The following is a 57,671-nucleotide window of genomic DNA, read 5'->3' on the forward strand; positions in this document are numbered from 1 at the left end:
AGTTGAATAAAAAAAGCTCAAATAAAAAGGGTGTTGCTCATTTTGCATCGTGCTTTATCGTATCATACCGACAAGGCATTGTGACGTCTATACAATCTCATAAAGAGCAATGTTCTAAAGGCTAATACCATAAAAGCCAATGTCCTGAAGGCTAATGTCATAAAAGCCAAGTTTAGAAAGACAACGTCATCAAGGTTATATCAGCTGACGATTATAAAAAAGCAGTAGCTTCAATCTTGTTTGGCATATGTATATGTCATTTATGCTTGGTTACTCATATTGGTCGTTCTAATATGAGTGACTACTACTGATAACTCAAATGATTAGTTAGCGCCTACTGCTTGTGCCAATTCTGCTGCAGGCAAGTAGCCACCTACTTGTTGTCCTGTTTCGGTAAACACCGCAGGCGTACCGCGCACACCAAGTCTTGAGCCTAAAGCCATATGTTCTTGGACAGGGGTGGCACAGCTAGGGGCTTGTACGTTGGCACCGATTTTTGCTTGATCCATTGCCGCTTTACGATCCTGACTACACCAGATCGCTTCCATTTTTGGTACAGACTCTTGACTGCGTGGCCATGCCAGATAACGAACCTCGATACCGCGCGCATTGATATCATCCATTTCTGAATGTAGTTTGCGACAGTAGCCACAATCTGCATCGGTAAAGGCATAAATAACGGCTTTGGTTTCGCCTTTTGCTGGATAAATCACCATGTCTTTTTTATCGACGGCTTTTAGCGCTTCTTGTGCTGTCGTAGCAACTAGGGCAGCACTGATATCAACCGGAGTGGCATCACCCACAGCGATGATCTGACCTTGAATAATATGCTTGCCAGCTTTATCAGTAAAGAAAGAAGGTAGACCTTCAGCGGTCACCCAATAAATACCATCCATATCTGTTGGTACGGCTGAGACAATAGTTTCTTCGATACCAGAGCTTTTTAGGTTCGCCTGTAACGCCTTCACCACGGTTGCATCATTACCAGCTGAAGGCTTAGTAGCAGTGGCATTTGTCTGTGCAGCGTTTACAACACTGGTATTGCTGGTTGCATCAGCAGCATTGTTTGAGCAGCCAGCAGCAATACCAACTAACAGCGCACTCATCATAAAACGAGATAGAACGGTACGAGAAAGAGGATTACGCAAGGTGGTATTTTTGACAGTGGGGAACGGCATACGGGTTTCCTATAGGCGTCGCGCCTAATCATGAGTTCGTTATAAAAAACGCTATAAACTTTTCTATATAGTAATGTGTCTTGGCAGTGTTTTAAAGGTCTAACATTGAAGAAGTTCTTATAACTTATTGATAATAAAAGATAGGTAGTAATAGCCTTCATATTACCATATTTACGCCAAATAATAGCAAAGGGAAGGCTGCCAAGAAGTATCAGTAAAGCCAACTTTAGAGAATAGCTATCAACATAAATTCAAAAAAACAAGATACATTTGTGCTATTTAACATAGTTGCTTGAACTTGTAATCTAAGGCTAATCGCATTGTTTCTATAAAAATATATATAAAATGCGTTGTATAAACCATTTGAGAACGACTTACTTTAACAAATTTGCTTTAAGGAGCACACATGCAGGTGCCAGTTTATTAACCTTACTCGATGACATCAGTGTTTTAATGGATGATGTAAGCGTCATGACCAAAGTCGCTGCCAAAAAAACCGCGGGCTTAGTTGGTGATGATTTAGCACTCAACGCCGAGCAGGTCACAGGGGTTAAGCCAAACCGTGAGCTCCCCGTCATTTGGGCAGTTGCCAAAGGCTCTGCCGTGAACAAAGTGATTTTAGTACCAGCGGCACTATTGATCAGTTATTTTATACCGTGGTTGATTACTCCGCTGTTGATGATCGGAGGGTTATACCTGAGTTATGAAGGGGCTGAGAAGGTCATTCACAAGTTTTGGCCGAAATTGTTGCCTCATGATGAAGAGCAAAATGCCCGCTTAAAAGCCAATGCAGATGAGTCGGTAGATTTGGTCGCGTTTGAAAAGGACAAAATCAAAGGTGCCATACGCACAGACTTTATCTTATCAGCTGAGATTATTGTTATCTCTTTAGGCGCAATTACAGCAGCTGGTGGCGATATTGTCCAAAAAGGCATCGCACTTTCGATAGTGGCTGCTGTCGTGACCGTTGGTATTTACGGCTTAGTTGCAGGCATCGTAAAGATTGATGATGCGGGTCTGCATTTGATTGAAAACTCACAAGCAGGTGATAGTAAGCGCAAGTTTGGCGAGTTTATGCTTGCAGCTGCGCCAAAGCTTATGAAATTTTTGTCCATAGCGGGCACGATTGCGATGTTCTTGGTGGGCGGCGGTATTATCGTTCACGGTATCGGCTTTTTACATCACAGTGTAGAAGACATTGCCCATCTTACTGGGGTATTTGAAGGATTGACCGCTTCGTTATTAAATGGACTAGTCGGGTTAATTGTTGGTGCTATTGTAGTAGCTATTGTTACTACTATTGGCAAAATGCGTGGTAAAGACGACACAGCGTCTTCTGCACATTAAGCTTATCTGCTTTCTATTGTCTTTCGTTTGAATTAGCAAGTAAGTTTGACTGTATTAAAATAAAAAGCCCCAAAGCTACGAATAGCTTTGGGGCTTTTACATTTGAGCTTATATGACTAGCTGTCGCTGTCTACATCATCAGATGCGAGCTTTTCAGCCTGCGTCGGCTTCTTATGATCCGTCTTAGGCTTACGACTGCGCGCCTTTGGTACTTTTGGCGTAGTCAGATTAAACATACCGGTCTGTGGTAGCAGTTGCTCAGCCACATTTTCGATCATGTTTTTATAGCTGGCTATAGTCGTCTTAGACTTAGCTGCCTGACTGTCTTCTTTGCTCGCTTCTTTAGTAGCTTCTTCTACTGCCGATTCAGTCGTCTGCTCAGTCTCTGCAGCTATGTTTTCTGCAACATCTTCTACCTCATTGACAGTTTGCTCTGTAAGGGTTTCGACTTCTGCATCTTTAGCTTCTGACTGAGCGCGCTCGACTTCTAGCAAGTGCTCACTATCAGCACTTATATCGTCAGTTTGAGCCTGATTGGCGAGGGCAGTTGCTTCAACGTCATGCGCATCGACTTCGCTATCGGTTTGCTCAGTGATAGCTGGTTCCGCGTCACTTACTTGTTCAGCAGGTACGCTCAATACAGCGGGTTCTGATAATCAGGATGCTGTCCGCGCGGATCGTTGCTAGCACGCTTAGTGATAGCATGTGGCTCAACGTCTGTCTTACCTTGTGCTGCTGCAAATTGACTGACGGCTTGGGTCATCGATTCAAAGCGTGCGAGGTAGTCGGCAGCCAATGGTTGATAGCCATAGTTGCTAAAGTTAAAGCTCTGGCTAGCAGCATCAGAGCTATTATTACCACCCTGAGATTGCTCATTATGCAACGCAATAGTCGCGATAAAGCAGTTGATAATGCCTTCTTCTGCTAAGCGCGTTTGAGCCTCTGGTAGCGTGGCACGAATAAACTCACCAACCGTGCCACGTATTGCTGGCACATTAGTGGCAGCTGGCTTGTCCGCTTGCGCAGCTTGCTGACCAAGTACTACACGTGGATCGTTACTCGCTTGTCCAAATTTCTCAGCAGTCACGTAACGTGCGCCAAATAGTGCTTCATGGGTTAGCTCAAGTGCTGAGTTACTCACACTACTTGTGCTTGCATTATTACTATCAGCCTGAGTATTTTGAGCTTCATCACTCTTACTCACATTTTCAGCAGTCTTGGTTTCCTGCTGTTTTAGAGTCTCTGTAGCTTTTTCAGCCTCAGCAGTTACTGACGTTGGAGCTTCCGCTTTACTTTCGGTGTCACTCGTAGAAGTCGATGGTGACTCTACAGCTACAGGTGCTTTTTTTTCTCTTCAGCAGCCTGCTCATGCTTAGGAGCAACGTCCTGCACCTTAGCGTGTTCGGTAGATTCACGCTTATCATCATTTACCTGATTAACATTTGCTTCCACCGTACTTTTTTTCGTTATCGCTTTTCTTATCAGCGTTCGGAGCACTGGTGTTTTGCTTATCAGTGTTCTGCTCATTGCTACTATGCTTATCAGTAGGTTTTTGAGCAGCTGTTTCGTTTGAACGCTCATCTTTTGCCATGTTGTTTGTCGCGCTTTGCTTCTCACTAGGCTGAGTTTGGGCCTGTGTGGATTTGCTATCATCTAAAGATAGATGCACCACTTCAGGGGCTTTTAGCTCAGTTGGCGCTTCATTAACCTGTAGCACGACCTCGTTAGGGTCTTGATTGCGACGTGCACTATGTTGATTTTTGCTACTGGCAGCATCGTTGTTTCTAGCGTTCTGCTGCTTGTTATGTTTAACGCTGTCAGCCGTTAATGTCTCACCGCGCTCTAGCTTACCGCGTGAGCCGCGTTGGCTATGCGATTTACGCTTAGTACGAGTTTGCTCATCTGCTTTAGAGCTGTTTTCGTTATCAACATCACTGCGCTCGCTTGCGTTACGATTGCTGTTCTGTTGACTGCTATCTTGGCGGTTATTACGATTGCGATCGTTCGTGCGTCTGTTATCGTTTTGACGCTTGTCTTGCTGTCTTTGGTCTTGAGTATCAGACGATTTGTCATCAGCATTGTTTGAGCCAGCACTTTCTGAGCTACTGTTTACGTTGCCAGTATTTTCGTCAGTTGTCTCTTTTCTTTGACGCGGTTTAGAAGATCTAGACTTACGCGGCTTACGTCTTCTTCTGTCTTCATTGCTGCTGTCGTCAGTATCGCTGTCATTACGACGCGTTTGTTGACGATTAGCATTGTTATCTGACTGTTGACTATCGTTTTTCTGACTGTTGTTTTGTTGAGTTGGCTGCTCACTAGTTGCAGCGGCACTATTCAATGCATTGCTATCAACTTGACCAAACGAGCCTAAGCTTTGCGCGCCCGTGTTTACTAGCGCTTCGATTGCTTCAGCGGCATCTCGGCTACTGACACTGGGCGTCGTAGTGGCCTGCGGTGCTTGAGCAAATAGGTTTGATAACCACGCAACGGCTTTTGGTTGAGCAGTAGCTTCGACACTCTGTGTCTGCGGTGCTACTGGAGCGGCAACACTAGCAGTTTTATTGGCTTGCGGTGCATGTGCAGGCGACATGTCGTTGGTATTTTTATGATTACGACGATCATTGCTATGATTTACCGTATCGTTCTGCGCTTGCGTAGTTGCATTCTGCTGCGCGTTTGAGCGGCTCTGCTTATCATCTGCAGTTTTACGAGGCTGGCGAGTAGGCTGCTGTTCAGGACGCTCTTTTTCAGCAGTCTGCCAGTCAACGTTGTAGCCAAGGTCACTGTGCTCTTGTTGCTGAGTATCAGTGATACGCTCATAGCTCGATGGTGCAAAGCCATCACGGTTGAAATGAAGCTTGAAATTTGGTGATTCTAAATGCGCGTGTGGCAAAATAGTGATACGCGTGCCACTGTCTTGCTCAAGGTAAACCAAGCTATCGCGCTTTTCGTTTAATAAGAATGCAGCGATGTCTGTCGGGACTTCAGCTTGTACTTCACCTTGACGTTCTTTAAGAGCGATTTGCTCAATTTGACGCATGATAGATAGCGACAGTGAACGCAAGTCACGAATCATACCGTTGCCGTGACAACGTGGGCAAATATAGCCAGTTGACTCTTCTAGTGAAGGACGTAGACGCTGACGGCTCATTTCCATCAAACCAAACTTAGAGATATCACCAAACTGAACGCGCGCACGATCATATTTGGTCGCGTCGATTAGACGTTTTTCTACTTCTTTTTGATGCTTATTGTCATTCATGTCAATGAAATCAATAACAATCAAACCACCCATATCACGCAAACGAAGCTGACGAGCAATCTCATCGGCTGCTTCTAAGTTGGTATGGTAAGCGGTCTCAGCAACGTCTGAACCTTTGGTTGACTTAGCTGAGTTAATATCAATAGAGACCAGTGCTTCTGTTTGGTCAATAACGATTGAACCACCTGATGGCAAACGTACTTCACGCTGATAAGCGGTTTCGATTTGCTTTTCGATATTGAAGCGCGAAAACATCGGTTCATAATCGGTATATTTGCGTAGCTTTTCGGCTTGTTTTGGCATTACCGCATCGATAAACCCAGCCGCTTCAATATAAGCGTTTTCGTTATCAATCCAAATCTCAGCGATATCATCACGCAGATAATCACGAACAGCACGTGTGACAACGCCCGCTTCTTGGTGAACCAAGCGCGGTGATGGGTATTTTTGGTTTTGTTCTTGAATGGCTTGCCAAATGTTGAGCAAGTGATTTAAATCGTGCTGTAAATCTTCTTGAGTTTTACCAATACCAGCAGTACGAATGATGACACTCATGCCTTTTGGTAAATCAAGATTGCTTAGCATGCGTTTCATGTCTTCGCGCAGTTTGCCCGAGATTTGACGTGAGATACCACCACCGCGAGGGTTGTTGGGCATTAATACCAGATAACGACCGGCTAATGACACATACGTCGATAGGGCAGCGCCTTTATTGCCGCGCTCTTCTTTTTCGACTTGGACGATTAGCTCGTCGCCTTCTTTGATCAGTTTTTTGATGTTTTCATCACGTGGGTTGCCGCTTAGGTATTCAGCAGAGATTTCACGAATTGGCAAAAAAACCTTGGCGCTGAGAACCATATTCGACAAATACTGCTTCGAGCGATGGCTCGACACGGGTCACATGACCTTTGTAGATGTTAGATTTTTTTTGCTCGCGAGTACGGTTTTCTAGGTCGAAATCGTACAGGTGGTTGCCTTTACATAAGGCGACACGAATCTCTTCGTTTTGAGTGGCGTTGATCAAAATGCGTTTCATATTTGTATCCTATGAGTACGCATGACAACGATAAGACAGTCTTTAGGACATAGTGGCAAGTGTGGCTAATATTGTGATTAGCGTGTGTAGATGTTCATTAACGGTAGAACGTAAATCGTGGGTTTCATAAAGCACATGGGCTTTTTCAACGGCTTCTTTTTTTACCTGAAGTAATGAGCGGTGCTCAGATTAATATCAGTAATATAGGGTGTAAGGCTATGGTACTTATATTTTATCATCAGTAAACTTGGTACATATATGATTGGGTCAGCGAGTCAAAGCGCTCTTATTCTCAGTACGTTCTATTGGTAGTGATTTCAGCGCACGTTGTAAGCGTGGGCGAGGGTCAGTTACAGTTCTAAAAAAATACTGATATTAAAAAGGCGTGATGCTGTTGCCATTCATCCATCAAAGTCTAACAATAATATCGCGGTCATGATTGCTACTATATAATGGCGTCATTCAGCGGTTGTTTATTCAGGTGAAGCAATTGGTTACTCTTTGTTTATCGTTCTTTGTATAACGTCAATAATATCTTGGGTGTCTCAAGGTTAGGTGTCGCAGCTTTTGTTATCAGCGGGGCGTACTTGGCAAACAGAGTAATGGACCAGCTTGTCAGCGTGGTATCGTATTTACATTGTTATCGTCATCTGTTTGACCACCAATACTTAGGCAGCTATCGATATACTTTTCGATCCTAACGCTAAACTACCCATACTTGCTCAACTATGCTGGCATAAAGAACCATCAGATAAATAGTCATTAAATAATGATTGATTATCGAGTACGGTCGTTGTCATGCAATTAGTGAGTCAGTGTTGTGTTGTAATCGGTTAATAAGCTGATTTATTATCAGCGTTATTAACGCGAAGGTATTTAGTGTCACTATTTATTTTATGGTACCGAATAACATTCAGTACAGTATTTTTAATTTGTAGGCTATATTTGGTAAGTAATACCTCTAAATAAATAACGCGCCCTAAAATCAGATGAAACGTGTCAGGTCAGCAGCATAAATAGTGTCAACCTCTTTACTGGCGAGTAGTAGAAAACTAACAAGCAATAAAATGGTGGTCAACTATTTGTAACAACAATGATTATTGCTGTCGCCTCTGCTTAATTGTCGCTCAACATGCTAAACTATAGCAAATCTTTGTGTAAATACCTAACTAAAAATGACAAACTCAAAAATGACTGACGACGCTACTACCCATGAAGCCCCTGCTATTTTTAATAGCAAAACACGCCCACAAAGCGCTGACGATGAGATTAGCAACTTCGGTAAGGTGAACTACCTCGAAGTAACGCGCCATCAACACGATCAGCGTTTGGATAACTTTTTGTTAAACCGTTTAAAAGGTTTGCCAAAATCACATATCTACAAAATGATTCGCTCAGATGAGATACGCGTCAATAATAAACGCTGCAAAGCACACGATAGAGTGCAGCGTGAAGATGTGGTACGTATCGCCCCTGTAGAGCTAGCAACGCGCGAGAAACCAATTATTAGTACCGAGTTCGCCAAAAGCTTGCTGGCGCGCGTGGTCTATGAAGATGACGGTTTGCTAGTGCTAAATAAACCTTCTGGTATCGCTGTGCATGGCGGTAGCGGCTTGGACTTTGGGGTTATCGAAGCGATGCGTGAAGTGACGGGTAAAAAAATACCTAGAGCTAATCCATCGCATTGATAAAGACACATCAGGGCTACTGATGATTTCCAAAAAAAACGCTCAACGCTCAAAGTGTTGCAGCAGCATTTGGTAGACAAGACCATTCAAAAGCACTATCTATGTCTTGCCAAAGGACAACCTGCGCTTAATGAGCAGCGTATCAATGCGCCGTTGCTACGTTATACACTTGCTAGTGGTGAGCGCCGAGTGAAAGTAGATAGCCAAGACCCACAAGCGAAAGAAAGTCAGACTGATATCATTATCCATGATCGCTTTATGATTAATAGTCAGCCAGTAAGCTTAATTGAAGCTAAGCCATTGACGGGTCGCACTCATCAAATCCGTGTGCATTTGGCGCATATCGGTCATGCTATCTTGGGTGATGACAAATATAACGTTCATGATAAATCAGGCGTCCATCGTCTGTGTCTACATGCATGGCGCTTAGATATTCCAGGCTACAAGACCATTACTGCGCCATTGCCAGACGATATGGCAGATTGGCTACCAGAAACAACGAAATTGCCTGAATAGTTTTTCAAAATAAACTCTTAAGCCAAACTATTTTGTATTTTCCTAAACGTCACGATATCTTATTTTTACGAATAAGCCGCCGTGACGTTTTAGTATCTGCTATTTATTATTAATATTCATTAAGGTGACTTCATGACCAAACCAGCTACAACTTCAGAGCGTGTTATAAATGCTCAACCATTAGCAGAACATCGGTTGTCTGATAAGACATTGATTATTTTTGATTGGGACGGCACGCTAATGGATTCAATCGGTCTAATCGTTGATTCTATGCATGTGGCTGGGGAGGCACATGGGTTTGAGACGACTGATAAAGCCGTAAAAGATATCATTGGTCTGAGCTTAATGAATGGGATTAAGATTTTATATCCGCAGGCAAACGATACGCAGTTGCTTGAGATTCAGCAAACCTATGCAGAGTACTATATTGCTAATAGTCACAGTACGCCGCTATTTGAACCGATAGAGCATATGTTGCAAACTTTGCAGCAGCAGGGAAAAACGCTCGCCGTAGCAACTGGCAAAAAAAGAAAAGGGCTAGATCGTGTATTAGATGCCTCCGATAGCCATGATTACTTTGCGATTACGCGTTGTGCTGATGAGTCAGGCTCAAAACCTGATCCGCAGATGTTGACCGATATCTTGGATTATACGCAGCAGCAGGTTTCTGATGCTGTGTTTATCGGTGACAGTATCTATGACATTCAAATGGCAACAGCATTGGGCATGACCAGTATAGCGGTGAACTATGGTACGGCAACGAGTGCAGAGCTTGCTGCGCAAAATCCAACCTATCAGGTTGATACTCCACAAGCGCTAGTAGACTTGTTATGCGGGTAGAGCTAATTTTATAATTCTCGTTATTCTAATAGCACACCGATGATGATAATGAGTTAATAAACAGGCAATAAAAAGGTTTATCGTAATAGCGATAAACCCTTTTTGTTAAAGACAACGATATCTATTTGTTTTCTTTATTAACGTTTTCTTTTTCACCGCTTTCTTTTTCAATAGCGTCTTCTAACTCATCACCTTCTAGCAATGCAAAAGAAGACTCAATGATTTTGTCTGCATCAAGCTGATACTCATACCAGTTGCCCATTATTCCAGCCAACTCATCCAGCCCTTCTTTTCTGAGGGCCGAAAACAACTGAATGGTACAGTTTAAGCCCAGTTTTTTTCAGGCGTTTACGAGTCTCAAGGAGGGCGTTCTTAGAAGCACCGTACTTCAATTTATCTGCTTTGGTCAGCAGAATATGTACTGGTAGCTCACCATCGTTTGCCCAGTGCAGCATTTGCTCATCGAAAAACTTAAGCGGATGGCGAATATCTGTCATCAGTACCAGACCTGCAAGGCTTGAGCGTGATACCAAGTATTCTTCTAGCTCAACCTGCCATTCTTTTTTTCATCTCTAGCGGAACAGCGGCATAGCCGTAACCAGGCAAATCAACCAAACGTCTGTCAGTATCACCGATACTAAAAAAGTTAATCATCTGCGTGCGTCCAGGTGTCTTAGACGAGCGAGCCAATTGACGCTGATTGGTTAAGGCGTTGATGGCTGATGATTTGCCAGCGTTTGAGCGCCCTGCAAAAGCGACTTCCAATCCCATGTCAGGAGGACAGAGACGAAAGGTAGGTGCTGACATCATAAACTCAGTTTGCTGAATTTTCTGACGAGATTTGGTATTGAACAAAGCATGTTCAGCGGCGACATCGTTAAACGGGGTACTCATAAATGGCTCATTAATCTTAAAAAAATTGGATGCGATTATAAAATTTTAGTCAGCTGATGATTCAAGTCATCGGTGCGGTCAAGTAATTGGTCAAGAAATAGGTAAATCAAGGTAAAAGGCAGTTCTTTATCAATACAGTTATGTGCAAATCATAAAAGTAGCTATTTAATATTACTGGCTATTCTATACTATTCCGTGTCTTACTTATTGAAATAACTGCGATTAGCATCATATAAATAGTAGGATAACATTAAAGTTGGCAGTCATTACGACAAGTTCTCAGCTTTAACAAAGCCATATCCAAATTCTCTATGTTTATATGACATATATTGTTACAATGTTTAACGAGAGACGTTTAATAGAACGATTGATGAGACACGTGAAATATCACGAGGAGGTGCTCTATGTTTTCAATCAGTAAACTTCTTAGCACGAGTTATCGCACTATAATGGCTAGCAGTGCTGCACTATTATTAAGTGGTATTATGATTAGCAGCGCAGGTGCGGCGGATATAGCTACTACCTATAATAACTCATGTGCAGCCTGTCACGATAGTGGGGCATTGAATGCCATCAAAAAAAGGTGATAGTACTAAATGGCAACAGCTGATTAAACAAAAAAAGTATGCCGACGCTTATCAAATCTGTCAAAGGTGGGATGCCGCAGATGCCAGCAGGTGGTCTTTGCGACAAATGTAGTGATGACGATTATCGTAAACTTATCGAATATATGAGCAAATAATCGGCTTATAAATATCATTTGAATATATAAAATAAAGCGCTGGGCTAACAACCTATCTGTGCTTTTTGTTTTTGCGTCATATTGTATATTGTGTTGCCAGAAAACTGATAGATACTATGATTAAGTAGGCAAATGATACAAAGTCTTGCTATAATAATCGAAAATAAACCCTGATGTTAGTAAGTACTTTCAGACTGCTTGTGTCCAAGACCTTAAAATATACGCCATTCTCATGATTAAAGAGGCGGCTATATCAGGTATCTTACCAGTGCAATCACTCTAAATAATGCTTACGCCGAGCTAGTAGGATTTGTATCAATGAAAAAGTTAATCGCTGCTGCCAGCTTATGCGTTGCAAGTTTCAGCGTACAAGCTGCTATTATTGTTCCTGAATATGACGTCAATGCAGGTCAAAAAGTTGCAGAAACCGTTTGTGCCGCTTGTCATGGTCTTAATGGCGTCAGCATTGTTCCTGCACAGCCAAACCTTGGCGGCCAAAACGTAAAGTACCTATATAAACAGCTAGTCAACTTTAAAGCAGGTTATCGCAAAAACGGTATTATGCAATCACAAGTTGCTAACCTGTCTCAACAAGACCTAGCAAACGTAGCAGGTTACTATGCCAGTCAAGCGCCTTGGGGCGTCGGCTACGGCAATCCTGCAACCAACCAAGAAGCGACTAAGCTATTCTTGGGCGGCGATAAGTCGCGCGGTATCATTGGCTGTGCTGGCTGTCATGGTCCAGATGCTGCAGGTAATACTTGGGCTGCATTTCCAAAGCTAGGCGGACAGCACGCTCAGTATATTGCTACTCAGCTAAAACTATTCCGTGCCGCTGGACGTGTTGATGATATCGATAGCGCTGATCAAAAACGAGTCAATGATGCAGCCAAAGAAGGCGAGATGGGTATGATGCAAACGGTTGCATCGAAACTATCAGATCGTGACATTCGTATCTTGTCAGACTATGTAAGTGCTATTCACTAATTGAGTCGCACTGATGCGATATCTGATATATGCTTTGCTTTGCGTAGAAGGCCATTGAGTAAAGCCACTGAGTATTGAATCGCATATTGATTATATCTGAATGACTAAACCCCGATTTCGGGGTTTTTTTTATAACTGTTTGTCCCTTATATTAAGACAGTATTTAGATGAATTCATTTACAGAAGCCAGTCGTTGCTCTGTATAATTATAAATTATCGTTATTCACTTTATACCAATTTTCAAAATATGGTTAGCCGTGTCAAACATGTTCAGTCTACCATGCGTGGTACTTGCACTTGTTTTGTTTGCTAGTCCAGTTTTTGTGAATGGTATTAGATCGTTTGGATTGAAATTATGATGATCCGTTATGCTTCTTATTTTATCGCGGCGCTACTACCGTTATTGCTATTTCGTTGGTTTGCACCTGCGTCAATTGGTGAGATCGACTTTTGGTTACTGTGGCTATTAGCCATGGTATTGGTTGCGCTGCCAGTTATTTACGCTGAGATAGCACTGGCCTATCGTAGCGTTGAAGGCCCTCTAGCGGGTATGCAAAAGCTCACTCGTGAAGCAGATGTCAGTCCGATCTGGCGTAGCTTTGGTTGGTTAGCGGCATTAGTCTCTATTGTGATTGCAGCGTTGGTTATATCTGGCGCAAGTACAGGTATATTGTCTGCATTAACTGAGCTAAATAGTGTACCCGATGTACCGAACTTCGTAGTTGCTGCAGGTCTGATGGTCATTGCAGTACTCTTAAGCTTGCTGGGTGTTGCGCCTTTACCTATTGGTTTGGGTTTGATGGTAATAGGGTTGCTACTAGGATTCGCAAACGGTGTACCCAATGCTGGTTTTGCTATGACTGATGTCAGTTTGACTGAATGGGCTCGCGCAGTCGCGTTAGCATTAGTCAGTGTTGGTGCAGGTACAGGATTATACTGGTTCGGTCAGAACTTGGTGAGCAGACAAACAGTCACAGCGGTAGAAGCAAACAATCAGCAAGTAAAAAACAGAGCGGCTACTCGTGAGTACCGTGCAACCAAGCTAGTGTTACCGATTTGGGTATTGCAACTGCTGATAGGAGTAGTGGCTTTATTTACTAGTGGTATGTCGCTACCACCAATTGGACAGCTGTTATATTGGGGCGGGGTGTTATTTGTAGCCAGTTACTTGCTACATTACAGTACTCAGCAGTTAACGCATAAGTTTGGATTATTAGTTAGTTTGATAATCACTTTTGCTGTAGCGTTACTATTAGTGGTTGCGATACCGACAGCATGGTTAGTTGGCATCTTGGTCATTATTAGTAGCATTGCTGTACTATTATTATCAGTATTTGCGGGATGCAGATGAAAATCAGCCATCTACGCAAGTCGTTAAATTTTAGCAATGAAGCAGTTTATAACTTGTGGCGAGTAGCGATACGTTTAGTCGTACCATTAGCATTGCTGCTAGCATTGATAGGTTGGGTGATGCAGTGGTTGAGCTAACAGTCGAAGGTCGTGACAACAGCGTGCCACAGTCTACGCAAGCCAATCTAATGACCGTATATCTGGCGTATGCTGAAGATGAGCAGCGCCAGCATTATCTAGCTTTGCAGGTTAGACAAGATACTAGTTTGCATGAAGCGTTGGCGCAAGCAGGATGGCTTGAGAAATTTGCAGAACTGGCAGCGTGGTGTGAGCAAGTAATAGATATCACCACGCCAACTGCGAAATGTTGGCATGTGGGTATTTATGCACAGAAACAGCCATTAAGCTATTTGCTACAGCCTTTTGATCGTATCGAGGTATATCGCAGTTTAAGCGCTGATCCTATGTCTCAGCGCAAAAATAAATCTCGTAGCTAAACCGTTAACTATCTAAGCTAATAGGTTTCGCTGACTATGATGCTGGCAGACTCTCAATACCTTCGATGCGCGTGACCAAACCATTATCATCAAAGTAAACAACTAAATGCTGGCTAGCATTTTTGACATCTGCGATGCCTTTGCGGCTACCTTCAGTGCCTGCTTTGTAGTCATAGATATAATCCCAGCGTTTAGGTTCAAGAGTATCTCGAATCGCAGGGCTGCCAAGAGTATAAAGAACTTGGTTTTGATTCATACCCACTTTTAGCTTCTGGGCTTGGGTTTGCGTAATCGCTGTGCCTTGTGGCAAATCAATCTTATAAACACTCAATAATGAGCAGCCAGACATAGCAACAGTAGCGCTAAGCATACTGGTGATAACGATCTTACGTAATGCGCTTGTGTGGCTTAACGGACGGAAATTTAATGTCTTTATCATGGTAAGATGACTCATAAGAAATGAATTAGGCGCGGCCAAAGTTAGATGGTGCGAGTCTGACCGACAATCTTGGACAAATGATACGTCATTTACTTGCAATTGCCTACCACTTACGACATTATTTACCAAACACCACCTGAATGGTTTTATTATTTATATTTTAAATTCATAGGCTTGCACTGCGGTTATTCAGGGAATTATAAAGCAGTCCTTCACCTCATCAGCACTGTTTTGAGGGTGTTAAAACCACTTATATTTAATAAAGAATAATCAGCAACGATTATTTATCTCATATTTTTTTAGTTTTTCATTTGCTAAGACTGTCACAGTCAGAAGGGATATTATGGCTTCTTTTACCAATCAAGATTTACGTAGAGCAGGATTGAAGGTTACGTTACCTCGTATTAAGATTTTAGAGCTGCTAGAAAGCGCCGAGTTACACCACATGAGTGCAGAAGAAATATACAAAGCGCTCATCGAACAAGGTGAAGATGTAGGTCTTGCCACTGTCTATCGTGTCCTAACACAGTTTGAGCAAGCAGGTATTGTTGAGCGTCATAACTTTGAAAACAATCTATCTGTATTTGAGATTACCCAAGAAGAGCATCATGATCACCTAGTTTGTGATGTGTGTGGCAAGATTATAGAGTTTCATAATGAAGTCATCGAAGAAGAGCAGTTGAAAGTAGCAGAAAAACATGGCTTTAAACTGTCTGGGCACTCTCTTGTGCTATATGGTATTTGTGCGGATCAGGCCTGTAGAGATAGCGCGAAGTAATTGTCTAGCGTACTAGTAGAAACGCTTATTTCTATCAGTACTACGATATCGAACAATAAAAACCCTCGTTATAAATAACGAGGGTTTTTTATATATTCTATTCTATATTGGAAAATCAATAATTTAACTCACATCTAACGACAAACTATCAGCACCTTCATCTAAATTAGCCTTACCGTTTTTGCTGCTGAGCTTAATTTTGAGGCGTAGATCATTAGGGGAGTCGGCATGTAGAATCGCTTCTTTATACGTTATCTCTCCTTGTTCGTACAAATCAAAAAGTGCCTGATCAAAGGTTTGCATGCCACTGTCTCGTGAGCGTGTCATCACATCTTTGATTTCATGAACTTCCCCTTTACGGATATAGTCACTGATCAGCTGCGAATTTAGCAAAATCTCAATAGCAGCGCGTCGCCCTTTACCATCAGGTGTGGGGATAAGTTGCTGCGCGATAATAGCTTGCAGGTTCAACGACAAATCCATAAATAACTGGTTATGGCGACTGGTTTCAAAGAAGTGAATGATACGATCGATTGCTTGGTTAGCGTTGTTTGCGTGCAACGTTGCAAACACTAGATGGCCAGTTTCTGCGTACTGAATAGCATAGCTCATGACTTCACGGTTACGAATCTCGCCGATTAAGATAACATCGGGTGCTTGGCGTAGCGTGTTTTTTAGGCCTGCTTCAAATGAATGGGTATCGATACCAACTTCACGTTGGGTAATAATACAGCCGCGATGTTTATGGACAAACTCGATAGGGTCTTCTATCGTAATGATATGACCATGAGAGTTTTGATTGCGATGTCCTATCATTGCAGCAAGGGTAGTAGATTTACCTGTACCTGTTGCGCCAACTAATAGAACAATACCGCGTTTTTTCATGGCCAATTCTTTTAAAGCTGGCGGTAAGCGTAATTCTTCGACCGTTGGAATGTTATTTTCAATTTTTCGTAAAATCATTCCTGCCATATCACGCTGTACAAATGCACTGACTCGAAAGCGAGCTTGCTGTGCTTCATCAGAGATAGCAAATTGACACTCGTTGGTTTCTTCAAACTCTTTTTGCTGGCTTGGCGTCATTACACCTTTGACCAATCTCATGGTTTGCTCAGCACTCAAAGGGGTTCTACCGACAGGTAAGATTTTTCCATTCACTTTCATGGAAGGCGCTACGTCAGCAGTAATAAAAAGGTCAGAGCCATTTTTGCTGATCATTAATTGTAATAGTTTATCAATATCCATATCGCACCTGCACCGGATGTAAGTCGATTAAAATCATATTTTAAATACGTCAGTAAAAAGTAATAAAGTAAAAACAGAGACCATAAGTTGTTTGTTATTTTTAGTGGTATCTGTCAATACTATCTATCAGTACTACAAAAATGCCTCAGGTTGTTTAGCATAAGGACGTGCAACATCTTTGCTAATGGTTCCTTTACTTACCAAGTTCTTTAACGTTTGATCGAGGGTAATCATGCCATCGCCTGCACCTGTTTGGATGGCAGAGTACATTTGGGCGATTTTGTTCTCACGTATCAAGTTACGGATAGCAGGGGTGCCTATCATGATTTCATGGGCGGCTATACGTCCACCTGCTTGACGACGCAGCAATGTCTGTGAAATAACAGCTTGCAATGATTCTGACAACATAGCGCGGATCATGTCTTTTTCAGCAGCTGGGAATACGTCAATGACACGGTCAATCGTTTTAGCCGCTGAGCTGGTATGCAAGGTACCGAACACTAAGTGACCAGTTTCTGCTGCGGTCAACGCTAAGCGGATAGTCTCAAGGTCACGTAGCTCACCAACCAAAATAACATCGGGATCTTCACGTAGGGCAGAGCGCAATGCTGGCTCAAAACCCAAAGTATCACGGTGTACTTCACGCTGGTTAATCAAGCTTTTCTTAGATTGATGCACAAATTCAATCGGATCTTCGATAGTTAAAATATGCTCTTTTCGGCTCTCATTAATATAGTCAATCATCGCCGCAAGTGTTGTTGATTTACCTGAGCCTGTTGGGCCTGTGACCAATACCACACCACGCTTGAAGTCTGAAACGCGTCTAAAGACATCGCCCATACCTAAGTCTTCCATCGTTAATACTTTAGAAGGAATGGTACGGAATACAGCGCCTGCACCGCGGTTTTGATTAAAAGCGTTGACACGAAAACGTGCTAGATTAGGAATTTCAAAAGAAAAATCTGTTTCAAAGAACTCCTCAAAGTCAGCACGTTGCTTATCATTCATGATGTCATAAATAAGCTGATGTACAACCTGATGGGTCATCTCTGGCATATTGATACGTGTCATTTCACCATCGACACGTATCATTGCCGGCATACCCGCTGAAATATGTAAATCTGACGCCTTATGCTTAACCGTAAAGCGCAGCAAGTCTTCGATATTAAGATTATTTTTTTTCAGCCATAATTTGATATTCCTATCACTTAGTCTAGGTAAGACAAAACACTATAAAAGTACGTGGTAAACTATTTATCGATAGCCTTAGCATAATAAGAAATGATAAGAAGCTCGCCAGTATAGGTCTTTACCATCACTAACACATTCAGTAGCATATGTTAAAGCATGTAACAATATCATAACAAGACTGTGAGTATTTAACCATCTACTAAATTAAGAAAAACCAGAACTGTATCGTTTTAAAATAATTTTCATAGAAGTTATTTCTAATTTACTTTTAAAAATCGGATAGTTATGTTTTTTTTATAATAAAAATTGCAGAAAAAAATTTCAAAAAATTAATCAAGCAATAAGGGCAGAGCATGAAGGAAATGAATGGCAATATGAAGGAAATGAATGGCAATATTGATGAAGTGACACTTATCGATAATTGGCAACAAGTTAGTAAGCAGATGAAGCAAGCGTGTGATCATGCTGACAGACAGGCTGATAATGTTATGCTGCTGGCTGTTTCGAAAACGAAACCTGCGATATGATCGCAACTTTAGCAGCTCAAGGACAGCGCAATTTTGGTGAAAACTATCTACAAGAGGCCATCGAGAAAATTACTGAACTTAAAGCTCAGCCTGTAGGCAAGAGTATCGTTTGGCATTATATCGGTAGTATTCAACGTAATAAGACACGTGACATTGCAGAGCACTTTGATTGGGTGCAAACGGTTGAGCGCGATATCATCGCTAAACGGTTAAATGACCAACGACCAGCTGACCTGCCACCGTTGAATGTGTTGATTCAATTAAATATCGATAATGAAGATAGCAAGTCAGGATGCCTGCCAGCCCAGTTGCCAGAACTGATAACAGCGATCAAAGAGTATGAGCGTTTACAGCTACGAGGTTTGATGATTATTCCTGCTAAAGCAAATACGGATGCCTTTGCTCGAACTAAGCAGTTGTTTGAAGAGGTCAAAGCCGATTGTCCAGAATTAAATAATTGGGATACGCTTAGTATGGGTATGAGTGGCGATATGGCAGAAGCGATAGAAAACGGCACAACGATGGTACGTGTCGGCACCGCTATCTTTGGTCAACGTGCTTAAAACAATGTGAATAGGCTAGTTAAGCATTCTTTAACTAGCCAGTAAATTAAATGACATCTTCTAATTTGGTGACTAGCATCTGTGTGATTTTAAGATTATCAGTCGCAATAATCTCAAATCGATAATTGGCATACTCAATCGTGTCGGTCTTTTTAGGGATTTTTCGAAGCATATACATCATAAATCCACTGATAGTTTCGTAATTTTGACTGCGTGGTAAGTCGACGATATCTAATGCACGAATCACATCTTCGATAGGGGTCATGCCATCGATTAACCACGAATTGTCAGTGCGCTGGACGATAGGTTGTTCCTCGAGCGTTACCAACTCACCCATCACAATGCTCATCACGTCTTTTAAAGTGATAACACCAACGACTAGGGCATATTCATTCACGATGACCGCAAAATCAGCGCCAGTGGATTTAAACATCTCTAATACTTCAAACAAAGACAACGTATCAGGCACGAAAAGTGCTGGTTTCAATAAAGCCTTGTTTGTCAGGCTAACTTCTTGTTGGTTCAAAACCAAAGCCAAAAAGCTACGAGATTCCACATAACCAACGATATGTTCTAAATCATCATCATGGCAGACCAGAAATTTATTGTGTGGCTGCTCAATCATGATATTCACGACTTCTTCGGTACTTGTTTTGGTATCAAAGTAAACGATATTTTCTCGAGGATTCATCACTGAGGTGACGGTACGCTCTTGCATATCAAAGATGTTTTCGATCAAGTGATGCTCTTGCTTTTTCAGTACACCCGCTTCGGCACCAGCATCCATCACTGCATAAATATCTTCTGGTGTCATATCATCTTGACGTATGGTTGAGATGCCAAAAAGTTTAAACAGGATATTTGCAGCCCCATCGAACACCCATATAATGGGCTTTAGTATAAATATTAACAACATCATCGGGCGTACAAGCGTACCGCTATCGTCTCTGCATTTGACATGGCCAAACGCCTAGGCATTAGATCAGCAAGTAGTGAAAACAAACTCGTAATAAGTACAAACGATATGACTGATGCTATCGTTTCACTATTCAATAACTGCTCGAGATATGGACTGATGGCCGATTCACCCACGGCACCAGCTGAAATAGCGACTGCATTTAGCACTATTTGCACGACGGTGATAAAACTACCAGGGTGTTCCTGCATATTGAGGACATCAAGTGCGCGAACATCGCCTTCTTTTGCCATAATTTGGAGTTTAATCTTACGGCCTGCAGCGATGGCAATCTCAGCAGCAGAGACAAAGGTACTTAAGGCAAGCAATAAAAGAAGAAAAACACTAGCGGTTAGCAAACTCATGACGTACTCGAAAAAGGAATAAAGATAATTAAGGCAAATAGTTGGTGAAGCTGTGTGGAAAAGAATCGGGTTAGATGTAAAAGTTTTGGTGGATAAAAACCAAAAAAAGCTGGGCAAGCACCCAGCTAATAGTAAAAAAATTCGATATCTTGTAAAACTGGTGAACTAGCACCTCTCAACTTATAGATAGTAAAAGTTGAGAGGTATGTAGTAATTAACCTTTGATTGACCACTTATTAACCAATGGATAACGGCGCTCACGTCCGAAAGCTTTGTGGCTAATCTTTGTACCGATAGGAGATTGCAAGCGTTTGTATTCGCTATTGTCTACCATTTTGATGACTTTGGCGACCATCTCAGCATCGAAGCCTTTATCAATAATCTCTTGATAGCCCATGTCTTCATCGATATATGACGTCAAGATACCATCTAACACATCGTAGTCAGGCAAGCTGTCTTGATCTTTTTGATCTGGACGTAATTCAGCTGATGGCGGACGAGTAATAACGCGCTCAGGAATAACCGGCGTATCCTCTAAACGGTTACGATAGCTCGCCAATTTATAAACTTGAGACTTATATACGTCTTTTAGTACGTCAAAGCCACCAGCCATGTCGCCATATAGTGTCGAGTAACCCACTGCCAATTCTGACTTGTTACCAGTCGTGATAACCAAATGACCGAATTTATTGGACAAGGCCATCAAAATAACACCGCGAGCGCGCGCTTGGATATTTTCTTCGGTAGTGTCCGCTGGCGACTTATTGAATAACGGCGCTAGCGTATGACGGATGCCTTCGACAGCGTCAAAAATAGGGCAGACGGTGTAAGAAACATTTAAGCGACGTGCTTGGGCTTGAGCATCTTCTAGACTGATTTGAGAAGTGTATTCGTATGGCATCATGACTGCATATACCTTGTCAGCGCCCAGAGCATCAACAGCGATACAGAGCGTCAATGCTGAGTCAATACCACCTGACAACCCGACAATAATGCCAGAGAATCCTGAATGGTTGACATAGTCGCGTAGACCGACGACTAACGCTTGATACATTTCAGATTCACGGCTCAAGGTTAGAGGCGCTTTGGTCTGCTCGTTGAATTTAGCAGTTTTGACGTCTAACGTAGCCAGTAGCAACTGGTTCATAAAGCGCGGCGCTTCATGAGCAATGCTACCGTCAGCTTGTACAGCCATAGAGCCACCATCAAACACTAGATCGTCTTGCCCGCCCACTGCGTTGACATAGACGATAGGTAGCTTGTTTTCACGGCTACGCTTGGCTAGCATGGTTTTGCGATTGTCTTGCTTTTCAATCTCAAAAGGTGAGGCGTTTAAGCTTACGATTAAATCAGCACCTTGTTTTTTTAAGCTCAGAGATAGGACCTTTTTCCCATAAATCTTCACAGATAAGCAGACCAATAGTAATGCCTTTATAGTCAAATAAAACTTGATTGCGACCTTTGTCGAAGTAGCGACGCTCATCAAACACGCCATAATTTGGCAAAATTTGCTTATGATAAAAGCCTTTTTGATGACCATTATGTAGGATGGCAGCAGAGTTAAAAGTACCGTGATGATCGACATGCGGATAGCCGACAATCATGACGATATCATCGATATCACTCAAAGTAGACAAAGCGCTTTTGACGCGGCCAGACAAGCTTGGACGTAGCAATAAATCTTGTGGAGGGTAACCTAACAGAGCTAACTCTGGGAATACGATAACGTCAGCACCTTGTTCGCGTGCTTGTAATGCTAGGGTACGCATTTTTTTCGACATTGGTTGCGATATCACCGACCAAAAATGTGATTGAGCTAAAGCGAAAGTGACAGTATCTTGTGGTTTATTGGTCTTACTGGCTTCGTTTGAGGTATTAGAGTTGGGGTTATCAGTGTCTTTTGACATTGTTATTGTTCCTATCGATATATTATTAAAATTTGATGTGTCTGTATTGATTTCAAATAAAATCAAAGTAAATCCGAAATTAACTCAAAACTGCGCTCTGGCATATCAAGCTCAAATATTGAGCTGATATGCTGAGTCTAAATTTCGTATAAGCCTTTATAAAAGACTTATGATTTTGCTCAAGTAACTCACTCTAAGTGATAGCGACACCCTAAAATGAGAACTTATGATAGTCTAAAAGAAGACGATATAAGCAGGTGTTGAAATCTGGCTCAAAGGATTCGATGTCTGTACGATGATGTAAATAAACATGTGCAAATAAACTTAACTACACTGAAAAGCTTAAAATAATTGCTTTAGTATAACATCAATTGTCGCGACAAATAGAACGCACCAGTGGATTCCCTTATAAGATAACAGTTTAAAAGCTGAACATAAAAGCAGTTTTCAATACATCATTTTTACACACTAAATTCATGCATTATGCGCTAGTCATTATCGTCGCCATCTAGTAAGCTTGCATAGACAAAGTTGTAAGTAAAGATTACAACAACGCGTTATATAATTCACACGCTTTATTGCATAATAAAGTGTGCTAGCTGCATTTTTATTGTGTTATCTATGATAATAAATTGCTATGAATTCACGCTATGGAACTGAACACAGTCATACTATTTAACTGTTATATTACTTAATCTTCATGTGAACTTATAAGTCTGTAGCAATATAAGTCCGACGCAATGCTTTTTTGTATGATTCGCAACTCTCGCTAATGGATACGGCTTACAGACAGTGTCTAAGAGCTGATATTCATCACACATTTATAAACTCGCCAGCAAAACTATCGTTTGCTGTCCGCTTTTGGTTTATACGCTATGATTGAAAACTGGACAAAAGAATTTATTATTCAGCGCTTATTAGCAATTACGTTGCTAGTAGTGCTGTTCGTATTGTGTTTTCAAGTGGTGCAGTTTTTTATTGTACCAGCGCTGTGGGCAGCGATTTTGGCCTATGTGACTTTTCCTATTTATAATTTCTTCCATGAAAAGGTGAAGCTAAGCCAGATTTTAGTGCCGCTATTATGACGGTGAGCATTTCACTGATAATTGGCGTGCCAGTGGTTATCGGTGTGTTTATCTTGCAACAAGAAGCTTTGAGTTTAATCAGTAATTTGATTTACCGTATCAAGGTAGGTTACTTAGATGTGCCTGACTCCCTCAAAGATTTACCTATCATCGGTCAGCAAGTCAAAGACGTGCTGTGGCGTATCAACAAAAACCCAGAAGGGACGCTAGAAGCTTTTCGCATTTGGGTTCAGTCGCATTTATATTATGGCAAAATAGCCTTTGATGTGGTGTTCAGTAGTTTGGCCAAACTCGGTATGGCGTTAATGACGCTTTTCTTCTTTTACCGAGATGGCACCAGTCTGGTTCGGCAGATTCGTCAAGCGCTGCGTAACATCATCGGCAATCGCATCGACGGTTACATCGATTCTGTGGGTACAACCACACGTGCCGTAGTCTACGGTATTGGTTTAACAGCGTTGGCACAGGCGACACTGGCAGGTATCGGCTATTACTTCGCTGGTGCACCAAGTCCTATTTTATTGACCATTGTTACTTTTATTATTGCCTTGATTCCGTTTGGCACGCCATTCGTTTGGGGCGGGGTATCGATTTGGCTGTTGAGCCAAGGACATACTGCAGAGGGTATTGGATTGGCACTATGGGGTGTACTGGTAATTAGCTGGGTGGATAATTTGATTCGTCCTATCGTCATTAGCGGCGCGACCAAAATCCCTTTTATCATTATTTTTATTGGTGTATTAGGTGGTCTAACAGCGTTTGGTTTTGTTGGTTTGTTTATTGGGCCTGTCGTATTGGCTATCGGGCTTGCAGTATGGCGCGAGTGGATATCGCAGCATAAGAATGAGATATTTGCTCAGCAAGAGGTGATGCTTTCTGACTCTCGTGCGATAGATCCTGTGCACGAGCCAGAATAATGAGTCGCTAGCAAATACGATGTAAAAAATTATCGATAGAGATGATGAATAATGACAAATGAGAATATGGCAGATTTGACGAATAATAAGACCGATAAATTAAGTACAATTAAAAATATCACTATTTTAGCGGATAGCAACATCGCCAGTCTGAATGATTTTTTTAATGATGCTATGCTTGGTCAGCTGACTGAGCATACGGTTGAGATTATTACTGTCGCTGGTCGAGATATTGATGCAGCGCTACTTACCGAAGTACAGCCAGATGTGCTGCTGATACGCTCTGTGACGAAAGTAAATGAAGCGCTATTGGCTGACAATAACAGCGTGCAGTTTGTTGGGTCTGCGACTATTGGTACCGACCATGTAGATCAAGATTATCTAGCGTCTCGCAATATCACTTTTGCCAATGCGGCTGGTTGTAGCAAGCATTCTGTGGCTCAGTATGTGTTGACGGCTGTTTTTACTTTGTGTCCGCAGTATTGGCAGCAGTCGGCGTCATTAACCTTAGGTATCATTGGCCTTGGCAATATCGGCAGTACACTTGCTCAATATGCCTATGATCTGGGTTGGCAGGTGCTAGGTTATGATCCCCTGTTGCCAGCCTCTAAAACTAACAATGCTAGCTTGGAGCAGGTACTTAGCCAAAGTGACGTAGTTAGTCTGCATGTGCCTTTGACTAATGAGAAGAATGCGACGAATCTTAAAGGTAGTAATTATCCAACACGTCACCTTATCAACGCAGCTGCATTAGCAATGATGCCTGCCGATACGATGTTAATTAATAGTGCGCGCGGACCTGTAATCGAGGAAAGTGCGCTTGAAGCAGATATTGAGCGTACTGGACGTCAAGTGGTGCTAGATGTGTTTGAGCATGAGCCAGAAATTGCAGCAAGCTTATTATCCAAACTTGCTATTGCCACACCGCATATCGCTGGCTATACGCTAGAAGGTAAGCTGCGTGGCACACAAATCATTTATGATGCCTTGTGTGAAAAATTATCGATACCTCCAGCTCAATCTATGTCCAATCTGCTACCGCTAAATGTGTTCTTATGGTCTGAATTAAAATCGTATCCAGACAGACTGCCAAAGTTTTATGACATCATGCAAGATGATGACTTGTTGCGCAATAAAGCAGTTGATAGGCAAGTAAATGGTGCTGACTTCGACGGTCTGAGACGTGACTACCACCTGCGTCGTGAGTGGCAGTTTTAATTAAACAAGATACTGAGCAACCAATTATTCATCAGTCGCAGTAGAGCCCAATGACTCAAGCAAACAACATTTCTTCGCAGCTTATTACTTCTAATCCTAGCTACGCGCCAACCATGACACTTGCGATGGCACAACAGCGCGCGCAATTTATCAGTAATATTCGTCAGTTTTTTTACCAGTCGACAAGTGCTAGAAGTGCAAACACCGCTATTATCCCAAGCAGGCAATACAGACACTTTTTTTGCAGTCTGTAGCAGCTCATGTGACCTATCAGGACCGTCCACGCACTTATTATTTGCATACCTCGCCTGAATTTGCGATGAAGCGTTTATTGGCCAGCTGGCAAGTACCTATTTATCAGATTTGTCCTGTCTTCCGTGATAACGAAATAGGCACGCGTCATAATATTGAATTTACGATGCTTGAATGGTATCAACCGAATTATAGTCTGGACGAGATGGCAACTGAACTTAATGAGTTGTTAGAAACACTTTATGGTCATTCAATTGTGATGAGTCATTATCGCTATGTCGATGCCTTTATGGACTTCGTGGGCATCCATCCGTTGACAGCGAGTTTAACTGCATTGCAAGCCGTGGCAGAAGATATGTGTTTGACAGGATTTGATTTTAATAGTGCTGATGATAGCGAAGAAAACCGTCGCCAAAGCTGGTTGGATTTATTATTCAGTCATGCCGTAGAGCCAAATCTGGGCCATGATTTGCCAACATTGATTATAGAGTATCCACCTGCGACCGCTGCGTTAGCGAAGACCGCTATGGATAAAGACGGTAATAAAATTGCAAAACGTTTCGAGCTGTATATCAATGGCATTGAGATTGCCAATGCTTATGATGAGCTAGCAGATGGTCAAGCATTGCGAGACCGTTTTGAACAAGACAATCAATTACGCGCGCGTCATAATCTACCTCAAATGCCAGTTGATGAACATCTATTAGCTGCCTCCAATGATTTGATGCCATGTAGTGGTATCGCAGTCGGTATGGATAGATTGCTAATGGTGTTGACAGGTGCAAGCAGCTTGGAAAAAGTCATTCCTTTTCCCAGTGGGCAAGCATAATTGAAAGAGCGTCTTTAGATTAGTTGTAATCTAAATATATAATAAAAAGGTCGTTGCCGATTTACCAACTATATATTGGCGAATCGATAACGACCTTTTGTATTGGCTGCTTTTAAAATCTAGCGTCCACAACCAATTTTGCTACTGCTAAATTTATTTATACCGTAGAAACTGCTTCATTGATATCAATGTCACCATTGTGTAGGTTGAAGACTTTGCCTATGGTGTTATCTGCGGTTAGCACCGCGGCTAGCGTTGTCGCTACATCTTCGATGGCATTCTCACCAGAGCTGGTATCATTAATAGTGATTTTACCTGTACCGTCACGCTCTTTCAGTGCACCCGGCTGTACGATTGTATAGTCGAGTGAGCTATTATTCACGAGCCAATGATCAGCGTAATGCTTAGAGATATAGTAGTCTTTTAGATCTGCAATGTTAGGGTTGTTATCCCATTTCTCAGTTTCTAGCGAAAAGACAGAGCTAAGCATAATATAGCGTTTGATACCTTTGTCTTGCGCGGCTTGCATGGTTTTTACTGCACCGTGTAAGTCGACCTCTAATACATCTTTACCACCAGATCCTGCAACAAAATAGACAGCATCAATATCTTGATCCAGTTGTTTCTCGATAGACTCTTTGCTGGCGGTAATATCCAAATCTAGCTGAGTATAGCTGTCATTGTCAAACAGCTTTTTTTCTTGGCGAGTCGTACCAATTACTTGGTGTTCGTCAGCTAATAATTGCTTAACCAATTCACCACCGACACGGCCACTGGCACCAACGACTAAAATTTTCATAACCATTCCTATTCTTATTTAAATGCTATTGTTTAAGTTATTCAGTAAGTTTATTTATCTTAAAAACCAAATATAGAGTAACAAAGATAGGTAGCACGCTTCGTTATAAAGCGTGCTGATTGAATAGTGTTTGGTTATAGAGTGTATACCGTTTGCAAGGAAGCAAACGTTGGCTAAATAATGTTACTTAATAGAAGACATGATGGGTAGGCGTCAGATAGAACCATAAAAGGCATTAACGAACCAAGCGATTAAGCCCATCAGCAAAGGCTTTTTTTATCTCGATCACCGTAGGGTTTTTGTCCGCTCATTTCCTGTAACTCTAGGACACCAGTACCGCGCATAGTATCCATAAAGTCGCGCATATTGAGCTTTTGCTTGATGTTGTTCTTATCATAGACCACGCCGCGCGTCGTCAGTACCATACCACCTTTATCCAAAATGTCATTGGCTAAAGGGATATCGCTAGTGATAGCCAAGTCACCAGCCTGTATCTGCTCGACGATATAATCATCCGCTTTGTCGAAACCTGACGGTACGACAGTCATAACAAGTAGGGGCGACTTGCGTAGCTTGATCGGCTGATTGGCCACAAATATAGTCATGGTCTTGGTACGTTCAGCCGTTTTAATAATCAAATCTTTGGCAATCAATGGCACCGAGTCTGCGTCCACCCAAATCTGCATTATTTTTTTAGCCTTCTCAGATTTTGATGGAGGAGTATTCAGGCTGCCTGTTTGGCTATCTTTAGTGTCTAGTTCATCAGCTGTGGCATCATTTTGAACACTGTTCTGAGCACTGTTTTTAGGATTACTCTTAGTATCCACATCTGCTTTACTAGGCTGAGTATCTACAATTGCATACTCTTTATCTAGGCCAACCTTGTTTGGCAAGATAGCAACCAATTTTGCCATAGCAGGCTCTAAATCAGTCACGTCATTAGGCATCAGGGTTATATGAGCAATCTTACGATCGTCACGCTCAGCCTTATGATAGCTATGATAATGAGCGCCATCGATATTTAGCACTGCACTGATATCGGGATATTGACCCAGTACATTCACCATAATTGCAGGATGGACGTTATCTGTATCGCCTAATGGCAAGTTGACTACGGCACGGATATGATTTTCAAACTGGCTGGTGATAGCGCCTTCGATACTCCAGTGTCCAGAGTTGTGGACTCGTGGTGCGATCTCATTCGCCAGTATCGCATTATGACCGCGAGCATCTTTAGTGACGAACAATTCAAGCGCCATAACGCCAACATAGTCCAAATGGTTCATGACTTTAGTAATAGCATCGGTTGCTTGCTGGAACAGGTGACTCGTGCCAACAGCAGGGGCTTGAGTTTTGGCCAATATACCGTTGTGATGATGGTTTTCGACCAAATCGTAACAGCGTACCTGACCGTTTTGCGCTCTTGCTGCAATGATAGAGACTTCACGGCTAAAGTTAATAAAACCTTCAGCAATTAACGGCGCAGGTGTTGGCGTGAGTGAGCCTTTACCATTGACAGCGTCTTTTAGATCTAGCCAAGCAGTTTTAATATCACTGTCCTGCTTGATGACGAACTGTCCTTTGCCATCGTAACCACCTCGGCTGGTCTTCAGAACGATAGGCAGGCCTAATTCTTTACAAGCGTGCTTGAGCTCAGCTTCAGAATTTACTTCCATAAATGGCACGGTTGCAATATCAAGCGTGTTGAACATCTGCTTTTCTTTTAGACGATCTTGAGCGATATCAAGCGCAATCAATGGTGGAAACATGCCTTGCTTGCTGCCAGATTTCGACAAGCTAACCAGCTGTTCGACCGTAGACGTTGGCGTGTTTTCAAACTCTAAGGTAAAGACATCCGCTGCTGCGATAAAGTCTTCTAATTGATCGCTATGAAAGACCCGACCGTATAAGCTGGCAGGGCATTCTGGATTATCTTCTAAGAATACACATTGGTAACCCAATGGCATGGCGGCTTCGGCAAGCATCATACCAAGCTGACCACCGCCTAAAATACCGATGGTACGAATGGTTTGGGTAACAGGATAAGCGTTTGCTGTAGTCATGGCAGGCTCTTTGAATAAAAGTGAATAAGGTGTTTGGGCTATGAAAATCTAAAACTCAATGGGTGAAAATAGGAAAAGGTGCACTGTATGCACCTTATCTCTACTCAGAATTGCTTAAAAGTATATATTGATAGCTTCAATCGTTAAGCCTTCAATCTAAAAGACGCTGCTATAAGAGCTGATCGATTTATATTTACCTAAGGATTGATAATACCTGGTGTTGGGCTAGCGAGAATGGTCTCAGTCTGAGACTGGCGCATCTGATCGAGCTTAGTAGCAATCGTATCATCATGCAATGCCAATACTTGAATTGCAAGTAGGGCAGCGTTATAAGCACCAGCAGCACCAATCGCCAAAGTACCAACAGCGACGCCTTTTGGCATTTGTACGATAGACAGTAGACTATCCCAACCGCTCAGCATAGATGACTTTACAGGGACACCAAAAACAGGTAGCGGCGTTTGACTGGCACACATACCTGGCAGATGAGCGGCACCGCCTGCACCAGCGATGATCACTTGTAGACCATTATCTTTTGCACTTTTGGCATAATCAAATAATCTGTCAGGCGTACGGTGTGCAGAGACAACTTCACAATCAAAAGCAATGTCAAAGTCTGCAAGCAATTGCGCAGCAGCACTCATAGTTGCCCAGTCAGACTGCGAACCCATGATAATGCCGACTTTTGGCTGACCAGCAGGAGAGGTAATTGGACCGTTCTGGTTAGCAGCAGTATTCGTGGTGCTCATGATTGGATATCCTCAAAAAGACCATCATACAAAAATTTTGCTACACTCGTAAAGCCAAGTTTGACTTTTAATACTGGTATGGCGTTAATTGCAGTGATATCACGATTTTATGTTTGCTTTTCATCGTGATAATGCTGAACAAAATGCTTGGCCGTCAATGGTAATGGTTGTTCGGTATCTAACTGGTAGCAGGTCAAATAACCGCTATCCACTGCTGCAGAGTAGTCGGTACAGGCAACTTGTGGACTGAGTGGCTCAGGGGTACCAGTGAGCCAATAATGCCCGACGAACACAGGTTTATGAGTTTTTAGCGCAAATTCTATATTTTCAGCCAGCGCATCAAGTGGTATCTGCGCCAACGCGGACGATGGAGCACGAGACACTTCACGAAGTGTGCGTGTATTTAACTCATCTAGCCACCAGCGTACTCGTACTCGTGTACGCTCAGTACCTTCTTTATCTACCATCACAATGCCATCAGGTAAGCTTGTTTCAACCCCTTTTAGTACTCGCTCTAAAGCGTCAAAGGCGATGGTATCTTCTTTAGCCGTCGCGATTAAACCTGCTGGAGTCAGACAGTTATCGTCAGTCAGAAGGGGTTTTAGTATTGCCATGCTATCTGTATCCCAGCAAGCATGTACAAAACAGGCGTAGTCGGTCTCAATCCATAATGGAATTTCGTATAAACGCTGCAACCAGTACTCATGTTGCTCTGAGCCAAATGGTATCTCTGCTAAAAACGCCTCGTGTTGGCGTCTGTGGATGTCGTTGTGCGAGCGTAAATACTGGCTAGTATTATCGGGATCGCGCGTGGCATATGCCAATGCATTATATTCATGGTTGCCCATCACTGCATCGGCTACATCGGCATCTAGCATTGCAAAGACAATCTCTAACGTGGCTAATTGCTGCGAACCACGATCGATCAAATCGCCGATAAACAACGCCCTGTGACCTGTTGGTGGCACGAAATGCTGACCGTTATGCTCATAGCCCAACTGATGCAGCAGACCGATCAGTTTGTCTGCATAACCATGTATATCACCGATAATATCTATAATCATAATGTATTACTAAATCTCAAATGTAGAAGTGTACCCTGCGCAAAATAGAGTTTATAAAGTATAACTGTGTTTAAAGTGATAGCTTTACTATACGTAAAAATGTCTAAAATCCCGGTGATAGCAACGCATTGATAAAATGCGGTAGTACTTTTGGTTCCAAAACAATTGTGGCGATAACGCCAAATGCGCCGCCCCACATATGAGCCATGTGATTGATATTTGAGCCACCGCGTCGATCCGCATAGATACTATAAAATATATAAGCCACGGCAAATAGTATCGCAGGAATAGGAATCACGGCAAAGAGGTAAATTCTCTCCCATGGTGCTAACAGAATAAAAGCAAACAGCACAGCTGATACGCCGCCTGATGCGCCTAGACTCAAATAACTGGCGTTGTTCTTATTTTTCACGTAACTTGGAATCATGGCAACGATAATTGCCAACACATAAAAGACTACAAAACCGTAGCCAAATAAAAACGGCTGATATAGTCCTTCAATAGCACGCCCAAAGAAATACAAAGTAAACATATTGAAGAGCAAATGCATACTATCAGCATGAATAAAGCCGTGGGTCACAAAACGATCCCATTGCCCATTGTTGACTGCTGGCGGATAAAAAATCAATCGATTAAATAGCGTCTTGTTTTGCCAAGCCAATAAGCTGACAATAACGGTAATAATGATAATAAGCGTCGTATGGTTTAACAAAGGAAAATCCTTAGGCCGTGCCTGATATGTGACAATGTTACAAATGACAAGCTACAAATGACAATATTCAAAGCCTAAGCGTTACGGCTGATTAAAAAGTAAGTTTGACGTCTGATCCGTATTAAGTACTAACCATTAGCAATAGACTAATACTAACAGCAGTTGCGATAACGCGAATACCTATTGTGTGACAAAACGATGCTTTTTTATGCGGTTATAGTGAATAATGTAGCAGTGTACCATGCAACATAAGTGAAACTTTTAAAGCAAGGTTAAAGACGAGAGTATTGTTCATTCATCCGCGCTGAGATTAATCTTTTAGACAAAGAAGCAACGTACACAAGTGACATGGATAAAAATAAAATAAGTGCTCAATTTTGCACATTCAAATAAGGCTGATAGAGGCAGTGGAATATGAACATTATTGACCAGCTAGAACAAACGGTAACCCCAGCTGTAATGGGTAATGATGACAGCAATAATGTCGCCTATGTCAGTCTACTTGAGCAGTTTTATGCTGTTTTGGCTGCGCGCCTAGCTGTGCCACAAATTTACTCACAGTTGCTGCGTACTGATCAAGTAATGACTAGCACTAATAATGAAAGCCCTTTATTTGAACAAATATGGCAAGATAAAAGTCTGCAAGAGACTATCGTCCAAGAGTTGTCAGCCACTCATCACATTGATGAGCAGACAACTGAGCAATTACTAATTAGTGCCGCGCCGTTGGCATATCGTGAACTAAAAGTATTGGCCAATGGGCAGTTTTTGCCAGCATTTTTACAAGAAAAGCAGGCTGCTTTACGTCCATATTTACCTATCTGGGCAGCCGCTGTGATTACTGCTACTCAAAGCGTTAGTCAGCAAATACAAAAAAGCTTTGGTTCAGATGATGACCATGTGCCAGTAAGTGACGACATATCGAATAGACTTGACGACGCTACTTTAGATACTGGCATAGTCGCACCAATAACAAATAATGATGTAGAAAGCATAGAGCAAATATCAACTGCTGAGCGCGCAGACACTGAAGCCCTAGATGACAATACGATGGCCAATAGCGATGCTATTCATGCCAATCCAGCAGCCTACCATTTGGCAGAAAACAGTAACTTAAAGCGTGCGCAGGTGCGTACTCGCAATCAACGAAACGATCTACTAATACGTGTATTTTTATTAATAGTAGCTCTAGCTGCGCTTGCACTAGCAGCATGGGCATTATTAGTGAAACCCAATAATGAAATACCAGTAGAACCTGTGGCCACAGCACCTGTTGAACCACCACCAGCGCCCGTACCTCCTGTACCAACAATGACTCCTGTTGAGCTTATTGTCGGTGTAGACAACGGCGGTAACTTGTACACTTGTAGCGCGACCGTTGGCGATGCTGCACTGCAAAGCACGTTGCAACAAGCACTCAACACAAGCTTTGGCGAGCAGGCAAGTATTTGTGAATTGAACATACAGGATGGGGTAGCAACCACAATCGCTAATATGCCTGCGGAGATACTACCCAATGTCTTGACGATGCTTAGATCAACACCATTTGCACGTTTGCATGTGCAAAACGATCGTCTCATACTGGAGGCTCCAGACAATATGCTACTGCAAAAACTGGTCATAGAAGTACGCAACTTAGTACCAGCGATGGTGGTCGAGAGTACAGCACCATTACCGTTGCCTGATAATAGCAATATTGGTGATGCTACGAACAACATGGCAAACGCAAATAACCAGTTTGTAGATGATGGGGCGGGGATTAATAACCAATTCAATAATAATGGGGTAAATAGTAACTCTGGCGAATACCAAGCATCGGATGATGATACTGGAGATCGTGTGATACCAACTCCTTTGCCTAACAATAATAGCTTTAATAATGCGCCCAACAATCTGCCTACTAATGGCGCGAGCAATATTCCCAACAACTTTCCTTCGAATAATCAAACGACTAGACCGCCAGGCCCTTTTTCACCTTCAGAAGTGGATGAGATGGCAAACACGGTTATCGTTGCTGAACCAGCTCAAGTTAGGTAGTTTTTATAAGGCACGCTGTGTCATAGGGTGTGTCTTTTTATACGGCCTATCTTTTCATGTAACTTGGCTACAGTTACGTGTGCCAACCGAAACATTACTTACTGTATCATTTGCACAACAACGTACAGACTGTGAATAGCAGCTTAAGAATTTTATAATAATCAAAACCAAATAAAGTAGTTTGATGGATTTATCGCTACCATGATTATCTAATACTATAACGATTGAATACAAAAGAATGATATAGCTGCTTTTTGAGCAAACGAATGATATAAATAAAAATTAAGGGGAGAGCCATATTATGGATATTATTAGCCATTTGACACGCACCGTCAGTCCAGCCGTATTGGAAGATGACCGTAGCCCAGCTAAGAAAAATCTACTAGAACAGTTTTATGCTATTTTTGCTGCTCGTCTTGCAGACAACGATACTTTTAATCGCTTTGCTAATGAAAACATTGCCCGTGATGACAACGCTTTTTATGACCGTGTATGGACAGAAGGAGCACACCGCGACCAAATCTCTCGCGAATTGGCAGGCAAACATAATGTCGATGCGACTGCTTCACGTGGTCTGATTGCGATGGCAGCGCCACTGGCTTTTCATGAGATCAAAAGCTTAGCTGGTACCACACCTGTTCCACAATTTTTGAATGACAACCTGAACAGTTATCAGCATCATATCCCTGCATGGGCGGTACTGTTTTACCTGCTAGTGCAGTCGCTGCCACTTCTACTACAGCTGGCACACCGATTTCTGATACCACCAGTACAGCGCCATTACAAAGAGAAGAAGAGCCAAAAGAGAACTTTATGAAAGCGCTGCTACCTATTATTGGTTGATTATCTAGGTGCATTGGCTTGGGCACTACTCAGAGGCTGTCAAGAAAACCCCGAGCCTGTAGCAACACCAGCAGCCACAGTACAGCAAGGGGTACAAGGTAATGAGGCACTAGCGGTTGCCGGCGCGATTGAGCTGCATCACTGAGCATCGCAACTGGTGAAAATAGCGAGCTGTATGCTTGTCGTATGAGCGTAGGTGATGAGACATTACAAACCAATGTTATGAATGCTTTGACTGGTGCATTTGGTGACGAAGCCAATAAATGTCGCGCTGATGTTGATGATAATTTTGCAGTAGATATGCCAGCATCTGCTCAGTTGGCAATGATATTACCAATTATCAAAAATGTACCGAATGCGAGCATGATTATCAAAGGCGATAACATTACTGTCAATGCTCCTGATAAAGCCGCGTTGGACAAATTGGTTGCTGATTTACAAGCAGCTGCTCCTGCTATGACCGTGCAAGCTGAAGGTCCATTAGATTTACAAGGCGAGATTGATGACAGTCTGGCTGCTGCAGATGTGGCGATGACCAATCTAGGTGAAAACCCAGATCCACGTGATGTTGCTCGCGCTTTGAGTATTCAGGTGATTAATTTCCAAGTAGATGAAGCGGTTATACCTGAAGTCAATAAAGCACTGTTAGACCGTGCTGCAGAAATCATCAATAACGTACCTGATATGAAGCTGATGATTGTCGGTCATACGGACAGTCAAGCCTCTGATACCTATAATATGGAGCTGTCTCAGGAGCGTGCTGAGTCAGTGAAAGCATATCTAGTGTCTAAGGGAGTTGATGCCAGTAAATTAGCTACCAAAGGCATGGGCGAATCAGAACCAATCGCAGATAATTCAACCGAACAAGGTCGCTTCCGCAATCGCCGTATTGAATTTATGGTCAATGACGAGGTTGTTAGTGCAAACGATGGCATGATAATAAACGGTGATTCGCTAGATCCAGATATGAACCCATTAGATAGTAACAATGATGATTTGTTACCAGATGGCGATGACGCTACCCAAGGTACTGCGGTAGACCCAACCAATTAATCTATTTGTTCTTATTTTGATTATAGTAGCCAAATGATAAAAACCGCATCTTATAAAGGTGCGGTTTTTTTGTATGCTGCTCGATGATAGTTAAGTAAGCTATTATTTATACAGAGTAGGGTCTGTTGATTCTTTAGCAGTCTGAGCATCAGCTTGGGCATTAAAAAAAGTCTGAGTAACATTTTGCTTGGCTTGCTGCCAGTATTCAAACTTATGGCAAGTAGATTCAAGATCGCCTTGCCATGTCGGAATGTTGCCACGCATGGTTTTGATACGCTGCTGGTTAGGGTAAGGCAGATCTTGCGCAGCTTTAGCTGCCTCATGAGCAGCCACACGGTCGTTGCATACGAGAGCAATATCACAACCGGCATCAATGGCCGCTTTTACGCGAGCACTGACATCACCAGCCGCCTTTGCACCTGCCATCGATAAATCATCAGAGAATAATACCCCATCAAATTTAAGCTCATCTCGAATGATATCTTGTAGCCAAATTTTGGAGAAACCTGCTGGCTTGTCGTCTACCTGCGAAAATATCACATGGGCTGGCATAAGAGCGTCTAGACTATGTAGTGTTTGAGCAAAAGGTTGCATGTCGCTACTGATAATCTCATCTAAGCTACGCGTATCGATGGCTTCTGATACGTGCGAGTCAGGAGCAATGGCACCATGACCGGGGAAATGTTTACCAGTGGTTGCCATACCAGCCGCTTTCATTCCGCGCATAAACTGTGTTGCAAGCGCAGTGATGGCTTGCGTATCATGATGAAAGCTGCGATCACCGATGACTTGGCTAATACCATCTCTATCCAGTACGGGTGCAAAGCTCAAATCGATTCCTACAGCCAGCACTTCAGCTGCCATTAGATAACCGCAATCGTAGGCGCAGCTAAGTGCTTGATTTGGGTCTTGATTGAATAGCTCACCCAATCGACCCATAGCAGGTAAGGGCGTGAAACCTTCACGTAGCCTTGCGACTCGTCCCCCTTCTTGGTCCACACCGATAAGTATGTCTTGATTGTGATAACGTATATCGTCGCATAGTGCTCTGACTTGGGCTGCATCTGTGACGTTACGACCAAACAGTATTACTCCGCCAACCTGTGCTTGTTTAATCAAGCTGACATCTTCAGCGGTCAAAGCGGTACTATCGATATCTATCATTAAAACGCCGTACATCGCGTGATCCTTATTATTTTATATATGGTTGTATTATGAGGTTGACTGATGATATATCTGTGGCTGTCTTATCAGTCATTGTTCAGATATCTTATTATGACAGTTATTATTAATTGAGCATAATGTGGCAGGTTATTGGGGTCAAATCAATTTGCTAATAGCCATCAAATTCAGTTATCAGATCGATGTTGATAGCCCTCAATTACTATGTATGATAAAAGTGATAGAAAGTTTGGTATGTACAGACGTAGCGTGTAAGATTGCTTATACAGTTTGAGACAGTTCAGTATTTATGCGCGTGATAATATTGATTGATTTTTGACTATATATCAGTATTTAATGATGCATAAAGTATAAGAATAAAAACACAGCATTTATAGGTCATAACAGATTCGAGCATTTCTAATTCTGATGAATTACCCAATACTACTAACTTCAAATAACTAGGTACATATGATGAAAAAACAACCAGCACAGTGGTTACTCAGTGCAGCGTCAGTGGCATCGCCGGTATTATCTTAACCCAAAGCTACGGTACTGCAGTCGCCGAGACCAATACGGGAAGTTTCGTTCAGACCCCTGAGCAAAAGGTCACCACCCGTCAAGTAGCCGCTTTGCTGGATCGCAGTCATTATCTTAATCAGCCTTTAGATAGCAAGACTGGTAGCGAAATCCTATCAATGTATATCGATAGCCTTGACCCAAACCATACGTTGTTTTTGCAATCTGATGTTGATGAGCTGAAGAAAAAACACGCTGAAGACTTTGGTGCTCGCCTAAAGCAAGGTGATCTATCTGCAGGGGTAGAGGTGTTTGATCGTTACCGCAAACGCTCAAATGAGTACTTTGCGATGGCCACCAAGATGCTCAAAACAGATATTGATTTGACAGGTAATGACACAATCATTCTTGATCGTGAAAAACTCGGCCATTTTAAAACCAAAAAAAGAGCAGCGCGATTACTGGGAACGTCAGCTAAAGTTTCAGTTGATGAGTATTACGCTCGGTCAAGAAGACGAAAAAGCCAAAGAGAAAGTGTTTTTAAGCAACCCAGATATTACTCGCGGACAAGACTTGGTACGTAACGATGAGCGTACGCCAAATGAAATTTTGCAAAATCGTTTGTCGCGTCAACAAGAACAGTTTAAACGCCTCAAAGATGATGAAATCATGGAAACCATCTTAAATACGGCGATGCTGACCTATGATCCGCACAGTAATTACTATGCACCGATTCAAGCGACGGAATTGCAAATCCAGTCTAGTCTTCAGTTGGAAGGCATAGGTGTCTCTATTCGTCCAGATCGCAAAAATCCGGATTATACTCGTATTGTGACTTTGGTCGATGGTGGTCCAGCCGCTAAGTCGGGTCAAATCAAGCCCAATGACTTGATCGTCGGTATCGCAAAAGATGGCGAAACTATGACGGACGTGGTTGGTTGGTCAACGCGTGAAATTGTCAGCTTGATTCGCGGTAAACGCGGTACATCAGTCACACTGAAACTACGTCAACCTAATACACCAGATGCTAGCGCCCGTACGGTCACTGTGGTACGTGATATCATCCAGCAAGAAGAGTCCGGCGTTACTCAGCGAGTGGTAGAAGTGCAGCGTCCTAATATTGATAAGACACCAAAGCGTATTGGCGTACTTGAGATACCAAGTTTTTATTTAAACTATCGGGCGCGTCGTAATGGTGAAGACTATCGTAGCGTCAGTATCGATACTGAAAAAGCGTTAAAAGAGTTGAATAAACAAAATATCGATGGTCTAGTGGTTGATTTGCGCAACAACCCTGGCGGCTCATTGGATGAAGTTGCAAGATGCTAGGTTTCTTTATCAAGAGTGGACCACTGGTACAGATTCGTGATAATCGCGGTAACATTCAAGTGTATCGTGACAACGATGGTGGCGAGCAGTTGTATGATGGCAAAATGTCGGTCATTACCAACTTAGCATCGGCATCAGCCAGTGAAATCTTTGCCGCTGCTATTCAAGACTATGGTCGCGGATTAGTAGTTGGTAGTACGACAACTGGTAAAGGCTCTGCGCAGATTCAGCTCGATAGCTTAGCTTTAGGCTCTGCCACCTTAACTCAGCGTAAGTTTTATCGTGTCACTGGCGGTAGTACGCAAAATAAAGGTGTCGTACCAGACGTTGAGTTAGTCAATATCTATGATGATGCAACCTTTGGCGAGCGCGCTCAGAAAAAAGCATTACCTTGGGATACGATCAGAACGGCGCCGTATAAGCCTGAAGGGAAGTTTACCAGTGATACGTTGGCGACGCTCAATCAACAGTCTAAGATTCGCCAACAGAAAGACCCGCAATTTACTTATCTGTCGACGCTAAATGATATTCGTAACATGGATGATGAAAAGAAACCTGTTCGTTTAGATATCAATAGCCGCCGAGCTAAAATGCAACTGATTGAGAAACGCTCATTAGAAGCAGAAAACAAACGCCTTATCGCAACTGGTGAGCGTCCATACTCTAACTGGAATACTTATCAAGCAGCGATGGACGCAAAGTTTGAAGAACGTAGCCGTATGAAAGCCGCTGAACGTCCAGAATTACCAGAGGATGAAGCGTTTATCAATGAGGCAGCTTACCTCATGTTCAGCGCTGAACCTAAGACAATGCTTAGCCCTGAAGAGAAGCTATAATGTGAAGTTATTATAGCGTTACGTAATCTATGTAAGCATATGCTTACATAGATTGACGTTTAGACCTCTTACCAACGAAGGGTCAATCTGCGACTATAACTGTACGGCACGATTGAACGAAACGGTTCATTGATACTAGGGATTGGTATCTTAAAGATCGCACTAGGGATAAGTAGTTTGCTGATTAAGGATGATAAGGCTGGATGCCTGTCAGTTATGAGATACCCCGGGATTAGGTATCACGTAACGCTAACATGGATGGTTGGTAATAAAAGCCGCATGACGCTTGTCGTTATGCGGCTTTGTTACGTCTGGATATTAATAATGTTTATAGCGGATTCTTTGAATAGATAGTATTAAAGTTGAGCATATTTATATTAATTCGAAACTTGCCATGAGATAAGCATAAAAAAGGCCAGTAACCTGATCGGCTACTGGCCTTTTAGATTAGATGATAAATCTAATAACTTATCATCTAACCATTGTCACTACACTCTAGAAGAGATTAGTGCTCAACGCCACCTGCACCATGTACATGGCCATGGTTTAGTTCGTCTTCAGTTGCTGCACGTACTTCTTGGATTTCAACATCAAATGTCAAACGCTTGCCAGCCAATGGATGGTTTGCATCAACAGTAACTTCTTGATCGTTTACAGCAGTCACAGTAACCAACATTACTTGGCCACCAGCTTCTGACTGGAACTGCATACCAGGCTGAATGTCATCAACGCCTTGGAAGTTGTCACGTGGTACGTGCTGTACTGCTTGCTCTTGGTATTCGCCGTAGCCATCAGCAGGTTCAACGACTGCATTAACTTTTTCGCCAGCAGACTTACCTTCTAATTGTGCTTCTAGGCCTGGGATAATGTTGCTGTGACCATGTAGATAAGCAAGTGGCTGACCTTCTGGTGACTGGTCAAGGATATTGCCTTCGTCGTCTTTTAGTGTGTAATTGAATTTGACGGCAGTGTCTTTTGCGATAGTAGTCATAAAATATCCTAAATATATCTATGTAAAAAAATTAAATACGGTTGCAATAAACCTAAAAAAAGCCAATCTGCAAGCCAAAAGGCCACGTCATTAGTCAATTATCATCAGTTTATTAAAGTAACTTTAGCAGTTAGCATCTTTAATTGAGATGGCCCACATAACTTTCAAGGCAAAAAACATAAAAAAATGCCAATTAATGCCACAATTTACAATAATAACTGCTATTTTCTATAGTTAATGCATAGCTATTGGCTATTCATGGTTTAGGAGTTGCTTTTTTAGAGCAGGACTTCTAGCATAATTATAAAAATAAGGATGAGAGACACGATGACTGCATTTGCCAATACCACTACTAAACAACCAGCGAGCAATGTTTCAACCAATCATAATGCTACTAAGGCTAAAACGATAGCTGATATAAGCTATCAATTTGATTTTGCCCGTTTCTACGAGCATTTGGTCGATGTATCCCTGAGCTTTACAGCAGTATCCGACGCTCCCCAGCTTTGGTTACCAGCGTGGATACCAGGCAGTTATCTAATGCGCGAGTTTGCTCGAAACATCACTGCGGTACATTATCAAATAGTAGAGGCTCAAACAGCGGATAGTAACAAGCAGCCAGAGACTTACCGCGCGCAAAAAAATTGACAAAAATACATGGCAGCTACCAACTGTGCAAGCAGGGCAGACGGTCATCGTCGAGTACGAAGTCTATTGCTATGACTTGTCTGTACGTACAGCCTATGTCGATCAGCAACGACTTTATGGTAATTTCACTTCACTTGCGCTCGCCGTCGAAGAGCAAGAGCAAGCGCCTGTCCAAGTTAGCTTGATTGTGCCTGATACATTTTTTTGTAGACAAAGAAAGTAGCAGAGTACTGTTGGCCTGTGGTTTGGACGCTACGCACTTGCAAGTCGATCAACAGCAAAAAGGCAGTCAGCAAGCGAACAGTTATCACCTCTATAAGTTACAGGCATCGAATTATCACGAGCTGATTGACTATCCATTCGAAATCGCAGAACAAGAAAAGTTTGATTTTATTATTCATGATAATGAGCATCAGACGCTACATCATAGTTTTTACCTGTCAGGTAAGCAGAGTGCCAATCTAGGTCGATTGCAGCAGGATATTACTCAGATTTGTCAGACCTATGTAGATTGGTTAGGCGATGCGCCATTTGATGATTATACCTTTATGACCTTTGCCAGCGGTCAAGATTATGGTGGGCTTGAGCATATCAACTCTACTAGCCTTATTACCCCGCGCAATGACTTGCCAAATGCCAATGAACCAAAGTTACCAAGTACAGATTATCAGCGGTTTTTAGGCTTATGCAGTCATGAGTATTTTCATTCATGGTGGGTTAAGACGGTACGTCCTGATGTCATGATTGATGTCGATTTGCGCCGTGAGGCATTTACACCATTACTTTGGGTGTTCGAAGGGTTTACGTCTTATATCGATGACTTTATGTTGCAAGCGTCAGGCGTGATTGATAAAGCCAATTATCTGCGACTGCTAGCCGAGCAAATCAATCGCTACTATCAGACCCCAGGGCGCGGTAATCAAAGCGTGGCAGAGTCGAGCTTTGATGCTTGGATTAAACTGTATCGTACCGATGAAAATACAGGCAATGCGGGTATCAGTTACTATAACAAAGGCGCGTTGGTCGCTCTATGTCTGGATCTAATCTTACTCAAAAATAGCGACGGTCGTTATCGTTTATTTGATGTGGTCAAAGCTTTTTATACACAGGCCAAGCAGAACGACAGTAAGCGGATTGGTATCAGTAGTGCTGACATGGGCTCTGTTATTGAGCAGTTTATGCCGCTAGCAGAATGGGAAGATTTTGAACGCCGTTATGTCAACGGGGTAGAAGAGCTGCCAATTGAAGCGTTGCTCATTGCAAACGGTGTCAAAATACAGGCGAATACTAAAGAAACCGCTGACAAGCATGTGCCTTGGGGTATGCGATGTAACGAAACGCCAGCTGGGCTCAAGGTCAATCGTGTGATGCGAGATAGTCTGGCGGCTAGAGCTGGTATTTCAGCACATGACGTTATTATCGCGATTGACGGTATCAAAGCGGATACGAAACAACTTACCACTTTGGTTAATACAGCGCATCCTGTCGAGTGTTATTTATTCCGCCGTGATGAGCTGATGTGTGTTCAGATTCAACCCGAAACGACAACTAAAGTGAAGCCGCGAGATGAGACAACTGGCATGACTGGAGCAGTACCTCCTCATAAAGTAAGCCTACGCTTAGCAAAAGAAGATAAGACTCTAGAGAATGATAATGAGCAATTAAAAAGTGAGGCAGGTTGGGAGACATGGCTTAATGTTATGAAGCGGTAGCTTTGATGCTATATCAAATACCTTTCCATACGAAAAACCCTTCCATATAAAACTCTTCCGAGCATTCATGCTTAGAAGAGGGTTTTTTTAATAACTTTCAATATTGTTGATATGTCTAAGCAACTTAAATGCTCGATAGGTCAGAGGTTGGAGAGATATACATTTACTGCTCTTTAGCTCTGTTATCTAGATTATCTGAGTTATCTGGATTCTTATTATCGGTAGTTTCATGCTCAATGTTTTCATCTACAGAGCTATCGTCTTCGTTGCTACTTGCAGCCTCAAGCGCAGCAATCCAGTTTTTCATCACATCAATTTCAGTTTGCTGGTTATCAATGACGTCTTGAGCTAACTGACGCATCTCTTCATCTGTCCCATATTCGAGCTGAACTTTTGCCATATCAACAGCGGCAATATGATGCGGTAGCATACCGCGTGCAAATGCCATATCAGGCACGGGATCAGCCACACCCAAAGTCATTTCGCCATGCATATTTTCCATGTTTTTAGCATATGCTTGCTGCATTGCCACAGTATTTGGCTTAGGTTTGGCAGCATCAGGATGGCTAGCCAACCACTTGTTTAAGACATCGATTTCAGCTTGCTGGGCCGTAATGACATCTTGAGCAAGTTGGCGCATCGCTTCATCAGTACCATACTTGAGCTCTATTTTTGCCATCTCTACCGCGCCGCGATGATGTCCCAACATGCCTTTAGCAAAAGCGGTATCGGGATCGTTATACCTCATCCCAATCATCATCTCGTCATGCATTCTAGTCATCGATCTCGTATAGTCTCTGAGCATATCGCTCATTTGAGACTCATCACTGACACTGCTATCGCTATCATTTGTTAGAGTATCATCTGCCATACCGTCATGCTCAGCATGTGGCATATCAGTCACGGGCGGTGAGGTTTCTTCCGCAGGATTTGATTGGTTGTCCTCAGTCGTTGGCTGACAGGCGCTCAATACAAGCGCCGCAGAAATGCTAGTGACCAACGAAAGAAAACGACGAGAAGCAATCATGACATATCCCTATTGCGAAAAAAACCAAACGATAAATGGATAATACCTATTATACATAATCAATTACGTGCTGAATGTTAGCAGATAAACCTTACCCATTCGAGACACTATGTTTAACAGGTCGTAATATATTAGTGTCAGAGCTTTATATTAGGGGCTAAACAGCTAAATAGCCAAACAGTGTGAACTAATCAACAATATATAAACTTAAAACTATCTAAACTAGCTAGAAATACCTAGCTGACGACAGTGTTCGCTAGTTAGATGAACGCGTACAAACTCCCCAACAGCTAACTCACCTAGCTCAAATCCTGCCACTGACCAACGTATCAAACGCAGACAAGGCAGACCGACATGCGCTGTCATACGTCTAACTTGGCGATTTTTACCTTCATATATTGTCAGCATTAGCCATGAGTCCGGTACGCTTTTACGCTCACGTATTGGCGGATTGCGCTGCCAGAGTACCATCGGTAGCTCATTTTCACTGACGTGTTTGACCTCAGCAGGTAGCGTTTTACCATCTTTTAAAACCACGCCACGTTTGAGCTTATTGAGTTGCTCAGCAGTAGGGGTTCCTTCTACTTGCACTAAATAAGTTTTACCTTGTTTGCGCCCTGCATTGGCTTTTGGCGGATGAGTAATTGCTTTATTAACTCGACCATCATCGGTCAAAATCAGCAAGCCCTCTGAAGTGGCATCTAGCTACCAGCAACTCGCAAAGCCTTGTCAGTAAAGTATTGCGATAGGGTGGTGTGATCGTTATTACTGTCATCTCTAAACTGACTTTGCACGCCGTAAGGCTTATTGAATAAGATGAGACTAGAAGTAGACATAAAACGGTGTTTCCTAGTTTGTGATGGACAATGAATCATTGTAGCGTATGTTTTGTGATGCAGAGCTAGTATTAAGCGACAAGACTACGGGCGATATATTTAACGTGCTGTATGCTACGTGACCTGCTACAAAAGTAGGACAGCGCTTGTATAAATTTGCTGTTATCCTAAATCCGCATTCTGATAGTGGTATTTATATTTTTAATAGAGAAATATCTACTAGCTGCAAGCGATAATTATTGTTTGGGTCTTTATTTTAATTTTTTTAGCTTCGAGCTATTTTTAACATTGTTTAAATCAATGCCGCAAGTGTCATACTCATCAAAGCTTTGCTTAACCGATAAGCGCCCAGAGCGTTACAACTATAATAAAACGGTTAGCATAATAAAGTGTCTAGTTCGCTTGCGACGTCCAACATACAACCAAGGAGTATCATCGATGTCATATGATAAGGTTATCGTGCCAAGAGACGGCGAAAAAGTGACCGTAAACGCAGATTTAACATTAAATGTTCCCAACCATCCGATCATTCCGTTTGTGGAAGGTGATGGAATCGGTGTAGATATCACGCCTGTCATGATAAAAGTAGTCAATGCTGCGGTTGATAAAGCGTATCACGGCAAGAAGTCTATCATTTGGATGGAGACGTATCTTGGTGAAAAGGCAGCGAAAGTATATGACGGCGATTATTTGCCAAGCGAGACGCTAGAGATTCTAAAAGACTACGTCATTAGTATCAAGGGTCCATTGACCACGCCAGTGGGTGGTGGCTTTAGTTCGTTAAACGTCGCAGTGCGCCAAAACCTCGATCTGTATGTCTGTCAACGCCCCGTACGCTGGTTTGAGGGCGTACCAAGCCCAGTGCAGCATCCAGAGCTGACGGATATGGTTATTTTCCGTGAAAATACAGAAGATATCTACACGGGTATCGAGTGGAAAGCGGGCAGTGATGATGCCAAAAAAAGTTATCAATTTCTTAAGAGATGAGATGGGTGTGACCAGTATTCGCTTCCCTGAAGACTGCGGCATCGGTATCAAGCCTGTCTCAAAAGAAGGCTCTCAGCGCTTAGTACGCAAAGCGATTCAGCATGCCATTGATAATGATTTGCCAAATGTGACCCTAGTGCACAAAGGCAATATCATGAAGTTTACAGAGGGCGCGTTTAAGGATTGGGGTTATGAGCTAGCGGCAGAGCGTTTTGGTGCAGAGTTATTAGATGGCGGTCCATGGATGACTATGAAAAATCCAAAAACGGGTAATGATATTATTATTAAAGACGTCATCGCTGATGCGTTTTTGCAGCAGATTTTGATGCGTCCTGCAGACTATTCTGTAGTGGCAACGCTCAATCTAAACGGTGACTATATCTCTGATGCCTTGGCGGCTGAAGTAGGCGGTATTGGTATCGCGCCTGGCGCAAATAAAGGCGGCGCGATTGCTGTTTATGAAGCGACGCACGGTACTGCGCCTAAGTATGCTGGTCAAAATAAAGTAAATCCAGGTTCATTGATATTGTCTGCTGAGATGATGCTTCGTGATATGGGCTGGACGGAAGCAGCTGATCTTGTTATCAGTGGTATCCAAGGGGCGATTGCCAACAAAACAGTCACGTATGATTTTGAGCGTCTGATGCCGGATGCTACCTTACTGAGTACTTCTGAGTTTGGTAAGGCGATTATTAAGCATATGGAAGCCTAAGACTACTTAAACGCTAAGCATTCTATTTTATTGTTATGTACAAAAAGCCGCCTGATTATATAGGTGGCTTTTTTTATTTCACTTTTTATAAAGATTTTAGAAAACACAAAAAAACACCCCAACGTTCGAAGACGGTTGAGATGTTCTTTTACTAAGACTTAAACCCGCTTAATCGCTTCTGGGTATAAAAACCAAAAGCGATTAGGTTTAATGGTCTAAGAGCAATCGCTTAAATTATAGCGATGCCAAAGTCTCGTTAAATAGAGCGCTTGGACGCATTGCTTTCTTAGCCAATTCTTCATCAGCATAGTAGTAGCCTTTAATGTCTACTGGCTTGCCTTGAGCTTGGTGAAGTTCTTTAACGATGGCTTCTTCGTTCTCTTTTAGCTTTTGCGCAAATGGTGTAAATTGCGCTTTTAGCTCGCTATCTTGATCTTGCGCTGCAAGCTCTTCAGCCCAGTACATTGCTAGATAGAAATGGCTACCACGGTTGTCGAGCTCGCCAGTTTTACGTGATGGCGACTTATCGTTTAGTAGCAGTTTCTCTGTTGCTGTATCTAGCGTGTCTGCCAAGATTTGAGCTTTAGCATTGTTGTCGTTGTTTGCTAGATGCTCCAAAGATACCGTCAAGGCCAAGAACTCACCAAGTGAATCCCAACGTAGATGGTTCTCTTCTGTCAGCTGCTCAACGTGCTTCGGTGCAGAACCACCAGCGCCAGTTTCAAACAAACCGCCGCCTTTCATTAGTGGTACAACTGATAGCATCTTGGCACTGGTACCTAGCTCTAGGATAGGGAACAAGTCAGTTAGGTAATCGCGTAGGATGTTACCGGTCGCAGAGATAGTATCTAGACCACGAGCAACGCGCTCTAGCGTATAACGCATCGCACGAACCTGAGACATAATCTCGATATGTAAGCCAGTAGTATCATGATCTTTTAGATAGGTTCTAACTTTTTTTTGATTAGCTCGTTTTCATGTGGACGGTATGGGTCTAACCAGAAGATAACAGGCGTATCTGATTCACGAGCACGGCGTACAGCAAGTTTTACCCAGTCTTGAATAGGCTCATCTTTAACCTGACACATGCGCCAGATATCACCTTTCTCAACACGTTTTTCAAGTAATACTTCATCAGTATCAATGTCGACGATGCGTGCAATACCAGCATCGCTAGACTCAAAAGTCTTGTCGTGCGAGCCATATTCTTCAGCTTTTTGAGCCATTAGGCCAACGTTAGGAACGGTGCCCATTGTTTTTGGATCAAAGTTACCATGCCATTTGCAGAAGTTAATCATTTCTTGGTAAATACGCGCAAAGGTAGACTCTGGCATGACGGCTTTACAGTCATACATTTTGCCATCAGCACCCCACATTTTACCACCTGAACGAATCATCGCTGGCATAGAAGCATCAACGATTACATCACTTGGTGAATGGAAGTTGGTGATACCTTTTGAAGAGTCAACCATCGCCAGACGTGGGCGATGCTCTTGACACGCATGTAAATCACGCTCAATCTCTTCACGCTTTGAAGCTGGTAACGTTGAGATCTTGTCGTACAAATCTGCCATACCGTTGTTGACGTTGATACCTAGCTCATCAAAGAAAGCGCCATGTTTCTCGAAGGCTTCTTTGTAGTAGATTCTAACTGCATGACCGAAGACGATAGGATGCGAGACCTTCATCATGGTTGCTTTTACGTGTAATGAGAACAAGATACCAGCTTCGCGGCAATCTTCCATTTCACGCTCATAAAACTCTAATAGTGCTTTTTTGCTCATGACCATCAGGTCGATGACTTCTTTATCAAGCAAAGCAATTTTAGGCTTTAATACTTTTTGAGTACCGTCATCAAGTAACAACTCCATACGTACTGTACGAGCTTTATCTAATGTCATAGATTGCTCGCCATCGTAGAAGTCGCCGCCATGCATGTGTGATACGTGCGTGCTTGACCATTGCTTCCACTCACCCATAGAGTGTGGATGCTTGCGTGCATAGTTTTTGACGGCTTTAGGAGCGCGGCGATCTGAGTTACCTTCACGCAGTACTGGGTTCACTGAACTGCCTAGCTTTTGCCATAGCGCTTGCGTAGCTCTTTTTCTTCGTCAGTTTGTGGGTCTTCTGGGAAGTTAGGGATGGCATAGCCTTTGCTCTGTAGCTCTTTGATAGCAGCTTTTAACTGCTGTACAGAAGCACTGATGTTTGGCAGCTTGATGATGTTGGTGTTTGGATCTTGAGTCAGACGACCTAGCTCAGCTAAGTTGTCAGGAACACGTTGCTCTTCGGTCAAGTATTCAGGGAATTCAGCCAATATACGCGCTGCAACAGAGATGTCGCTGGTTTCAACTTCAACGCCTGCCGTTTTAGTGAATGCTTCGACAATAGGTAAGAACGACAGAGTCGCCAGCGCTGGGGCTTCGTCAGTTTTTGTATAAATAATTTTTGACATTTTAGTTAGATCTTCCTTTAGGCTGTAGTTAATAATAAAGCTCAAATATAGTGTTGAATATGCGTCAATGATACTATGCAATAATCCATGATATGGTTAGAACAAGTACTTCATATGTAGCTTCTTAGAAATTTTTAAGACAGGTCAGACATTTTCTTTTAATAATATTCATGAAAAAAAGCATTTAAAGGCAACACGTTAACGGTCGGTGCAAAATTGCCTAAAAGTGAATCACTGACGCTACATTATAATCAATCCACTATAAATCCGATAGGATGTCAATCGTATACCATGAACTAAGTATACTGTTTTAGCTCGTATCCTATGGTTTCGAATTATACTAAGCTAATAACAACCTTATTCTACCAGTCATCGGCTTCGATATCATCTTTTCCATACAACTACTGTTTTTTTCATGACGTTTTATATTGATCTCACTGCCTATGAGCGCAGTCGTACAAACCACCCGCGTTATCGTTGGTGGTTTTTTATTGGATGCAGATAAGTTTTTGCAAATTGTGACAGCAATGACGTAAAAATTTGCTAGTCTAGGTCATCAATAGATTGGTTATCGATAAATATATCGCGATTATAATAGTGACGGTGAATATGAGTTTAGAGTATGCGCTGATTAATGATACCAGCTGGCAGAGCCAAACAGAGTGGCAGACGCCAGATACCCCTTTTATGTCATTCGCTTTTTGGCAAGCGCTGACTGACACACGAGCAATTGGTGAGCAGGCAGGGTGGCTACCAATATTTATTTTGGTACATCGTGTCACAGGCGCTACTAACAGTGCGGATAGTGAAGATAACACTGATACCTTAGTAGATAGCACAGCAAAAAATACATTGCAACCTGTGGCTGTCATGCCAGTATTTATAAAAGGTCATCATCGTGGTGAGTTTGTATTTGATCATGCATGGGCAGAAGCTTATGCGCGCTATGGCGTTGATTACTATCCGCGATTGGTCACTAGCGCACCATATACACCGATTACTGGCCAAAGGATTTGGTTGGCAAAAGGTGAAACCTTAAATGAAGATATCTTCAGAACGGCCATCGCAGGTATCGATGATATCGCTCAACAAGTGGGGGCCTCAAGCTGGCATGGACTGTTTGTGACACCTAATTTGGCCTCTATCGCCACCACATCTATGCCAACTGAAATTGATGTAGAGCTTGCGATAGCGGCTCAAGAAAGCGGTGTAGAGTCAGCTGCTATTGAGCTACCGATATTTGAGCGTCAAGGCTGTCAGTTCTTATGGCAAAACAAAGACTTGCTTAATGACCGTAAGCCATTTACAGATTTTGATGCGTTTTTGATGACCTTAAAAGCCAAAAAGCGTAAAACCATTCGGCTGAGCGCCGTAAAGTTGCTGAGCAGGACATTAGTTGCCAGCGCAAGTGCGGCGATGCTATTAGCGATGCTGATTGGAAAGCCTTTTATCATTGTTATGTGATGACCTATGCAGTACGCGGACAGCAGCCTTATTTGACGATAGATTTTTTTATGGCATTGGCAGCGAGCATGCCTGAGCATATAATGCTTGCGCAAGCACGCGACGCCAGTGGTGAGATTATCGCGAGTAGTTTGTTCTTATATGACAGACCTGATAGCGACAATGTTGATGGTGATAAGGCTGATGGCGTTAATAATGCCACCTTATATGGTCGTTACTGGGGTGCGCTAGGTGAGTATGACAGCTTGCATTTTGAGCTGTGCTATTACCAAGGTATTGAGTTTGCTATTGAGCAAGGGCTGATGTCTTTTGATCCTGGTACGCAAGGCGAGCATAAGCTGGTACGTGGTTTTATCCCAACGACGACACATTCTATCCATCGTATCTATGATCCGCGTTTTGTACCGGCGATTGGCGATTTTTGTGCCAGAGATCGGCTGCATATGGCGCAGTACCGTCAGCAGGCCTTTGAAGCTTTGCCTTTTAATGCAGACAATATGCCTGAATTTGACGGCAGTGCTTCATAGCATTGATTCATCACGGTAATCAGCTTTGACTCACTCTGCTTTTATTCGTATGTACCTTTTAACTATCAAACACCCTATAGAAAATACTAGCCGTAAACTATGACCAGCAATTCTTTTAGTTCTACCAGTGGCCTACCTCCTACTGAACTCTTGCCTTGGCTCAATGCTGAAGGTTCTCTGACTGCGATGCTTGAGGTAAAAGCGGGTCAGCCGCTACGTGTCGAGCGTAGCTTTGAGGGTTATCGCTCATTGTCATTGGCACAAAAACGACAGTTGGGTGTACGAGGCGCTATGCTAAATCGTCCGATGCTGGCGTGGGTACGCGAGGCGCAGCTATATGGTAATGATGAGCAACCATGGGTCGAGGCACAGAGTATCTTTCCGTTACCCAGTCTCAAAGGGCGCGCCCGTCGTCTGCAACAGTTAAAAGGTACGCCCATCGGATATGTGTTGTTTAAGCGCAGTCGCACCTTGCCCAATCAGCGCTTTATCCAACACACGGGCGCAGGCTGGCAACGACAAACACGTTATGATTGGTATGGGCGCACGCTACTGATTAGCGAAACGTTTTTAGCTTCATTTTTAAAATGAGCACACTCGTAGTATATAGTCAGACCAATATGAAAAAGATACAGCGGGACTGGGATAAGTTTTTTGCAGCCTCTGTCGGCGCAGGCACAGCAAGCCAGAAAAATTTATACCAGTTTCGCGTTATTAAACAATGTGTCAGTTTTATTTAGTATCGACTATAAGTTAGGATATTAATAAAAATATTGTTTTAACCGTATGGGTGAGCCGCCAGTAAATACTTTATTTTATTGGCTATTTATCTGCGTGATATAGCCATTTAAATTGCTCAGCTTGCTGTGAGGTTTTTTTGCGCTCGCAGTACAAATTTTCATGTTACACTTAATCTTTAGCGATGATATCGATGCATTTATATGTCGAATTTATTGCCTATAATGGACGAGTTAATAACAAGGCCAATTGCCTTTGCTTGCCTATTTTACCTCCTTTTACTACTCGCTTCTTTTTCATAAACACTACCATTAACGATAGCCACTACCTAGGACATCACTATGTTTAAAGATATTTCTATCAAAGAGTTTGATCCAGCACTTGCTGAAGCCATGGCCGCAGAAAGCGTTCGTCAAGAAAATCACATAGAGCTTATTGCCTCTGAAAACTACTGCTCGCAAGCAGTGATGGAAGCACAAGGCACTGACCTTACCAACAAATACGCTGAAGGTTATCCAGGTAAGCGCTATTACGGTGGTTGTGAGCACGTCGATGTGGTTGAGCAATTGGCTATTGATCGTGCAAAAGAGCTGTTCGGTGCTGAGTACGTCAACGTCCAGCCACACTCGGGTAGCCAAGCAAACTCTGCGGTATTTTTAGCGTTGCTTGAAGCCAATGACACGGTACTAGGCATGAGCCTAGACGCTGGTGGTCACTTGACGCATGGCGCGCATATTAACTTCTCAGGTCTGAACTACAACGCCGTACAGTATGGCTTGGTCGAAGGCACTGGCCTTATTGATTATGACCAAGTAGATGCTCTAGCACGTGAGCACAAGCCTAAAATGATCATCGCGGGTTTCTCAGCATACTCACAAGTAGTCGATTGGCAGCGTTTCCGTGACATCGCGGACGAAGTAGGCGCTTACCTGTTAGTCGATATGGCTCACGTTGCAGGCCTAGTTGCTGGTGGTGTTTATCCAAACCCAGTACCTTTCGCTGATGTGGTTACAACGACGACGCACAAAACTCTACGTGGCCCACGCTCAGGTATGATTTTGTCGCGTGATGAAGTATTGGCTAAAAAGCTAAACTCAGCTGTATTCCCAGGCAACCAAGGTGGCCCGTTAATGCATGTCATCGCGGCAAAAGCGGTTTGCTTTAAAGAAGCGTTAGAAGATAACTTCAAAACGTATCAGCAGCAAGTAGTGAAAAACGCGCAAGCAATGGCAAAAGTGGTTCAAGAGCGCGGCTATGAAGTCATCTCTGGTGGTACTGAAAACCATCTAATGCTGATCAGTCTCGTTAAGCAAGAAATGACGGGTAAAGAAGCGGACAAATGGCTTGGTGAAGCACACATCACTGTCAACAAAAACGCTGTACCAAACGATCCAAAATCACCATTCGTGACTTCTGGTATTCGTATCGGTACACCAGCTATTACTACTCGCGGTTTTAACGAAGCACAAGCGGGTGAGTTGGCAGGTTGGATCTGTGACGTACTAGACAGCCGCGGTGATGAAGCGGTTGCTACTGAAGTGCGCGCTAAAGTAGAAGCTATTTGTGCACAATTGCCAGTTTATGCTAAAAATCAGTAAACTTTAGAATGGTAATAAAAAACCGCTAAGCTTTTGCTTAGCGGTTTTTTTGTTATTGCTCTCTATAAATATTAGAGCATTTAACGCAAACCTATATTGGTATTGCTATTTAGCTCTTTTTAATTATATTTCAGTCTGTTATTTAACCTGAAGACTACTACCGACATTTTTCGATAAGTGTAGTGAGCTTGATTGAGTTCCGCTATTAGTTTTAAAGAGCTAAGTTGACGTTTAATTAAGAAAAATATGTAAATCTCTTTGTTCATACAAAACTATTAGTATATAGTCAGTATTGAACATTTAGTAATAATACTAATACAAATTATAATAAATAGTTACACTTTGTATTAGTATCGCTGTAATTGATTGAATAATTATATAAATGTTATTTTCACTAAAGGGATTTACATGAAAAAAATAATCTTTAGTCGCAACGATGCTATTACTCAGCACGACTCTTGCGCAAGCAGCAGAACAATCAGGTTTAGCAGCATTTAGAGCAGGTCTCGATGGCTTTATGGCCAATATATTTGGCTGGTTCGTCGACCTTATTTTCTTTTCAGTACCTCTTGGAGACGTCAGCTTCCCCCTCATTGTGGGTTGGTTATTAGTTGCCGCACTCGTATTCACTTTTTACTTTGGATTTATTCAGTTTCGTCAAATAGGCCTGTCTCTAGATATTGTCAGAGGCAAATATACCGATCCAAATCCCGCCAATAAAGAAGAAGGCGAGGTCAGCCATTTTCAAGCCTTAGCTACTGCTCTATCAGGTACCGTTGGTCTTGGTAACATCGCAGGCGTTGGTGCAGCGCTTGCTATTGGTGGACCTGGCGCTACCTTTTGGATGATTATGGTCGGCCTATTCGGTATGGCGACTAAGTTTGTAGAATGTACGCTAGGTGTCAAATACCGTACGGTACTACCATCTGGCGTCGTATCAGGTGGCCCTATGTACTACCTAAGCCGCGGTATGGCTGAACGTGGTATGGGCGGATTAGGTAAGTTTCTGGCTGTTGGTTTTGCACTCATGTGTATATTGGCGACCTTTGGTGCCGGTAACATGTTCCAGGGTAACCAAGCCTTTGCAGTCATGAGCTCTACTTTTAGCATTCCAACGGACTACAGTGTATTCTTTGGTATTGGCTTAGCGTTTTTAGTCGGTATGGTTATCATTGGTGGTATGCCTCGCATCGCAACCGTTACCGAAAAAGTCGTACCCTTTATGGCTTTGTTATACATTACTATGGCAGTAATCGTACTGATTGCTAACTTTAATCATATTGGCACTACATTTGGCGAGATTTTCTCGGGTGCCTTCACTGGTGCTGGTGTAGCTGGTGGCTTTATTGGCGCATTGATTCAAGGTTTAAAACGTGCCACTTTCTCTAACGAAGCGGGTGTTGGTTCAGCCGCTATTGCTCACTCAGCGGTAAAAACTAAAGAGCCTGCTACTGAAGGTTTAGTAGCGCTATTAGAGCCTTTCATTGATACGGTTGTTATCTGTACGATGACGGCGCTTGTTATTACTATCTCTGGGGTGAACACTGCCGCAAACTTGCAAACCCAAGCGCTTACTGGTGTGGATCTAACCCGTGCAGCCTTTATGGAAACGGCACCTATCTTCCAGTATTTCCTAGCGGTTGCGGTATTGTTATTTGCTTTCTCAACGATGATTTCATGGTCATACTATGGTCTAAAAGCTTGGACTTACCTTTTCGGTGAAGGTAAAGGCGGCGAGATGATATACAAACTTATCTTCTTAATCTTCGTTGTTATCGGTACTATCGTACAGTTCAGCTTCGTTATCGACTTCTCAGATGCGGCTCTATTCGCTATGGCTATCTTTAACATCATAGGTCTGTACTTCTTGATGCCAATTGTGAAAAGAGAGGTTAATTCTTTCATAGCGCGTGTGAAAAGTGGTGAAATTAAGAAGTATAAATAATAGGTTCGATTGAACACTCTATTATAACTTGATAATTAAAAAAAGCCCGCCAAGATGAGTCTTGGCGGGCTTTTCGATGGCTGGTATTTGTTATTTGCTAGATAGCTGTTAAGTTCTGATCTGTAACAGCATCAGCCTACATAAACGGCAGTTTAGTAAAAATCTGCAATATCGTGGCATTGACGATATCAACAAAGAACGCACCAACCATTGGCACGATTAGGAATGCTTTAGGTGAAGGCAAATAGCGATCGGTGACTGCCTGCATATTTGCAATTGCAGTCGGTGTCGCACCCATACCAAAACCACAATGCCCCGCTGATAATACAGCCGCGTCGTAGTCTTTACCCATAATTTTAAAAGTAATCAGGTACACGTAGATAATCATAATGATGGTCTGTACGACCAATATGACTAGCACAGGGCCTGCCAAATCGGTCAATTGCCACAGTTTTAATGATAACAATGCCATCGCCAAAAATAGACTTAAAGACGCATTACCAAGTACATCAATTGAGCGGTCAAACATATCAAAATTGAAGACCATCGTTAGCACATTGCGAATGATGACGCCGCCTGCCAATGCCCATACGAAAGTAGGCAGCTCAAACCATGTACCTTCAGCAACGATGGCCATCACATCGGCAAAAGCCAAAGCACCTGCGAATAGTGCCAAGGTTTCGATAGTAGAAGAAGCGGTGATAAAGCGCATGCTATCAGGCCTTTCAAAGATATCTTTATTACTACCTGCAGACTCCTCATCGTGTTTGGTACTATATAACGACTGTGCACCAGCAACTTTTTCGATATCGCTAGGATCAGGGTTGGCTGGCGTTGGTTTTAGTCCAAGTCGGTTAATCAAGCGACGGGCAACAGGACCACCAACGATACCACCCGCGACCAAACCATAAGTAGCAACCGCGATACCAAGCGTCGTCGCACCGACCACACCATAGTCTTGTTCTAACGTAATGCCCCAAGCGCCTGCTGTACCATGACCACCTGTTAGAGCGATAGAACCTGTCACCAGACCGAGCAAAGGATCAAGTCCTAACGCACTTGCCATAGCCACACCAACGACGTCCTGCAATACAATAAACACTGAAACAACGATAGTAAAAATCAATAATGGTGTGCCGCCTGCTTTTAATCGACTAAAATCAGCGCTCAGACCGATGGACGCAAAGAACATCAACATGGTGGCGGTCTGTAATCCTTGATGAAAGTTAAAACTATATCCCCAAACCATATTGAGAGCATAGACAACAATCGCCGCGACCAAACCACCAGCAACCGGTTCTGGGATATTAAAGTCTTCTAGAAACTTTACTCTCCGCACCAAAAACCGCCCAAGAAGCAGTACTAGGGTGGCCAATATCAGGGTGTAATAACCGTTTAAGGTAATCTCCATAGGTTAATCCTTTCTATAAAATAAATTAACCTGAATTCGGGATAAATATGGCTTTATCTCGAATTCAGGTTTCTATGATGACGAATAATTATCGGTGACTATCGGCGGTCAAGCTTGCAATATATAGGCTGTTAACGACTAATTTTCTAACGCATAAGCTTCATTCTCAGATGGCACGATGATCCACAATTGTGGTTTGCCAAATTCTCTAAAGGCATCCTCAATGATGCTTTTAAAGACATTGAAGTCCTCAGTGTTTATCCTTTTGACGTCTGTCAAATCAAGCCTTAAATGAATTGCCTCACTGTCTGTTAGACAATCCCATGCACTGTCCCAGTTGTGTGAAAAATAACTAGGGAAGTCACAGGCCTTGCCTAAACTCGTCAATAGCTCAGTTTTTTTCGAGCGTGTCACCTACGGCTATAGTAACAGCCTGCGCAGGAATGCTAGTACCCAGTGCTGTACCGTTTTGGTTAATGTGGTCTTGATTCACGTGGCTTTGATTAACGTAGTGGATTGCTTGGTTCATACTGTCTCGATTCATATCGGCTTGGTTCGTATCCGCTTGTTTCATATTAGCTCGTTTCATATTAGCTCGTTTCATATTAAGGCACCTGTAGTCTTTGGAAACTATCATAATGGTTGATAGTCAAGTAATAGACAGTAGGTGGGTTACCACCTGTGACGATACGCCGTGCGCCGCGATGAGAGACACCAGGGGTGGGTACAGTATATTCGCGGTAGTAGCCTTGTGACTGGGCGGGTAGTCTGCCTTCACGGTTATAAAACGTCGTGCCATCTTTATTTGGATATGGAAACGGACCACCTTGCTGAATAAGCGCAATCG

At 42.7% G+C, this 57,671-nt stretch carries 34 protein-coding genes and 16 pseudogenes (1 of these 50 running past the window's edge); 25 read left to right on the forward strand and 25 right to left on the reverse strand.

What is annotated here, in order from left to right; genetic code table 11:
• Positions 1-323 precede the first annotated feature (323 nt).
• Entirely contained in the window at positions 324-1,178 is an 855-nt protein-coding gene (locus TT11_RS08070; RefSeq protein ID WP_261869958.1) for a DsbC family protein, read from the reverse strand.
• 363 nt (positions 1,179-1,541) lie between these two features.
• Here TT11_RS08070 and TT11_RS08075 point away from each other — a divergent pair, with 363 nt between their 5' ends.
• A complete protein-coding gene (locus tag TT11_RS08075) occupies positions 1,542-2,525 on the forward strand; it encodes a DUF808 domain-containing protein (protein WP_261870046.1) in 984 nt (327 codons plus the stop codon).
• Between the two features lie 116 nt (positions 2,526-2,641).
• On the opposite strand, the gene TT11_RS08080 is transcribed toward TT11_RS08075, so the two are convergent.
• The 3 genes and pseudogenes from TT11_RS08080 to TT11_RS08090 all read right to left on the reverse strand — a co-directional run.
• Positions 2,642-3,163, reverse strand: a complete 522-nt coding sequence (locus TT11_RS08080) for a hypothetical protein (protein WP_261869960.1) — start codon at positions 3,161-3,163, stop codon at positions 2,642-2,644.
• Positions 3,160-3,729: a hypothetical protein gene (locus tag TT11_RS08085; protein ID WP_261869961.1), complete on the reverse strand. Its 570-nt coding sequence runs from the start codon at positions 3,727-3,729 to the stop codon at positions 3,160-3,162. The genes TT11_RS08080 and TT11_RS08085 overlap by 4 nt, the downstream gene beginning before the upstream one ends.
• 1,143 nt (positions 3,730-4,872) lie before the next feature.
• Positions 4,873-6,823, reverse strand: a pseudogene (locus tag TT11_RS08090) (Rne/Rng family ribonuclease); the annotation flags it as partial.
• Positions 6,824-8,013: 1,190 nt separating this feature from the next.
• Between TT11_RS08090 and TT11_RS08095 the strand changes: the two are divergent.
• Positions 8,014-9,027: pseudogene (locus TT11_RS08095) on the forward strand (RluA family pseudouridine synthase).
• A gap of 132 nt (positions 9,028-9,159) precedes the next feature.
• On the forward strand, positions 9,160-9,867 hold the full coding sequence (locus tag TT11_RS08100) for an HAD family hydrolase (RefSeq protein ID WP_160021098.1): 708 nt from the start codon (positions 9,160-9,162) through the stop codon (positions 9,865-9,867).
• Positions 9,868-9,988: 121 nt separating this feature from the next.
• Here TT11_RS08100 and yihA read toward each other — a convergent pair.
• Positions 9,989-10,761: pseudogene (gene yihA, locus TT11_RS08105) on the reverse strand (ribosome biogenesis GTP-binding protein YihA/YsxC).
• 404 nt (positions 10,762-11,165) lie between these two features.
• Between yihA and TT11_RS08110 the strand changes: the two are divergent.
• From TT11_RS08110 to TT11_RS08125, 4 genes and pseudogenes are all read left to right on the forward strand, one after another.
• Positions 11,166-11,348: a cytochrome c gene (locus tag TT11_RS08110; RefSeq protein WP_261869963.1), complete on the forward strand. Its 183-nt coding sequence runs from the start codon at positions 11,166-11,168 to the stop codon at positions 11,346-11,348.
• Between the two features lie 473 nt (positions 11,349-11,821).
• Positions 11,822-12,490 carry a cytochrome c gene (locus TT11_RS08115; protein ID WP_261869965.1) on the forward strand — a complete coding sequence of 223 codons (669 nt, stop codon included), beginning with the start codon at positions 11,822-11,824 and terminating at the stop codon, positions 12,488-12,490.
• A gap of 355 nt (positions 12,491-12,845) precedes the next feature.
• Positions 12,846-13,978, forward strand: a pseudogene (locus TT11_RS08120) (hypothetical protein).
• Positions 13,897-14,337 (forward strand): RnfH family protein, encoded by a 441-nt coding sequence (locus tag TT11_RS08125; protein ID WP_261869967.1) that lies wholly within the window; start codon positions 13,897-13,899, stop codon positions 14,335-14,337. Before TT11_RS08120 ends, TT11_RS08125 begins: the two are co-directional and overlap by 82 nt.
• Before the next feature lie 34 nt (positions 14,338-14,371).
• Here the strand turns inward: TT11_RS08125 and TT11_RS08130 are convergent, their stop codons facing one another.
• Complete coding sequence (locus TT11_RS08130) at positions 14,372-14,791, reverse strand: outer membrane protein assembly factor BamE (protein WP_057758247.1); 420 nt, start codon at positions 14,789-14,791, stop codon at positions 14,372-14,374.
• A 328-nt stretch (positions 14,792-15,119) separates the two neighbouring features.
• Here TT11_RS08130 and fur point away from each other — a divergent pair, with 328 nt between their 5' ends.
• Positions 15,120-15,554, forward strand: a complete 435-nt coding sequence (fur, locus tag TT11_RS08135) for a ferric iron uptake transcriptional regulator (protein ID WP_179798166.1) — start codon at positions 15,120-15,122, stop codon at positions 15,552-15,554.
• Between the two features lie 123 nt (positions 15,555-15,677).
• On the opposite strand, the gene TT11_RS08140 is transcribed toward fur, so the two are convergent.
• Together TT11_RS08140 and TT11_RS08145 are read right to left on the reverse strand one after the other, a co-directional pair.
• Positions 15,678-16,799, reverse strand: coding sequence for a PilT/PilU family type 4a pilus ATPase (locus tag TT11_RS08140; RefSeq protein ID WP_238069259.1), 1,122 nt, complete (start codon positions 16,797-16,799; stop codon positions 15,678-15,680).
• A 132-nt stretch (positions 16,800-16,931) separates the two neighbouring features.
• Positions 16,932-17,984 (reverse strand): type IV pilus twitching motility protein PilT, encoded by a 1,053-nt coding sequence (locus TT11_RS08145; RefSeq protein WP_261870047.1) that lies wholly within the window; start codon positions 17,982-17,984, stop codon positions 16,932-16,934.
• 389 nt (positions 17,985-18,373) lie between these two features.
• Here TT11_RS08145 and TT11_RS08150 point away from each other — a divergent pair.
• Positions 18,374-19,080: pseudogene (locus TT11_RS08150) on the forward strand (YggS family pyridoxal phosphate-dependent enzyme).
• A 46-nt stretch (positions 19,081-19,126) separates the two neighbouring features.
• Here the strand turns inward: TT11_RS08150 and TT11_RS08155 are convergent.
• Both TT11_RS08155 and TT11_RS08160 read right to left on the reverse strand, forming a co-directional pair.
• A pseudogene (locus TT11_RS08155) lies at positions 19,127-20,400 on the reverse strand (hemolysin family protein).
• Positions 20,401-20,614: 214 nt separating this feature from the next.
• Positions 20,615-22,181: pseudogene (locus tag TT11_RS08160) on the reverse strand (NAD+ synthase).
• 1,001 nt (positions 22,182-23,182) lie between these two features.
• Between TT11_RS08160 and TT11_RS08165 the strand changes: the two are divergent.
• The 3 genes and pseudogenes from TT11_RS08165 to epmA all read left to right on the forward strand — a co-directional run bounded on the left by TT11_RS08165 (position 23,183) and on the right by epmA (position 26,608).
• Positions 23,183-24,309 (forward strand): annotated as a pseudogene (locus TT11_RS08165) (AI-2E family transporter).
• 108 nt (positions 24,310-24,417) lie between these two features.
• A complete protein-coding gene (locus TT11_RS08170) occupies positions 24,418-25,527 on the forward strand; it encodes a 4-phosphoerythronate dehydrogenase (RefSeq protein ID WP_261870048.1) in 1,110 nt (369 codons plus the stop codon).
• A 50-nt stretch (positions 25,528-25,577) separates the two neighbouring features.
• Positions 25,578-26,608, forward strand: a pseudogene (epmA, locus tag TT11_RS08175) (EF-P lysine aminoacylase EpmA).
• A gap of 157 nt (positions 26,609-26,765) precedes the next feature.
• On the opposite strand, the gene TT11_RS08180 reads toward epmA, so the two are convergent.
• From TT11_RS08180 to TT11_RS08205, 6 genes and pseudogenes are all read right to left on the reverse strand, one after another.
• Positions 26,766-27,407, reverse strand: a complete 642-nt coding sequence (locus TT11_RS08180; protein ID WP_261869972.1) for an SDR family oxidoreductase — start codon at positions 27,405-27,407, stop codon at positions 26,766-26,768.
• Between the two features lie 235 nt (positions 27,408-27,642).
• Positions 27,643-28,093, reverse strand: a pseudogene (locus tag TT11_RS08185) (DUF188 domain-containing protein).
• 176 nt (positions 28,094-28,269) lie between these two features.
• Positions 28,270-29,470: pseudogene (locus tag TT11_RS08190) on the reverse strand (5-(carboxyamino)imidazole ribonucleotide synthase); the annotation flags it as partial.
• Between the two features lie 197 nt (positions 29,471-29,667).
• The gene (gene purE / locus TT11_RS08195) at positions 29,668-30,219 is read right to left on the reverse strand and encodes a 5-(carboxyamino)imidazole ribonucleotide mutase (protein WP_082624535.1); all 552 of its coding nucleotides are present in this window, start codon (positions 30,217-30,219) and stop codon (positions 29,668-29,670) included.
• Between the two features lie 107 nt (positions 30,220-30,326).
• A complete protein-coding gene (locus TT11_RS08200; RefSeq protein WP_261869975.1) occupies positions 30,327-31,283 on the reverse strand; it encodes a metallophosphoesterase in 957 nt (318 codons plus the stop codon).
• A 103-nt stretch (positions 31,284-31,386) separates the two neighbouring features.
• Positions 31,387-31,995 carry a rhomboid family intramembrane serine protease gene (locus TT11_RS08205; RefSeq protein WP_165598370.1) on the reverse strand — a complete coding sequence of 203 codons (609 nt, stop codon included), beginning with the start codon at positions 31,993-31,995 and terminating at the stop codon, positions 31,387-31,389.
• Positions 31,996-32,409: 414 nt separating this feature from the next.
• On the opposite strand from TT11_RS08205, the gene TT11_RS08210 reads away from it, so the two are divergent.
• From TT11_RS08210 to TT11_RS08225, 4 genes are all read left to right on the forward strand, one after another.
• Positions 32,410-34,032, forward strand: coding sequence for a hypothetical protein (locus TT11_RS08210; protein ID WP_261869979.1), 1,623 nt, complete (start codon positions 32,410-32,412; stop codon positions 34,030-34,032).
• Positions 34,033-34,333: 301 nt separating this feature from the next.
• Entirely contained in the window at positions 34,334-34,849 is a 516-nt protein-coding gene (locus tag TT11_RS08215; RefSeq protein ID WP_261869981.1) for a hypothetical protein, read from the forward strand.
• 18 nt (positions 34,850-34,867) lie between these two features.
• Complete coding sequence (locus TT11_RS08220; RefSeq protein ID WP_261869983.1) at positions 34,868-35,020, forward strand: hypothetical protein; 153 nt, start codon at positions 34,868-34,870, stop codon at positions 35,018-35,020.
• Between the two features lie 41 nt (positions 35,021-35,061).
• Complete coding sequence (locus tag TT11_RS08225; RefSeq protein ID WP_261869984.1) at positions 35,062-35,928, forward strand: OmpA family protein; 867 nt, start codon at positions 35,062-35,064, stop codon at positions 35,926-35,928.
• A 102-nt stretch (positions 35,929-36,030) separates the two neighbouring features.
• Here the strand turns inward: TT11_RS08225 and nagZ are convergent, their stop codons facing one another.
• Positions 36,031-37,107, reverse strand: a complete 1,077-nt coding sequence (gene nagZ / locus TT11_RS08230) for a beta-N-acetylhexosaminidase (protein ID WP_261869985.1) — start codon at positions 37,105-37,107, stop codon at positions 36,031-36,033.
• Between the two features lie 456 nt (positions 37,108-37,563).
• On the opposite strand from nagZ, the pseudogene TT11_RS08235 reads away from it, so the two are divergent.
• A pseudogene (locus tag TT11_RS08235) lies at positions 37,564-39,773 on the forward strand (carboxy terminal-processing peptidase).
• A 505-nt stretch (positions 39,774-40,278) separates the two neighbouring features.
• On the opposite strand, the gene TT11_RS08240 reads toward TT11_RS08235, so the two are convergent.
• On the reverse strand, positions 40,279-40,764 hold the full coding sequence (locus TT11_RS08240; RefSeq protein ID WP_057758283.1) for a peptidylprolyl isomerase: 486 nt from the start codon (positions 40,762-40,764) through the stop codon (positions 40,279-40,281).
• Between the two features lie 327 nt (positions 40,765-41,091).
• On the opposite strand from TT11_RS08240, the gene TT11_RS08245 reads away from it, so the two are divergent.
• From TT11_RS08245 to TT11_RS08255, 3 genes are read left to right on the forward strand one after another with little or no spacing between them, the layout of a single operon-like run.
• Entirely contained in the window at positions 41,092-41,412 is a 321-nt protein-coding gene (locus TT11_RS08245; protein WP_261869987.1) for a hypothetical protein, read from the forward strand.
• Positions 41,413-41,437: 25 nt separating this feature from the next.
• On the forward strand, positions 41,438-41,635 hold the full coding sequence (locus TT11_RS08250) for a hypothetical protein (RefSeq protein WP_261869988.1): 198 nt from the start codon (positions 41,438-41,440) through the stop codon (positions 41,633-41,635).
• Between the two features lie 22 nt (positions 41,636-41,657).
• Positions 41,658-43,124 carry a M61 family metallopeptidase gene (locus tag TT11_RS08255; protein WP_261869989.1) on the forward strand — a complete coding sequence of 489 codons (1,467 nt, stop codon included), beginning with the start codon at positions 41,658-41,660 and terminating at the stop codon, positions 43,122-43,124.
• A gap of 163 nt (positions 43,125-43,287) precedes the next feature.
• Here TT11_RS08255 and TT11_RS08260 read toward each other — a convergent pair whose 3' ends face one another.
• Together TT11_RS08260 and TT11_RS08265 are read right to left on the reverse strand one after the other, a co-directional pair.
• A complete protein-coding gene (locus TT11_RS08260; protein ID WP_261869991.1) occupies positions 43,288-44,151 on the reverse strand; it encodes a DUF305 domain-containing protein in 864 nt (287 codons plus the stop codon).
• 222 nt (positions 44,152-44,373) lie between these two features.
• A pseudogene (locus TT11_RS08265) lies at positions 44,374-44,987 on the reverse strand (pseudouridine synthase).
• Positions 44,988-45,425: 438 nt separating this feature from the next.
• Here TT11_RS08265 and icd point away from each other — a divergent pair.
• Positions 45,426-46,686: pseudogene (gene icd / locus TT11_RS08275) on the forward strand (NADP-dependent isocitrate dehydrogenase).
• A gap of 234 nt (positions 46,687-46,920) precedes the next feature.
• On the opposite strand, the pseudogene TT11_RS08280 reads toward icd, so the two are convergent.
• A pseudogene (locus TT11_RS08280) lies at positions 46,921-49,141 on the reverse strand (NADP-dependent isocitrate dehydrogenase).
• 609 nt (positions 49,142-49,750) lie between these two features.
• On the opposite strand from TT11_RS08280, the pseudogene TT11_RS08285 reads away from it, so the two are divergent.
• From TT11_RS08285 to TT11_RS08300, 4 genes and pseudogenes are all read left to right on the forward strand, one after another.
• Positions 49,751-51,132: pseudogene (locus TT11_RS08285) on the forward strand (GNAT family N-acetyltransferase).
• A gap of 99 nt (positions 51,133-51,231) precedes the next feature.
• Positions 51,232-51,723, forward strand: coding sequence for a chorismate lyase (locus TT11_RS08290; protein ID WP_261869996.1), 492 nt, complete (start codon positions 51,232-51,234; stop codon positions 51,721-51,723).
• A gap of 488 nt (positions 51,724-52,211) precedes the next feature.
• Positions 52,212-53,468: a serine hydroxymethyltransferase gene (gene glyA, locus TT11_RS08295; RefSeq protein ID WP_101205555.1), complete on the forward strand. Its 1,257-nt coding sequence runs from the start codon at positions 52,212-52,214 to the stop codon at positions 53,466-53,468.
• A gap of 436 nt (positions 53,469-53,904) precedes the next feature.
• The gene (locus tag TT11_RS08300) at positions 53,905-55,413 is read left to right on the forward strand and encodes a sodium:alanine symporter family protein (RefSeq protein ID WP_101205556.1); all 1,509 of its coding nucleotides are present in this window, start codon (positions 53,905-53,907) and stop codon (positions 55,411-55,413) included.
• 136 nt (positions 55,414-55,549) lie between these two features.
• Here TT11_RS08300 and gltS read toward each other — a convergent pair whose 3' ends face one another.
• The 4 genes from gltS to TT11_RS08320 form a co-directional block, all read right to left on the reverse strand.
• Positions 55,550-56,824 carry a sodium/glutamate symporter gene (gene gltS, locus TT11_RS08305; RefSeq protein WP_057758303.1) on the reverse strand — a complete coding sequence of 425 codons (1,275 nt, stop codon included), beginning with the start codon at positions 56,822-56,824 and terminating at the stop codon, positions 55,550-55,552.
• A 138-nt stretch (positions 56,825-56,962) separates the two neighbouring features.
• Positions 56,963-57,238 carry a barstar family protein gene (locus tag TT11_RS08310; RefSeq protein ID WP_261869999.1) on the reverse strand — a complete coding sequence of 92 codons (276 nt, stop codon included), beginning with the start codon at positions 57,236-57,238 and terminating at the stop codon, positions 56,963-56,965.
• On the reverse strand, positions 57,216-57,413 hold the full coding sequence (locus TT11_RS08315) for a hypothetical protein (protein WP_261870001.1): 198 nt from the start codon (positions 57,411-57,413) through the stop codon (positions 57,216-57,218). The genes TT11_RS08310 and TT11_RS08315 overlap by 23 nt, the downstream gene beginning before the upstream one ends.
• Positions 57,414-57,429: 16 nt before the next feature.
• Positions 57,430-57,671: the 3' end of a ribonuclease domain-containing protein gene (locus TT11_RS08320; protein ID WP_261870002.1), read on the reverse strand. The gene runs 511 nt beyond the window's last position; only the last 242 of its 753 coding nucleotides appear in the window; its start codon lies beyond the right edge, outside the window — the gene reads right to left on this strand; its stop codon occupies positions 57,430-57,432.

Origin of the sequence: Psychrobacter sp. JCM 18901 (assembly GCF_000586435.1) — a bacterium.
GTDB lineage: Bacteria > Pseudomonadota > Gammaproteobacteria > Pseudomonadales > Moraxellaceae > Psychrobacter.

Bases quoted from the DNA above. Each gene is read 5' to 3' on its own strand.
- TT11_RS08070 (WP_261869958.1), bottom strand. From the start codon at position 1,178: ATGCCGTTCCCCACTGTCAAAAATACCACCTTGCGTAATCCTCTTTCT.
- TT11_RS08140 (WP_238069259.1), bottom strand. From the start codon at position 16,799: ATGGATATTGATAAACTATTACAATTAATGATCAGCAAAAATGGCTCT.
- nagZ (WP_261869985.1), bottom strand. From the start codon at position 37,107: ATGTACGGCGTTTTAATGATAGATATCGATAGTACCGCTTTGACCGCT.
- fur (WP_179798166.1), top strand. From the start codon at position 15,120: ATGGCTTCTTTTACCAATCAAGATTTACGTAGAGCAGGATTGAAGGTT.
- TT11_RS08180 (WP_261869972.1), bottom strand. From the start codon at position 27,407: ATGAAAATTTTAGTCGTTGGTGCCAGTGGCCGTGTCGGTGGTGAATTG.
- TT11_RS08240 (WP_057758283.1), bottom strand. From the start codon at position 40,764: ATGACTACTATCGCAAAAGACACTGCCGTCAAATTCAATTACACACTA.
- TT11_RS08130 (WP_057758247.1), bottom strand. From the start codon at position 14,791: ATGAGTCATCTTACCATGATAAAGACATTAAATTTCCGTCCGTTAAGC.
- TT11_RS08110 (WP_261869963.1), top strand. From the start codon at position 11,166: ATGTTTTCAATCAGTAAACTTCTTAGCACGAGTTATCGCACTATAATG.
- TT11_RS08225 (WP_261869984.1), top strand. From the start codon at position 35,062: ATGAGCGTAGGTGATGAGACATTACAAACCAATGTTATGAATGCTTTG.
- TT11_RS08260 (WP_261869991.1), bottom strand. From the start codon at position 44,151: ATGATTGCTTCTCGTCGTTTTCTTTCGTTGGTCACTAGCATTTCTGCG.
- TT11_RS08300 (WP_101205556.1), top strand. From the start codon at position 53,905: ATGCTATTACTCAGCACGACTCTTGCGCAAGCAGCAGAACAATCAGGT.
- TT11_RS08290 (WP_261869996.1), top strand. From the start codon at position 51,232: ATGACCAGCAATTCTTTTAGTTCTACCAGTGGCCTACCTCCTACTGAA.
- TT11_RS08115 (WP_261869965.1), top strand. From the start codon at position 11,822: ATGAAAAAGTTAATCGCTGCTGCCAGCTTATGCGTTGCAAGTTTCAGC.
- TT11_RS08245 (WP_261869987.1), top strand. From the start codon at position 41,092: ATGACTGCATTTGCCAATACCACTACTAAACAACCAGCGAGCAATGTT.
- purE (WP_082624535.1), bottom strand. From the start codon at position 30,219: ATGAGCACCACGAATACTGCTGCTAACCAGAACGGTCCAATTACCTCT.
- glyA (WP_101205555.1), top strand. From the start codon at position 52,212: ATGTTTAAAGATATTTCTATCAAAGAGTTTGATCCAGCACTTGCTGAA.
- TT11_RS08200 (WP_261869975.1), bottom strand. From the start codon at position 31,283: ATGATTATAGATATTATCGGTGATATACATGGTTATGCAGACAAACTG.
- TT11_RS08100 (WP_160021098.1), top strand. From the start codon at position 9,160: ATGACCAAACCAGCTACAACTTCAGAGCGTGTTATAAATGCTCAACCA.
- TT11_RS08315 (WP_261870001.1), bottom strand. From the start codon at position 57,413: ATGAAACGAGCTAATATGAAACAAGCGGATACGAACCAAGCCGATATG.
- TT11_RS08210 (WP_261869979.1), top strand. From the start codon at position 32,410: ATGAACATTATTGACCAGCTAGAACAAACGGTAACCCCAGCTGTAATG.
- TT11_RS08215 (WP_261869981.1), top strand. From the start codon at position 34,334: ATGGATATTATTAGCCATTTGACACGCACCGTCAGTCCAGCCGTATTG.
- gltS (WP_057758303.1), bottom strand. From the start codon at position 56,824: ATGGAGATTACCTTAAACGGTTATTACACCCTGATATTGGCCACCCTA.